The sequence below is a fragment of the Deinococcus terrestris genome (genome assembly GCF_009377345.1).
In the GTDB taxonomy this organism is placed as follows: Bacteria; Deinococcota; Deinococci; order Deinococcales; family Deinococcaceae; genus Deinococcus; species Deinococcus terrestris.
The window spans coordinates 1,158,263-1,213,904 of the sequence record NZ_WBSL01000001.1; the positions used below are offsets into that span (position 1 = coordinate 1,158,263).

The 55,642-nt window shown below is 71.1% G+C and carries 55 protein-coding genes and 1 pseudogene (1 of these 56 only partly in view); 35 read left to right on the forward strand and 21 right to left on the reverse strand.

The window, feature by feature from the left end; translation table 11 throughout:
• Positions 1-124 precede the first annotated feature (124 nt).
• Positions 125-634: a hypothetical protein gene (locus F8S09_RS18125; RefSeq protein WP_152869653.1), complete on the forward strand. Its 510-nt coding sequence runs from the start codon at positions 125-127 to the stop codon at positions 632-634.
• Positions 635-638: 4 nt separating this feature from the next.
• Here the strand turns inward: F8S09_RS18125 and F8S09_RS05755 are convergent, their stop codons facing one another.
• The 5 genes from F8S09_RS05755 to F8S09_RS05775 form a co-directional block, all read right to left on the reverse strand.
• Positions 639-1,166, reverse strand: a complete 528-nt coding sequence (locus tag F8S09_RS05755; protein ID WP_322618569.1) for an isoprenylcysteine carboxyl methyltransferase family protein — start codon at positions 1,164-1,166, stop codon at positions 639-641.
• Positions 1,163-2,095 (reverse strand): methylmalonyl Co-A mutase-associated GTPase MeaB, encoded by a 933-nt coding sequence (gene meaB / locus F8S09_RS05760; RefSeq protein ID WP_152869655.1) that lies wholly within the window; start codon positions 2,093-2,095, stop codon positions 1,163-1,165. Before meaB ends, F8S09_RS05755 begins: the two co-directional genes overlap by 4 nt.
• A 78-nt stretch (positions 2,096-2,173) precedes the next feature.
• A complete protein-coding gene (locus F8S09_RS05765; RefSeq protein ID WP_152869657.1) occupies positions 2,174-2,887 on the reverse strand; it encodes a histidine phosphatase family protein in 714 nt (237 codons plus the stop codon).
• Positions 2,884-3,963, reverse strand: coding sequence for a phosphoribosylformylglycinamidine cyclo-ligase (gene purM / locus F8S09_RS05770; RefSeq protein WP_152869659.1), 1,080 nt, complete (start codon positions 3,961-3,963; stop codon positions 2,884-2,886). Before purM ends, F8S09_RS05765 begins: the two co-directional genes overlap by 4 nt.
• Positions 3,964-4,040: 77 nt before the next feature.
• Positions 4,041-4,748: a TVP38/TMEM64 family protein gene (locus tag F8S09_RS05775; RefSeq protein WP_152869661.1), complete on the reverse strand. Its 708-nt coding sequence runs from the start codon at positions 4,746-4,748 to the stop codon at positions 4,041-4,043.
• 66 nt (positions 4,749-4,814) lie between these two features.
• Between F8S09_RS05775 and F8S09_RS05780 the strand changes: the two genes are divergently transcribed.
• Together F8S09_RS05780 and F8S09_RS05785 are read left to right on the forward strand one after the other, a co-directional pair.
• Positions 4,815-5,816, forward strand: coding sequence for a polyprenyl synthetase family protein (locus F8S09_RS05780; RefSeq protein WP_152869663.1), 1,002 nt, complete (start codon positions 4,815-4,817; stop codon positions 5,814-5,816).
• 36 nt (positions 5,817-5,852) lie between these two features.
• A complete protein-coding gene (locus F8S09_RS05785) occupies positions 5,853-6,347 on the forward strand; it encodes an endonuclease V (RefSeq protein ID WP_322618589.1) in 495 nt (164 codons plus the stop codon).
• A 3-nt stretch (positions 6,348-6,350) separates the two neighbouring features.
• On the opposite strand, the gene F8S09_RS05790 is transcribed toward F8S09_RS05785, so the two are convergent.
• A complete protein-coding gene (locus tag F8S09_RS05790; RefSeq protein WP_152869667.1) occupies positions 6,351-7,142 on the reverse strand; it encodes an N-formylglutamate amidohydrolase in 792 nt (263 codons plus the stop codon).
• A gap of 81 nt (positions 7,143-7,223) precedes the next feature.
• Here F8S09_RS05790 and recF point away from each other — a divergent pair, with 81 nt between their 5' ends.
• The 6 genes from recF (at position 7,224) to F8S09_RS05820 (ending at position 14,207) form a co-directional block, all read left to right on the forward strand.
• Positions 7,224-8,300, forward strand: a complete 1,077-nt coding sequence (gene recF / locus F8S09_RS05795; protein WP_322618570.1) for a DNA replication/repair protein RecF — start codon at positions 7,224-7,226, stop codon at positions 8,298-8,300.
• Positions 8,301-8,353: 53 nt separating this feature from the next.
• Positions 8,354-9,163, forward strand: a complete 810-nt coding sequence (locus F8S09_RS05800) for a DUF721 domain-containing protein (protein ID WP_152870223.1) — start codon at positions 8,354-8,356, stop codon at positions 9,161-9,163.
• Positions 9,164-9,291: 128 nt separating this feature from the next.
• On the forward strand, positions 9,292-11,046 hold the full coding sequence (locus F8S09_RS05805; protein WP_152869669.1) for an ABC transporter substrate-binding protein: 1,755 nt from the start codon (positions 9,292-9,294) through the stop codon (positions 11,044-11,046).
• A gap of 81 nt (positions 11,047-11,127) precedes the next feature.
• Entirely contained in the window at positions 11,128-12,999 is a 1,872-nt protein-coding gene (locus F8S09_RS05810; RefSeq protein WP_194165222.1) for a beta strand repeat-containing protein, read from the forward strand.
• A 151-nt stretch (positions 13,000-13,150) separates the two neighbouring features.
• Positions 13,151-13,513, forward strand: coding sequence for a DUF4397 domain-containing protein (locus F8S09_RS05815; RefSeq protein ID WP_152869673.1), 363 nt, complete (start codon positions 13,151-13,153; stop codon positions 13,511-13,513).
• A gap of 88 nt (positions 13,514-13,601) precedes the next feature.
• The gene (locus F8S09_RS05820) at positions 13,602-14,207 is read left to right on the forward strand and encodes a hypothetical protein (protein WP_152869675.1); all 606 of its coding nucleotides are present in this window, start codon (positions 13,602-13,604) and stop codon (positions 14,205-14,207) included.
• 10 nt (positions 14,208-14,217) lie between these two features.
• Here the strand turns inward: F8S09_RS05820 and F8S09_RS05825 are convergent, their stop codons facing one another.
• The gene (locus F8S09_RS05825; RefSeq protein ID WP_322618571.1) at positions 14,218-15,411 is read right to left on the reverse strand and encodes a class I SAM-dependent methyltransferase; all 1,194 of its coding nucleotides are present in this window, start codon (positions 15,409-15,411) and stop codon (positions 14,218-14,220) included.
• An 84-nt stretch (positions 15,412-15,495) separates the two neighbouring features.
• Between F8S09_RS05825 and F8S09_RS05830 the strand changes: the two genes are divergently transcribed.
• Positions 15,496-16,128: a ribonuclease HII gene (locus tag F8S09_RS05830; protein ID WP_152869678.1), complete on the forward strand. Its 633-nt coding sequence runs from the start codon at positions 15,496-15,498 to the stop codon at positions 16,126-16,128.
• Here F8S09_RS05830 and F8S09_RS05835 read toward each other — a convergent pair.
• Positions 16,118-16,474 (reverse strand): hypothetical protein, encoded by a 357-nt coding sequence (locus F8S09_RS05835; protein ID WP_152869680.1) that lies wholly within the window; start codon positions 16,472-16,474, stop codon positions 16,118-16,120. The genes F8S09_RS05830 and F8S09_RS05835 overlap by 11 nt on opposite strands.
• Positions 16,475-16,668: 194 nt before the next feature.
• On the opposite strand from F8S09_RS05835, the gene F8S09_RS05840 reads away from it, so the two are divergent.
• The gene (locus F8S09_RS05840) at positions 16,669-16,881 is read left to right on the forward strand and encodes a hypothetical protein (RefSeq protein ID WP_152869681.1); all 213 of its coding nucleotides are present in this window, start codon (positions 16,669-16,671) and stop codon (positions 16,879-16,881) included.
• A 6-nt stretch (positions 16,882-16,887) separates the two neighbouring features.
• Here the strand turns inward: F8S09_RS05840 and F8S09_RS05845 are convergent, their stop codons facing one another.
• Both F8S09_RS05845 and F8S09_RS05850 read right to left on the reverse strand, forming a co-directional pair.
• Positions 16,888-17,715, reverse strand: a complete 828-nt coding sequence (locus F8S09_RS05845; RefSeq protein ID WP_152869683.1) for a GNAT family N-acetyltransferase — start codon at positions 17,713-17,715, stop codon at positions 16,888-16,890.
• A 54-nt stretch (positions 17,716-17,769) separates the two neighbouring features.
• Positions 17,770-19,110, reverse strand: a complete 1,341-nt coding sequence (locus F8S09_RS05850) for a M28 family metallopeptidase (RefSeq protein ID WP_152869685.1) — start codon at positions 19,108-19,110, stop codon at positions 17,770-17,772.
• 101 nt (positions 19,111-19,211) lie between these two features.
• On the opposite strand from F8S09_RS05850, the gene lepA reads away from it, so the two are divergent.
• The 12 genes from lepA to ftsZ all read left to right on the forward strand — a co-directional run bounded on the left by lepA (position 19,212) and on the right by ftsZ (position 33,171).
• Entirely contained in the window at positions 19,212-21,017 is a 1,806-nt protein-coding gene (lepA, locus tag F8S09_RS05855; RefSeq protein WP_322618572.1) for a translation elongation factor 4, read from the forward strand.
• A 181-nt stretch (positions 21,018-21,198) separates the two neighbouring features.
• On the forward strand, positions 21,199-22,155 hold the full coding sequence (locus tag F8S09_RS05860) for an MBL fold metallo-hydrolase (protein ID WP_152869687.1): 957 nt from the start codon (positions 21,199-21,201) through the stop codon (positions 22,153-22,155).
• 188 nt (positions 22,156-22,343) lie between these two features.
• On the forward strand, positions 22,344-23,312 hold the full coding sequence (locus F8S09_RS05865; protein WP_227978535.1) for a sensor histidine kinase: 969 nt from the start codon (positions 22,344-22,346) through the stop codon (positions 23,310-23,312).
• Positions 23,309-23,893 (forward strand): response regulator transcription factor, encoded by a 585-nt coding sequence (locus tag F8S09_RS05870; protein WP_152869689.1) that lies wholly within the window; start codon positions 23,309-23,311, stop codon positions 23,891-23,893. The genes F8S09_RS05865 and F8S09_RS05870 overlap by 4 nt, the downstream gene beginning before the upstream one ends.
• Positions 23,894-24,279: 386 nt before the next feature.
• Positions 24,280-25,455 carry a pyridoxal phosphate-dependent aminotransferase gene (locus F8S09_RS05875; protein ID WP_152870229.1) on the forward strand — a complete coding sequence of 392 codons (1,176 nt, stop codon included), beginning with the start codon at positions 24,280-24,282 and terminating at the stop codon, positions 25,453-25,455.
• Between the two features lie 40 nt (positions 25,456-25,495).
• A complete protein-coding gene (locus F8S09_RS05880) occupies positions 25,496-26,245 on the forward strand; it encodes an AIM24 family protein (RefSeq protein WP_152869691.1) in 750 nt (249 codons plus the stop codon).
• 102 nt (positions 26,246-26,347) lie between these two features.
• Positions 26,348-27,436: an undecaprenyldiphospho-muramoylpentapeptide beta-N-acetylglucosaminyltransferase gene (gene murG, locus F8S09_RS05885; RefSeq protein WP_152869694.1), complete on the forward strand. Its 1,089-nt coding sequence runs from the start codon at positions 26,348-26,350 to the stop codon at positions 27,434-27,436.
• Between the two features lie 30 nt (positions 27,437-27,466).
• Positions 27,467-28,867: a UDP-N-acetylmuramate--L-alanine ligase gene (gene murC / locus F8S09_RS05890; protein WP_152869696.1), complete on the forward strand. Its 1,401-nt coding sequence runs from the start codon at positions 27,467-27,469 to the stop codon at positions 28,865-28,867.
• The gene (locus F8S09_RS05895; RefSeq protein ID WP_152869698.1) at positions 28,864-29,754 is read left to right on the forward strand and encodes a UDP-N-acetylmuramate dehydrogenase; all 891 of its coding nucleotides are present in this window, start codon (positions 28,864-28,866) and stop codon (positions 29,752-29,754) included. The genes murC and F8S09_RS05895 overlap by 4 nt, the downstream gene beginning before the upstream one ends.
• A gap of 99 nt (positions 29,755-29,853) precedes the next feature.
• Complete coding sequence (locus F8S09_RS05900) at positions 29,854-30,603, forward strand: cell division protein FtsQ/DivIB (protein WP_152869700.1); 750 nt, start codon at positions 29,854-29,856, stop codon at positions 30,601-30,603.
• Positions 30,603-31,964 (forward strand): cell division protein FtsA, encoded by a 1,362-nt coding sequence (gene ftsA, locus F8S09_RS05905; RefSeq protein ID WP_152869702.1) that lies wholly within the window; start codon positions 30,603-30,605, stop codon positions 31,962-31,964. Before F8S09_RS05900 ends, ftsA begins: the two co-directional genes overlap by 1 nt.
• A gap of 106 nt (positions 31,965-32,070) precedes the next feature.
• Entirely contained in the window at positions 32,071-33,171 is a 1,101-nt protein-coding gene (gene ftsZ / locus F8S09_RS05910) for a cell division protein FtsZ (RefSeq protein ID WP_152870231.1), read from the forward strand.
• A gap of 60 nt (positions 33,172-33,231) precedes the next feature.
• On the opposite strand, the gene pfkA is transcribed toward ftsZ, so the two are convergent.
• From pfkA to F8S09_RS18290, 6 genes and pseudogenes are all read right to left on the reverse strand, one after another.
• Complete coding sequence (pfkA, locus tag F8S09_RS05915; RefSeq protein WP_152869704.1) at positions 33,232-34,275, reverse strand: 6-phosphofructokinase; 1,044 nt, start codon at positions 34,273-34,275, stop codon at positions 33,232-33,234.
• Between the two features lie 26 nt (positions 34,276-34,301).
• Positions 34,302-35,162 (reverse strand): 16S rRNA (cytidine(1402)-2'-O)-methyltransferase, encoded by an 861-nt coding sequence (rsmI, locus tag F8S09_RS05920; RefSeq protein WP_152869706.1) that lies wholly within the window; start codon positions 35,160-35,162, stop codon positions 34,302-34,304.
• On the reverse strand, positions 35,159-35,389 hold the full coding sequence (locus F8S09_RS05925; RefSeq protein WP_152869709.1) for a hypothetical protein: 231 nt from the start codon (positions 35,387-35,389) through the stop codon (positions 35,159-35,161). The genes rsmI and F8S09_RS05925 overlap by 4 nt, the downstream gene beginning before the upstream one ends.
• A gap of 72 nt (positions 35,390-35,461) precedes the next feature.
• Positions 35,462-35,890, reverse strand: a complete 429-nt coding sequence (locus tag F8S09_RS05930) for a hypothetical protein (protein WP_322618573.1) — start codon at positions 35,888-35,890, stop codon at positions 35,462-35,464.
• A gap of 61 nt (positions 35,891-35,951) precedes the next feature.
• Positions 35,952-36,296 (reverse strand): DUF2812 domain-containing protein, encoded by a 345-nt coding sequence (locus F8S09_RS17605; RefSeq protein WP_194165223.1) that lies wholly within the window; start codon positions 36,294-36,296, stop codon positions 35,952-35,954.
• Positions 36,297-36,311: 15 nt separating this feature from the next.
• Positions 36,312-36,470: pseudogene (locus tag F8S09_RS18290) on the reverse strand (helix-turn-helix transcriptional regulator); the annotation flags it as partial.
• A 174-nt stretch (positions 36,471-36,644) separates the two neighbouring features.
• Here F8S09_RS18290 and F8S09_RS05940 point away from each other — a divergent pair.
• On the forward strand, positions 36,645-37,085 hold the full coding sequence (locus F8S09_RS05940; RefSeq protein WP_152869711.1) for a 23S rRNA (pseudouridine(1915)-N(3))-methyltransferase RlmH: 441 nt from the start codon (positions 36,645-36,647) through the stop codon (positions 37,083-37,085).
• Positions 37,086-37,142: 57 nt separating this feature from the next.
• On the opposite strand, the gene F8S09_RS05945 is transcribed toward F8S09_RS05940, so the two are convergent.
• Positions 37,143-40,064, reverse strand: a complete 2,922-nt coding sequence (locus F8S09_RS05945; protein ID WP_152869713.1) for an insulinase family protein — start codon at positions 40,062-40,064, stop codon at positions 37,143-37,145.
• 63 nt (positions 40,065-40,127) lie between these two features.
• Here F8S09_RS05945 and F8S09_RS05950 point away from each other — a divergent pair, with 63 nt between their 5' ends.
• The 6 genes from F8S09_RS05950 (at position 40,128) to F8S09_RS05975 (ending at position 43,448) form a co-directional block, all read left to right on the forward strand.
• On the forward strand, positions 40,128-40,331 hold the full coding sequence (locus F8S09_RS05950; RefSeq protein WP_152869715.1) for a hypothetical protein: 204 nt from the start codon (positions 40,128-40,130) through the stop codon (positions 40,329-40,331).
• Positions 40,332-40,376: 45 nt separating this feature from the next.
• Complete coding sequence (locus F8S09_RS05955; protein WP_194165224.1) at positions 40,377-41,309, forward strand: Ig domain-containing protein; 933 nt, start codon at positions 40,377-40,379, stop codon at positions 41,307-41,309.
• Entirely contained in the window at positions 41,306-42,100 is a 795-nt protein-coding gene (locus tag F8S09_RS05960) for a hypothetical protein (RefSeq protein ID WP_322618574.1), read from the forward strand. Before F8S09_RS05955 ends, F8S09_RS05960 begins: the two co-directional genes overlap by 4 nt.
• A complete protein-coding gene (locus F8S09_RS05965; protein WP_152869717.1) occupies positions 42,100-42,618 on the forward strand; it encodes a hypothetical protein in 519 nt (172 codons plus the stop codon). The genes F8S09_RS05960 and F8S09_RS05965 overlap by 1 nt, the downstream gene beginning before the upstream one ends.
• A gap of 75 nt (positions 42,619-42,693) precedes the next feature.
• Positions 42,694-42,897: an RNA-binding S4 domain-containing protein gene (locus tag F8S09_RS05970; protein WP_152869719.1), complete on the forward strand. Its 204-nt coding sequence runs from the start codon at positions 42,694-42,696 to the stop codon at positions 42,895-42,897.
• Positions 42,894-43,448 carry a DUF1684 domain-containing protein gene (locus F8S09_RS05975; protein ID WP_322618575.1) on the forward strand — a complete coding sequence of 185 codons (555 nt, stop codon included), beginning with the start codon at positions 42,894-42,896 and terminating at the stop codon, positions 43,446-43,448. The genes F8S09_RS05970 and F8S09_RS05975 overlap by 4 nt, the downstream gene beginning before the upstream one ends.
• Position 43,449: 1 nt before the next feature.
• Here the strand turns inward: F8S09_RS05975 and lepB are convergent, their stop codons facing one another.
• Positions 43,450-44,079, reverse strand: coding sequence for a signal peptidase I (gene lepB / locus F8S09_RS05980; protein ID WP_152869722.1), 630 nt, complete (start codon positions 44,077-44,079; stop codon positions 43,450-43,452).
• A gap of 88 nt (positions 44,080-44,167) precedes the next feature.
• Between lepB and F8S09_RS05985 the strand changes: the two genes are divergently transcribed.
• On the forward strand, positions 44,168-44,500 hold the full coding sequence (locus tag F8S09_RS05985; RefSeq protein ID WP_152869724.1) for an FKBP-type peptidyl-prolyl cis-trans isomerase: 333 nt from the start codon (positions 44,168-44,170) through the stop codon (positions 44,498-44,500).
• Positions 44,501-44,598: 98 nt separating this feature from the next.
• Here F8S09_RS05985 and F8S09_RS05990 read toward each other — a convergent pair whose 3' ends face one another.
• Positions 44,599-44,838: a hypothetical protein gene (locus F8S09_RS05990; protein ID WP_152869726.1), complete on the reverse strand. Its 240-nt coding sequence runs from the start codon at positions 44,836-44,838 to the stop codon at positions 44,599-44,601.
• Positions 44,839-44,919: 81 nt separating this feature from the next.
• Here F8S09_RS05990 and pulA point away from each other — a divergent pair, with 81 nt between their 5' ends.
• Both pulA and F8S09_RS06000 read left to right on the forward strand, forming a co-directional pair.
• Positions 44,920-48,276: a pullulanase-type alpha-1,6-glucosidase gene (pulA, locus tag F8S09_RS05995; RefSeq protein ID WP_152869728.1), complete on the forward strand. Its 3,357-nt coding sequence runs from the start codon at positions 44,920-44,922 to the stop codon at positions 48,274-48,276.
• 68 nt (positions 48,277-48,344) lie between these two features.
• A complete protein-coding gene (locus F8S09_RS06000) occupies positions 48,345-49,283 on the forward strand; it encodes a nucleoside hydrolase (protein ID WP_152869730.1) in 939 nt (312 codons plus the stop codon).
• 487 nt (positions 49,284-49,770) lie between these two features.
• Here the strand turns inward: F8S09_RS06000 and F8S09_RS06005 are convergent, their stop codons facing one another.
• Together F8S09_RS06005 and F8S09_RS06010 are read right to left on the reverse strand one after the other, a co-directional pair.
• Positions 49,771-50,250 (reverse strand): AAA family ATPase, encoded by a 480-nt coding sequence (locus F8S09_RS06005; RefSeq protein ID WP_152869732.1) that lies wholly within the window; start codon positions 50,248-50,250, stop codon positions 49,771-49,773.
• Positions 50,243-50,650 (reverse strand): Mov34/MPN/PAD-1 family protein, encoded by a 408-nt coding sequence (locus F8S09_RS06010; protein WP_407643652.1) that lies wholly within the window; start codon positions 50,648-50,650, stop codon positions 50,243-50,245. Before F8S09_RS06010 ends, F8S09_RS06005 begins: the two co-directional genes overlap by 8 nt.
• Before the next feature lie 121 nt (positions 50,651-50,771).
• On the opposite strand from F8S09_RS06010, the gene F8S09_RS06015 reads away from it, so the two are divergent.
• Positions 50,772-53,867 (forward strand): DNA translocase FtsK, encoded by a 3,096-nt coding sequence (locus F8S09_RS06015; RefSeq protein ID WP_152869736.1) that lies wholly within the window; start codon positions 50,772-50,774, stop codon positions 53,865-53,867.
• Positions 53,868-54,028: 161 nt separating this feature from the next.
• On the forward strand, positions 54,029-55,642 hold the 5' portion of the coding sequence (locus F8S09_RS06020) for a fasciclin domain-containing protein (RefSeq protein WP_152869738.1). The gene runs 150 nt beyond the window's last position; 1,614 of the gene's 1,764 nt are visible here — the first part of the coding sequence; it begins with the start codon at positions 54,029-54,031; the stop codon falls past the right edge of the window.

A 55,642-nucleotide genomic window follows, 5' to 3' on the forward strand; every position in this document is an offset into this window, starting at 1 on the left:
AAGGAGCGGCCGTCCCGCAGAAAGGGCCATCCCCCACCAACACCCAAGAAAACATGAAGGGGCGGGCCTGATGAATGTGACGGTGTGAGGCGGATGTGGGCTTCTTCACAGCTTAGGCTGGGACATGACCCTCGCCCTGCGCACTGCCGTGGCCGCGACTCTGCCCTCGGAGAAGCGGCTTGACCTCCAGCTCGCGGCCCTGCCCGAGCGGGACTGGGCCGAAGTCGCGGCGCTCTTTGCCCGGGACTTGCCCGAATTGGAGGTCGTGGTGGCGCTGCCGGGCGGGGAGGCACTGGCACACGCGTTGGGGCGATTGCGGGGCCTGACGGTGCTGGAGGTGCAGGCGGACGGCCGCCTCCCGGAGCGGGTGGAAGGGCCTGTCCTGGGGGACGCGGTGATTGTCACCCGGCACCTCACCGACGGTCTGGCCGAACTGGAACTGCTGCTGCGGACCGAGGCCGCCGCCCTGCGGGTGCGGGCGGTCGCCGTGGGCGTCGAGCGCACGAACTGTCCCGGCCGCACCCGGCTGGAACTTCAGGGGTTGAAGGTGCTGAGCGCCGTGGCCCTCGCGGACACCCCGGCAGGCCTGAAGTTCGAGCAGCGGATTCCGGCCCGGCTGCGCCGCGTGTCATAAGCGGTCAGGCCTCGGGGGTCGCCTCGCGGTAGCCCCGCAATGCCCGCTCCTCGGCGGGGATGCGGATCAGGAGCAGCAGGGCGGCGTTGAGCAGCGTCCCCGCCAGCGCCGTACGCCACGCCCCCACCGCCAGCGGCCCGGAAGCGAGTTCCAGCGCCACGACCGCGTAGTTGGGATGCCGGACGTACTGAAACGGCCCCCCGGTGACCCGCTCGCCCCCCGGCACGATCAGGATGCGGGTGTTCCAGTAGCGCCCCAGCGTGCGAATGACCCAGTAGCGCAGCGGCTGAGCCAGCACGAACAGCAGCAGTGCTCCCCAGTTCACCCCGCCCCGGGCGCGGCGGCCCTCCCACAGCAGGCCCAGCATCCAGGCCGGGTGCAGCAGGAAAAAGAGGGGGTAATGCTCGCGGCCGTACTCCACCGCGCCGTGCTCCCGCGCCCAGCGCTCGTTGGCGCGGGCCACCCGCAGTTCGAGGAGGCGCTGCACCATCAGGAAGCCGAAGAGCCAGGGAGCGAGGGTGCGGGCCTTCACCGGACCGCCTCGCCCGCCAGCAATGCGTCGGCCGCTGCGTCCGCGTCCAGTTCGCCCCGTGCCACCCGCGCATACAGGTCGCCGCTGGCCTCCCGTGCCCGCTTGAGCACCCGCTCCTGCACCAGCGTCCGCACCTCGAACTCGGCCCGCTCCGCTCGGCGGGCGTGCAGCCCTTCCTCACCCAGATGGGCGCGGTGGGCTAGGACCGCCTCCAGCACGGCCTCCACCCCCTCGCCCGCCTGCGCGACTGTGCGGCGCACCGGGGCGAACCAGGTGTGCTCGTCGTGGGCGCCAAGACCCTGCGCGGCGAGCAGTTCGCGCACGGTACGGTCGGCGCCGGGCAGGTCGGCCTTGTTCACGGCGATCACGTCCGCGATCTCCATGATTCCGGCCTTGAACGCCTGCACGCCGTCCCCGCCCGCCGGGGTCAGGACGAGCAGGGTGTGGTCGCACACGGCCGCCACGTCTACTTCGGACTGTCCAACGCCCACTGTCTCCAAGATCACCCAATCGAAGCCCGCCCCCTCCAGCAGCGCGAGCACGGGCAGGGTGCGCGGCGAGAGGCCGCCCAGGGCGCCGCGGCTGGCGAGCGACCGCACGAAGACGCCGGAGTCGCCGTGGTGGCGCAACATGCGGATGCGGTCGCCCAGAATCGCGCCCCCCGAGTAGGGACTGCTGGGGTCCACCGCAAGGACGGCCACCCGCTCGCCCCGCACCCGCAGCGCGGCGATCAGGGCGTCGGTGAGGGTGCTCTTGCCGCTGCCGGGGCTGCCCGTCACGCCCAGCACGACGGCACGGTCCGGGCGCTCGCGGGCGGCCCGCAGAACAGGACGTGCGGTGTCCAGGCCGCTCTCCGCCAGCGTGATCGCGCGGGCCAGGGCGCGGGGGTCCCCGGCGCGGAAGCGGGCCACGAGGTCGGGGGAGGTCAAGGGGTCACCCCCGCCTTCCGGGAGAGGTGGGCAGCAGGCAGTCGCATCGTGCGCTCAGGCTAGCGCTCCGGATGGACCTCAAGGCGCCTGCCCCAGCACGTCGTCCACCTCGGTGGCCTCGATCAGGTCCTCCAAGTGCGCGTCGTCGTTGAACCCCAGCAGGGTGCCGCTGTCCTCGCCCAGCAGGACGCGGGTGATGGAGGTGTTCGTCACGCTCAGGCGGGCCCAGGCGTGGCCCGGCACCCCCCCCAGTGCCAGCCCCACCGCCACCCGCACCACGCCGCCGTGCGTGAAGACGAGGACCCGCCCCCCCGCGTGCCGCCCCCGCAGGCGCTCGAAGGTGTCCCCGCAGCGGGCAAACAGGTCCGCCATGCTCTCACCGCCGGGGCGCCGGGTGCCCCAGGGATCGGCCTGGAGGTCGCGCAGGTACTCGGGGTGCTGCCGCGCGATGTCGGCCACGACCAGCCCGCCGAGCTCACCCACGTCGATCTCGCGCAGCCCCGGCTCGGCCTGCACGGTGGGCTGCCCGGCCAGCCGCTCGGCCACCGCCTCGGCGGTCTGCGAGGCGCGGGTCAGGTCGCTGGTGTACACCGCGTCGAAGTGCTGCCCGGTCAGCCGCTCGGCCAGCGCCGCCGCCTGCAAGACCCCGATGTGGCTGAGGGGCACGTCGGTCTGGCCCTGGTAGCGTCCGTCCGCGTTCCAGGTGCTCTCGCCGTGCCGCACCACCCAGAACTCGGTCGCGGTGCGGCGGTCGGGCAGCCGGAAGCCGGTGGGGGGACGGTACCTCTTCAAGAGGAGGCCCCGCCCAGCCCGGCCTCATTCAGACCCGCCAGCGTCACGCCCTCGCCGGGCACCATCTCCCCGATCACCCAGGGCGACTCGCCTGCCCCGCGCAGGGCCGAGAGCGCTGCTTCCTGCTCCTCCGGCCCCACGATGAAGAGGAAGCCCACGCCCATATTCAGCGCCCGAAACGCCTCGGTCCGGTCCATCCCGGCCCGGCGCACGATCAGCTCGAAGACGGGCGGCACCGTCCACGACCTGGTGTCCACCCGCATCCCCAGCCCCGCCGGGAAGACGCGCGGCGGGTTGTCCACCAGCCCGCCCCCGGTGATGTGGGCCATGCCGCGCACGTCCACCCCGGCTCCGGTCAGGGCGTCAAAGGCTCTCAGGTAGGCCCGGTGCGGCACGGTCAGCAGGTCTTCCAGCCGCTCGCCGCCGAGGTCGGCCCGCGCTTCGGCCCAGTCCAGCTCATCCAGCGCCATCCGCGCGAGGCTGTAGCCGTTGGTGTGCAGGCCGCTGCTGGGCAGGGCAATCACGGTGTCGCCCACCTGAATCCGCGAACCGTCAATCAACCGGGAGCGGTCCACGACACCCACGATGGTGCCCACGAGGTCGAGTTCGCCTTCGGTATACACGCCGGGCATCTCGGCCGTCTCGCCGCCCAGCAGGGCCACGCCGAGGGCCTCGCACGCCTCCGCCGCGCCCGTCACGATGGCGGCGACCTGCTCCGGGATCAGGCGCGAGGTCGCCACGTAGTCCAGGAAAAAGAGGGGCCGCGCCCCCTGCACCAGAATGTCGTTCACGCAGTGGTGGACGATGTCGGCCCCCAGGCCACCGACCCGCCCGGTGCGGACGGCCACCCGCGTCTTGGTGCCCACCCCGTCAGTGGAGGCGACCAAGATGGGGTCTGCCATCTCCCCGAAGCTGGCGCGGAACAGCCCCCCGAAGCCGCCCAGCCCGCCCAGCACGTTGGGGGTGTGGGTGCGGGCGACCGCCTCCTTCATCAGGGCAACCGCCCGGTGCCCCGCGTCGATGTTCACGCCTGCCCGCTCGTAGGCGGGGGCCGCGTCCGTGTTGCCTTGCGTCATGCTCCTCCCAGGTGTCGCCCCAGGCCGGGGCCGCTCGGGAGGCAGCATAGCGGAGAAGGAGGCGGGGCCTTTCGCCGTCAGCCCCTCGCCCCACTCCGGCGCAGTGCCCACCAGCGTCCCAGGACGACCAGTCCCACCACGGCCGACAGAAGCCCCAGCCCCCAGGCCATCCGCGTGGCCGAACCGCTGAGCCACACCACCAGCGCCGTGACCGGCAGTGCCCCGGCCGCCGTCGCCACCATGAAGGGCCGGAAGCCCATGCCCGCCGCGCCCGCGACCAGATTGAGCACGTCGGCCGAGAGGACCGGCATCAGCCGCACCAGCAGCACCCCTTGCAGGCCGTAGCGCTCGGCAAAAGTGTGGGCCGTCTGCCGCGCCCGCTCGCCCGCCAAGGCCCGCACCAGCGTGTCCCCCAGCGCCCGGCCCAGACCGTACCCGGCGGCGGCGCCCAGCAGCGTGCCCAGGTAGACCAGCAAGAAGCCCTCGACCGGGCCGTAGGCGCGGGCCGTCACCGCCGTCATCACCAGGGCGGGCAGCACGGGCACCGCCGCTTGCAGCACGAACCCTGCCAGCAGCGCCAGCGGCCCGGCCCAGCCCAGGTCCTCCACAAAGGCGCGGGTGACCGCCGGGTCGCTGGAGGTCAGGGCCTCCCAGCCCTCGCCCAAGAAGGCCCGCGCGTCCGGCGTCAGTGCGGCGGCAGTCAGCCCCAGCACAACCACGCCGGGCAGAATCCACCGCAACGCCGCGACCGCTGCTCGGCGGGGAGGGAGGGGCGCGGAGGTCATGGCGGCAGTGTAGGGGGGCCGGGTGAGGAGGCGGTCAGGCCTTCTGCCCCGCTATGCTGCCCCCCGATGCACCCCGACCTGCTGACCCGCGTGCTGTCGCTGCTGCCCCCCCCGCAGCCGGAGGAGGCGACCCGGCCCGAACTGGCCCACTTCCACGCCATGCTGCGCGACTACCCGCAGCGCGGGGGTAAGGGCATTCGTTCGGCGCTGCTGCTGGCCTCCGCGCGGGCACACGGGGCGCGGCCCGGCACCCCCGCGTGGGAGGGGGCGCTGTGGCTCGCGGCGGGCCTGGAGCTGTTTCAGAACTGGGTGCTGATCCACGACGACATCGAGGACGACTCGGAGGAGCGCCGGGGCCAGCCTGCCCTGCACCGCCTGCACGGGGTCCCGCTGGCAATCAACGCGGGCGACGCCCTGCATGCCTACATGTGGGCGGCCGTTCACCGCGCCGGGGTGCCGGGCGGCATGGAGGAGTTCCTGGCGATGATTCACCGCACCGCCGAGGGCCAGCACTTGGACCTGAGCTGGGTGGAGAGCGGCGAGTGGGCGCTCACCGGGGCCGACTATCTGGAGATGGTCCGGCTGAAAACCGCCCACTACACCGTGGTCGTCCCGCTGCGGCTGGGCGCCCTCTCCGCCGGGCACCCCCCCGACGAGCGGCTCACCCTGGCGGGGCTGAAGCTCGGCGCGGCCTTCCAGATTCGGGACGACGTGCTCAACCTGCTGGGCGACGCCGCGCAGTACGGCAAGGAGATCGGCGGCGACCTGCTGGAGGGCAAGCGCACCTTGATCGTGCTGCACTGGCTGGAGACGGCCCCGGCGGACCAGAAGGCTCTCTTTCTGGAGCAGATGGCCCGCCCCCGCGCCGACAAGGACGCGGACGCCGTCGCCCAGATTCACCGCTGGCTGCTGGAGAGCGGCAGCGTCACCCACGCCCAGGCCCACGCCGACGCCGAGGCGCGGGAGGGGCTGGCGCTGCTGGAGGAGGCGCTGGCCGAAGCTCCTGACCCACAAGCCGCCCGCGAGTTGCTGGACACGGTGCGCGGATTGGCGACGCGGGAGGCGTAAGGAGATGAGGGCGCCTCTCCGGGGGGATGCTTCCTGATTCTCGCTGCCGATGTGGGCTACTCGCCGGGCTGGGCGAAGGCGGCAGGCATCCTGTTCCGGGAGTGGACCGACGAGCACCCGGAGAGGGTCGTCACCGCCCACCTCGCCTCCCCCGAGGAGTACCTGCCTGGGCAGTTCTACCGGCGCGAGCTGCCCGCCCTGCTGAGCGTGATCGGGCCTGTCTTGCTCGAGACGCACACGGTCGTGATCGACGGGTACGTGTGGCTGGGGAGCGAACGGAGACCTGGCCTCGGGCTGCACCTGTGGGAAGCGCTGGAAAGGAGAATCCCGGTCATCGGCGTTGCCAAGACGAGATTTCAGGGGACACCGGAGGAGACGGAGGTGTTGCGTGGGACAAGCGGGAGCCCCCTGTTCGTCACCGCCGTCGGCCTTTCGCTGGAGGAGGCGAAAGGACACCTCAAAGGGATGGCGGGCAAGCACCGCCTCCCCACGCTGCTCAAAGAGGTCGACAGGCTCAGCCGCTCCGGCTGACGCTTATCCCAGCAGCCCCAGCGCCGCGTCCGCGAAGCGCCCGAAGCCCGCGTTCAACTCGCGCAGCGCCGCCCCGTCCGGCACCCCCCACTCGGGGAAATACAGCCCCACGTTGACCTCCAGTCCGAAGGCGGGCACCCCGGTCCGCGCGGTCCAGCGGGCGCTCAGCGTGTCGGTGGTCCAGGGGTCGCCCACCGCCACCCGCTTGAGGTTGCCGGTCAGCAGTGGGGAGAAGGCCGTCTCGCACGCCCCACGCAACCTCTCCCACAGCTCAGGGGGAAAGGTCGGACTGCCCGCCGTCCCCGGCATGATCGTCAGCGCCGGGCGGGGTACCCCGGTGTCCGGCCCCAGCGCCGGGCCGTGCGAGGCCATCGCGTGCCCCACGATCATCAGCCGCGCTCCCGCGATCTCGGTCTCCACCTGCCGGTCAAAGGCGTCCCAGACACGCCGCAGCCGGGCCTCCCGCGCCCCCGGCGACAGCGTGAAGCCCGCCGGGTAGAGGGGCTGGCGGGCGAAGTCGGTCAGCTTGACCACGCCGTTGTCGGCCTCGTCGTTACGGTGACGGTTCAGGTCGGCGGCGAAGCGGCTCCACGGCGCTTGCAGGAAGCGGGCGCCGGGCAGCGCGAAAATCAGGTCGGTGTAGGGGTCCCCCTCCAGAAAGACGCGGCGCAGCAGGGCCTCGCGCTTCCCGGTGTCGAACACCTCATCGCCCAGCATCTCGCGCAGCACGTCGGCGGGCAGCGCCCCGGACGGGTGGGGGGCCAGGATCAGCAGGTCGCCTCGGGCAGGGGTCATGGGGCCGATGGTACGCCCGCCCCCGCCCAACTGCGGCCTGCCGCACCGCCCCTTCCTTCCCCTCCCCGCTAAACTGGGAGAGTGCAGCTTTCGGCCCTGTCCACCCTGAACTACCGCAACCTCGCGCCGGACACGCTGACGTTTCCGGCCGGGGTCACGGGCGTGTTCGGGGAGAACGGGGCGGGCAAGACAAACCTGCTGGAAGCCGCCTACCTCGCCCTGACCGGGCTGACGGACGTGACGCGACTGGAGCAGCTCGTGCAGTCGGGCGAGCGCGAGGCCTACGTGCGGGCCGACGTGCAGCAGGGCGGCAGCCTCAGCATTCAGGAGGTCGGGCTGGGGCGCGGGCGGCGGCAGCTCAAGGTGGACGGGGTGCGGGTCAGGACCGGCGACCTGCCGCGCGGGAGTGCCGTGTGGATTCGCCCGGAGGACAGTGAGCTGGTCTTCGGTCCCCCGGCGGGGCGGCGGGCGTACCTTGACGCGCTGCTCTCGCGCCTGAGCGCCCATTACGCGCAGAAGCTCGCCCGCTACGAGCGCACGGTGTCGCAGCGCAACGCGGCCCTGCGGGCGGGCGAGGACTGGGCGATGCACGTCTGGGACGAGGCGCTCGTCAAGCTGGGGACCGACATCATGCTCTTTCGCCGCCGGGCGCTGACCCGGCTGGCCGAACTCGCCTCGGAGGCGAACGCCGCGCTGGGCAGCCGCAAGGCGCTGTCCCTGACTCTTCAGGAGTCCACCGCGCCCGAAACCTACGGGGCCGACCTCACCGGGCGCCGGGCCGAGGAACTCGCGCGGGGAGCCACCGTGACCGGGCCGCACCGTGACGACCTCGTGCTGCGGCTGGGCGACTTTCCGGCGAGCGAGTACGCCAGCCGGGGCGAGGGGCGCACGGTCGCGCTCGCCCTGCGCCGCGCCGAGTTGGAGTTGCTGGCCGAGCGCTTCGGGGAAAAACCGGTGCTGCTGATTGACGATTTCTCGGCCGAACTCGACCCCGGCCGCCGCTCCTTTTTGCTGGACCTCGCTGCCAGCGTGCCGCAGGCCATCGTGACCGGGACCGAGCGGGTGCCGGGGTCGGCGCTGACCCTGCGGGCTCACTCGGGGCGCTTCACGGCCGAAGGGCAAGCGGTGGGAGCGGGGACGCTGGAGGTGACGGCGTGAGTTCTTCCCGTGGTCCCCGCCGCCTGGGTGGTCCACGCGGCCTCTCCGACCTGATGGGCGCCACGCTGGGCACCGCCCGCATCGCCAAGGGGGTGCAAAAGGCGCGGGCGATCCTGGCCTGGCCGCAGGCGGTGGGGCCGGAGATTGCCCGGCTCACGCGGCCCCGGTCGCAGCAGGGGGGCACCCTCTTCGTGGAGGTGCGCGACTCGACGACCGCGCACCACCTCACGTTGCAGCGCCACCACTTCCTGCGGCGGCTGAACGAGGTGCTGGGCGAGGAGCGGGTCACGGAAATCCGCTTCAGCGTCGGGAGTGTGCCCCGGCCACCGGACGTGCCCAGGCAAGCGCCCCTCCCCGCCCCCGACCGCGAGCGGGCGCGGGCGCTCGTGCAGGACGTGCAGGGGGACCTGAAAGGCGTGGCGCTGAAGGCGGCCGAGGCGATCACGCGGGCGCGGAAGTGGCGTGAGGAACAGGGCTGGCGTCCCTGCCCGGTGTGTGGGGAGGCCAGCCGCGAGCAACCCTGCCGGGCGTGCGAGCTGACCCTGGAGGACCCCAACGTGCGCCGGGCGGCCCGCACCCTGACCCGTCACCCCGAGCGGCTGGCCGCGCTCCCGTCCCTGCTGGGCAACAGCGGCGCGGACGCGGCCCGGTTCCTGGCCCTGGCCTCGCTGCGGGAGGCACTGGAGCTGCTGGCGCTGGAATGCGTGCGCGGCGGCGGGGAAGCCGGATACCGCGACTTCCTGGCCGAGCAGGCTGAACTGTTCGTGGCCCTGACGCACCGTGCCCCGCGCCGACCGCTGACCCGCGCCGACCGCGCCACGTTGCCCGAACGGGTGCGAACGGTGCTGGAAGCAGGGCGGTAAAGCGGGGCCAGCCCTGCCCCGCTGACGCCGCATTGACGCTCCGTTGACGCCTCTGGGTTCACGATCTCTCCACCTCCGGCGCGGGTGGCATCCCTCCGCCCGCCTCCCGGGGGGAGGAGGGATCACCCATGAGGAAGGATTCGCGCACCGCTCCCCTGTTCCTTGCCCTCTCGCTCGGTCTGCTCAGCGCCTGCGGGGGCGGCCAGAGGCCCCAGCCGAATACGACGGACTTCGTGTTTCCGGCGGCCTGGACGGTCTCCTCTCCCGCCGAGGTCAAGCGGGGCGGCACCCTGCGGAACAGCGCGCCGGGGCCTTCGCTGACGCTCAATCCGTTCCGGAATGCTCAGGCGAACAGCGCGGTGTCCCAACTGTCGGACGCCGGGCTGCTCAAGCAGGACCCCGTGACCGAAGAGTTCGTCCCCTACATGGCGCAGGCCTATACCGTCTCGGCCGACGGCCTGACCTGGGAGTTCACGCTGCGGCCCGACCTGAAGTGGAGCGACGGCCAGCCCATCACGCCCAAGGATTTCGTGACGACGGCCCGGATTCACCAGGATCAGGCGGTCGGCTCGAACTCCTACGACACCCTGCGGGGGGTCACGGTCAGCCAGACGGGGGACCGCACCGTGCGCATCGTCTTTCAGGAGCGGCAGGCCACCACCGCCTTGACCACGGCGTTCACCCCCTGGCCCGACCATATCTTCGGCGCGGCCTACACGTCGGGAGGCGCGGCGGCCATCCGTGCCCTGTGGCCCGTGGCGGCGAATCCAGCCAGCATCGTGGTGTCCGGTCCCTTCAAGCTGGCCTCGCTGGCCACGGATGGGGCCGCCGTGCTGGAGCGCAACCCCTTCTACGGCGAGTGGGCCGTGGACAGTGCCGGGCAGCCGCTGCCGTACCTGGACCGGGTGGAACTCGTACCCGTCTCCAGCACGGACGCGCAACTCAGCGCGTTCCTGGCGGGCCGAATCGACCTCTTCTCCCCTGCCCCCACGCAGCTCGCGGCCCTGCGCGGCGCGGCGAACGTCGTGCTGCGCGAGAATTACAGCGGGCAGGCTTCCAGCAGTTGGATCGTCTGGAACTGGAACCGGGCGTCCGACCCCGAAAAGCAGCGCCTGTTCCGCTCCAGTGCCTTCCGGCAGGCGATGAGCCACCTCACCGACCGCGAGCGGATGGTCCGCGAGGTGCTGGGGGGCGCGGGCGAGGCGGTGTACACCAACGTCTACCCGGTCTTCGCCGAGTGGATCTCGCCCACGGCGCCCCGGTTTAACTTCAATGTCGCCGAGGCCCGCCGCCTGCTCGCGGGACTGGGGTACGACCGCGCCAATGCCGACGGCTACCTGATCAACAGCGCCGGGCGGGTGCTGGAGTTCGATCTGATCACCAATGCGGGGAATACAGCCCGCGAGAACTACGCCCGGATCTTTGCGGAGGGAGCGCGGCAGGCGGGCGTGAAGGTCAATGCCCAGGCGATTGACTTCAACGTGATTGCCAGCCGCCTGGCCTCAACCGGCGACGACCGGCCCTTCGACGCCATCCTGCTGGGGCTGAGCGGGGGGAGCAACATCTGGCCCTTCGGGGTCAACGTCGTTCCGTGCAATGGCAACCTGCACGCCTACAACCGCTCGGGCGGCTGCCTGACCGACTGGGAACGCGAGGCGGATCGCCTGTTCCAGGAGGGCAACGCCGAACCCGACCGCACGCGGCGCCTCGCCCTCGGGCGGCAGCTTCAGGACCTCGAGGCGCAGCATCAGCCGTTCGTATACCTGGTGGCCCCCAAAGCCAGCGTCGCCTGGCGCAGCCGCGTGCGTGGCGAGTACCCGGCAGCCATTGCCGACGCCGACGTGGGCACCCGCGAGCTGGTGCTGACCTGGGTGCAGGACTGAGACCAGGCCTGAGATCGAAGCCGCCCGCGCTCCTGGATGGACGCTCAATTCACCTCTACTCCGCAGTCCGGAGGGATCACGATGAAGACGCACACCCGTCCCACTCCCCTGTCCGCCGCCCTCCTGCTGACGCTGCTGCTCGCGGCGTGCGGAGGGCCGACCCGCCCGGCCGGAACCCCGGTCACCAGCCTCGCTGACAGCGGCCCCGGCAGCCTGCGCGAGGTGCTGGCCGCCGCCGGGGACGGCGATACCCTGCGCTTCACGGCGGGCGGAACGGTGACCCTTTCCAGCCCCGTGACCATCGACAAGGACGTGACGATTCTGGCCGGGGAGGTGACCCTGGACGCGGCCGGAAGGGGCCGGGTGCTGGAGGTGGCTCCCGGCACCGAGGTGACGATGCGGGGCGGAACGCTGCGGGGTGGGGTTGGGCAACCCGTCGAGATTCCGGTCACGACCAGTCAGGCCCTCTCCCGGGCCACCTGGGGCGGCAACCTGCTGAACGGAGGCACGCTGACGCTGGACGGGACCACGGTCACCGGCGGCCGGGCCATGAATGGCGGCGGGATCTACAACGCGCCGGGCGCCACCCTGACCCTCCGGAACGTCACCATGACCGCGAACGAGGCGTTTATTCCCAATCCGGACATCGCCAGCGAGAGCACTGGTTCGGGCGGGGCCATCGCCAACCGGGGCACGCTGACCATCGAGAGCGGAACCTTTCAGGGCAACGTGGCCTTCTACACGGGCGGGGTCCTGCGGCATACGGACGGCACCCTGACGGTGCAGGGGGGCCTCTTTGAGAACAACTCCTGCACCTTCGCGGAAGTGGCAGACGGCAGCCGGGGTTGTGCGGGCGGAGCGATGCTGCTGTCGGCGGGGACAGTCATCGGGGGCGGGACGTTCCGGGGCAACAGTGCCACCAACGCGGGCGGCGCCCTGTTCGTTTCCAGGTCTGCTGTCACGATCAGTGGAGGCACCTTTGAGGGCAACCGCGCGACCGGGGCCGTCAACAGCAGCGGTGGGGCCATCTACAGCACCGGGAATCTGACGCTCAGCGCCGGGACATTCAGGGGAAACGCCGCGCTCTATGGCGGAGCACTGCGCAGTTCCGGCAGCAGCACGCTGACGATGACTGGCGGCAGCTTCACCGGAAACGCGGCCGGAGCCACTGGCGGCGCTGTCAACTTCTACGGGACCGGCCGCATTTCCGGTGGCGTGATCGAGAACAACGCGGCACAGAGCGGCGGCGGTGGCCTCCAACTCTACTCGGGAGCGGGCCAGAAGACCTCGCTGACCATCGAGGGCGGGGCTGTGGTTCGTGGCAACACCGCGCAGTACGGCGGCGGAATCGGAGTCGGCAGCGCCGAGGCAGGCGGCACCACCCTGGAGGTCAGGGGCGGAACCCTCAGCGGGAACTCTGCTCAGCGCGGAGGGGGGCTGGACATTGGCCACTCCGCCATCCTGAATCTCTCGGGCGGCACCATCAGCGGCAATCAGGCCACCGTGACGGGCGGCGGCATCGTCATTGGCGGCGCGGTGACCATGACGGGCGGGACCATCAGCGGCAACTCCACGGTCAGTCAGGAGGGGCACGAGGGCGGCGGAGGGGTGCGTCTGTACGCCGGGGCGAAGATGACCGCCAGCGGCGGCACCATCAGCGGCAACAAGGCCCGCTGGGGCGCCGGAGTCGTGATTGACGGCCCTTACCAGACCTCCCCCACCGCCGAGTTCCTCCTGACTGGCGCGGACGTCAGCGGCAACCAGCTGACCGATCCCAGCAACGTGGGCGGGGGCTTTTTCAACGGCGGCAGGCTGACTGTGACCTCCGGCCGCGTGACCGGGAATGCGGCCACCCGCAACGGCGGCGGCGTGTTCAACCGCAAAGACGCTGCCTATATCCAGACGGGCGGCACCGTCAGCGGCAATACACCCGACAACGTCTTCAACGAATAACGCCTCCCCACGTTTGGCCCACGTCCTTTCACCCTCTCGTTCCCCCAGGAGGTGCACTCCCCCAGTTTCTCAATCTCTCCTGGCCGCGCTGCCCCCGTCCGTCCCCTCCTGCCCGGCGCCCCATGTCCGCCGATCAGAAAGGACCCCCGCCATGCGCACCCCCCTCTCCAAGGCCCTGCTGCTCGCTGCCCTCCTCGCCCCGGCCGTTGCCCCGGCCCAGGCCGCCCGCGTCTATTTCCTGAACGACCACGCGCAGAGCGGCCTGGTCGACGTGTATGTCAACGGCAGGCTGCTGTTCGACAACATGTTCCCGGCCTTCCCCACGATGTTCGGGCATGACCTCGCGCCTGGCAAGCACACCTTCGTGGTGACGGCCTCCAACGTGCCGCCCGGCCCGGCCAACCTGCTGGAGACGGAGCTGGATATCGCGCAGTGGGGAGAGTACACCCTGAAGTTGTCGGGAGGCACGGACCTGAACTTCCCGGCCCTGGCCCTCGCGCTGAGCCGGCGGTAGACCCGCACCGCCGGAGGCCCGCGCCCACGTCCCACAGCGGCGCGGCCTCCGGTTGCCCTCTGGTCTTCCCCCCGCCAAGGAGCCTGCCATGACCCACCGCCAATGGCTTTTCCCCTGGGCCTGCCTGCTGCTCGCCGCCTGCGCCCCCGCCGCCGTCCCCGTGGGGGACCCCATCGTCCTGAGTGCCGAACAGGTGCGGGGGCTGTGCGCGGGGAATCCCCGGGTGGGCGACCAGGGGCTGCTGCTGTGGGGGCCGAGCGAGGAGGAAACCTCTCTGCCCGGTCCCTACGACGTGACCTGCCCGGACGTGACGCTGACGCACTCGGGGACCGAGGTCACCGTGCGGGCCGCGACGCTGGGCGACGCACTGGCCCGCTTTACCGAGGACGCCTTCCTGCTGGCCTACTACGCCGACCTGCGGGTGAGATTGCCTGAACCCGGCGTGGTGAGCGCCGACTCCCCGGCCGAGTTGCCGGAAAACCTGCAAGGAGAGATCGCGGGGATTGACGTGACGGTCACCCCGCAGGGCGGGGCCCCCCAGCTCCTACTCCGGGCCGGGAAGGTCACGCCCCTGCGCGTTGACTCGGCCCTGCCGCTGACGGTGCAGACCAAGACCAGCCGCACGGTCAACCCCTGGCCAACGGTGGTGCTTGACCCCCAGGCCGGAACGGTGCGGGCCACGCTGGGGCGTTAGCCCCTCACCCTCAGCCCGCCTGCGTTACCGCCAGCACCTTGAAGCCCCCCTCGCGCCGCAGCTCGCGCACCGGGCCGAGGGTGCCCATCGCCGCCTCGTAGGGCAGGGGCTCATTGGCAACGAGGAAGAGGGTCCCGCCGGGAGTGAGGCGCCGCCCCGCCGCCGCGATGAACTCGCGGGCCACGTCCAGCACCACCCCGCGCCCGACGTGAAAGGGCGGGTTGGTGAGAACCAGATCGAAGGTGCGCTCGCCCAGCCCTGCGTCCACGTCGCTGTGCAGCACCTCGCCCGGCAGTCCGTTGGCGGCCAGGGTCGCTTCGGCACTCCGCACGCTCTGGAGGTCGCCGTCGGCCAGGGTCACGGCCGCGCCGCGCCGCGCCGCCCACGCCCCAATCAGGCCAGTCCCGCAGCCCAGGTCCAGCACACGCCGCCCTGTCAAGCCCATGTCGTCCAGCGCGTTCAGCAGCAGGGCCGTGGCCTTGTCGGGCTTCGCGGCGCTGAAGACGCCTGGCAGGCCGACGACGCGCAGGCCGTCCAGCTCGTAGCCCTCAAGGTCGGGATAGGCGGGCGTGGGGCCGGGGCGGCGCACCATCCGGGCCACCCGCATGCCGCCGTCGCGGGCGATGGTTTCACCCGTGCCAAACGCATTTCCGGCCGCCCGCACGTAGCGGTCGTAACCCTTGTCGCGGTCCCCGGCGAGGTAGAGGGTGCCGCCGAGGGGCGTGCAGGCGTGCGCCCAGGCCACCTGCGCGAGCGCGTAGGCGTTGCCCCGGTCCCCGGCCAGCACCAGGGCCACGGTGCGGGGGCGCTCGGGCCAGCGCTCCCGCAGGTCGTCACCGGGGACGGCGGGGTGGGAATCCACCCCGGCTTCCCGCAGCGCCGCGAGCGCCGGGGCCGACCCCTCCACCGCCCGCAGGGTCACGCCGGGCAGCGACCCCAGCAGCCCGCCCATCGCCGTGAGGTCCAGCACGTCGCCGCGCACCCGGTCCTTGCGCATCGTCTGCGCGAGCAGCGCCTGCGCGTCGTCCACCCCCGGAAAGCCGCGCACGCCAGGTTTGGTCAGGGCGCGGAGGCCATCGAGCCGGGGCGGCAGGGTAGCCGGGCGCACGTCGAAATAGCTCCCGGCCTCGGCCTGCGGGGGGAGTTCGGCAGGGGGGCGGGCCGGGCGGGAGAGGCGGACTTTGGACTTGGGCTTGCGGGTCACGGCTAGAAGCTATCAGCCGTCCGCTCCCGGAAACCGGGGCGTCCTGCCGAAAGCCGAGAGCTGACCCCTGATAGCTTTTTCCCCATGCCCTCCGTCACCCCCGACTGGTCTTTCGAGCGCGAGCACTGGCGGCGCGGCTACTTCCGGGTGGCCGGGGTGGACGAGGCGGGCCGGGGCGCGTGGGCCGGGCCGGTCACGGTGGCGGCGGTGATCCTGCCCGGCTCGGCGCAGGAGTATCCCTTCCGGGACTCCAAGCAGCTCTCGGCAACCCAGCGGGAGGCGTTCGCGGCAGAGGTCCGGCGGGTGGCCGTGGCCTGGGCGGTCGAGCACGCCTGGCCCGACGAGATCGAGCGGCTGAACATCCTGGGGGCCACCCACGCGGCGGCGGCGCGGGCACTCGCGCGGCTGAACCCCGCGCCGCAGGCCCTGGTGACCGACTACCTGCGCCTGCGCACGCCCCTCCCGCTGCTGGCCCCCCCGAAGGCCGACGCCCTGAGCTACTCGGTCGCCGCCGCCAGCCTGCTTGCCAAGACCGAGCGCGACCGGGTGATGACCGAACTCGACCGCGAGCATCCCGGCTACGGCTTCGCGGCCCACAAGGGCTACGGCGCCCCCGCCCACCGCGCGGCGCTGGAACGGCTGGGGGTCAGCCCGGTGCATCGGCGGGGATACGCGCCCATTGCCCGGCTGCTTCAGGCGGGCCTCTTCAACGACTGACGAGCCAGGCCAGCCCGAAACACAACCCGGCGGCGAGCAGGCTGACGGTCAGGGCGGCGAGCGGCCAGTGGATGCGCTCGGTGGCCTGACCCAGGCGGCCCCGGTGGAAGGAGGTCGCCTCCTGGGAGTCGGAGGCCCCCATCGCAAACGACCCCGCCAGCACGCACAGCAGCGTGCCCGCCCCGTTCAGACCCAGCCGCACCCCCTCCCAGCCGGGCTGGATCAGGAAGTGGCCGACCAGGGCGGCGGCGAGGGCGACTCCCAGCCCGATCAGGAGGCCGTGGCCCAGCAACCCGCGCAGGGCGTCCCAGCGGGACTCGGTGAGGCCATCGGGAGCAGGGCTCATGGCTTCATCTCAGCATGGGCGGGGGGCCGGGGCAAGCCGAGTTGTCGCCCAGCATGCAGAGTCAGGCGGCCGGGCAGGTCACAGTGACGGGCAGACACGGGCGGGGCACGGTCACCCGGCAGCGGGCCGGGGGCGGGAGTCACGCCGGAACCGCAGCGGGGGCGCGGGCCGAAGTCCCCCGAGGGAGGGCCACCATGTCGAGCCGCAACCTTGCCCAACTCCTGACGCTGGCGGGCGCCGCCTCTATCCTGGGGTCCATCGCGATCTGGGCCACGCGCGGCGGCGCGGGTACCACGCCCGAGGAACGTGCCCACGGCGAGCGCTTCGGCATCTTCGTGGGGCTGTGGGCGCCCACCTTCTTCATCCTGGCGAACCGCTACAACGCAAACGCCCTGCGCGAGGAGTAGGCCCGCCTAACCCCCCGCTGGGGGCCGTTCCAGTCCGGTCTGAAGCTCGCTGGGGCGAAAGCCCACGCGTTCGTAGAGCCGCTGGGCGTGGTACTCAGGGTCAGCGACGATCACCAGGGTCTGCGCCCGGAGATGGTGCCGCGCCCACTCGCCCGCGAAGTGCACGAGGTGACCTGCCAGGCCGCGCGACCGCTGCGCCGGGTGGGTTTCCACATTCTGGTACCGGATGACCCCTCCACCCGCGTCGTACACGCCCAGGCCTGCTGCCATCCGGCCGTCCGCGAATGCGCCCAGGCAGGCGCCGTGCCCGGCCTCCTGCGCCCGGCGCAGGCCCGCGAGGCGCCCGGCGGAAAAGAGGCGGTAGCCCTCCGCCTCCAGCGGGTCCGGGTCGGCGGCGTTCACGGCAACGCGCAGCTCCAGCGCGGCGTCCCAGTCGGCGTCCGTCTCCAGGGGGCGCAGGGCCACGCCCGCGAGCAGGGGGCGGTCCGGCGCGGTCGTGGCCGGGGTGGTGAGCACCGTGTCGCGGGTCAGGCGAAACCCGGCGGCCTCGAACTCCCCGGCGGCCCCGGCCTCCCCATCGGTGATGTCCAGCCCGAAAGTCACGTGACTGGCGCCAGGGTGCGCCTCCCGGAAGCGGGCCAGCCACAGCTCCAGGCTGCCGGGCGCGGGCGGCGCGTGCAGCAGCAGGAAGTTGCCCCACCAGAAGGTCAGGTTGTCCGGCGTACGAATGACCGTGTACTCGTCCCGGTCCTCGACCTGTGCCCCGGCCTGCACCCGCAGGGCGAGGTCGGTGCGGAAGCCCAGAGCGCGGGGCGTGCGGAAGGAGGGGGTCATGCCAGGCAGCCTAAGCGCAGGCGCCCCCGCCCGGCATCCGCCGAAGAGCGGAGGCTAGCAGCCGTCGCTGCTGAACCCCTCGCACGGCTCCCGTGGGGTCCAGGGCATGTCCAGCGTCTTGCGGGCCAGGGCCAGCGCGAAGGCCGCCGCGTCCGTCACCCGCGCGGGTGAGAGGGTCCGGTCACTCGCCGCGTGGTAATTCTCGTCCACGCCCCGGTGGATAAAGGCCGTTCGCACGCCCCAGCCAATAAACGGCACGTGGTCGCTACTTCCCGTCACGCCGGAGGAGCGCCCGAAAGACTCGCGCTCGGGCGGGCTGTCCTCGAACAGGCGGATGCCGGGGCGCACCCTCTGCGCGATGGGCCGCAGCTCGGCGTGCGCGGCCACGCCCAGCGGTTCGGCGCCCACGCCCACCATGTCGAGGTTGATCATCGTGCGGGTCTGCCGCAGCAGGAAGCGGTGCGCGTTCACGAAGGTACGGCTGCCGTACAGCCCGTCTTCCTCCCCGTCGAACAGGACGAACCACGTCTGCCCGGCCAGCGGGGTGCCCGCTACCCGCCGCGCCGCCTCCAGCACCGCCAGCACGCCGCTCGCGTTGTCGTTGGCGCCCGGCGAGGCGTTCACGCTGTCGAGGTGCGCCCCGAGCACGATCTCGGGTTTTGCCTCCACCCGCGCCGCGATCAGGTTGGCGCCCGTGACCTCGCGCCGCTCCACGTTCGACACGAGGTCAGCGTTCTCGCCTGCCTGTGCCCAGACCCGCTCGCCGTCCTCCGCGCCCACCCACACCAGCGGCAGCGGGGTGGCGGCGACGCGCTCCAGCCGCGCCAGGTCGCAGTCCTGCACCCAGACCAGCCCCAGCGCCCCCGCCTGGATCGCCCGGCCCACGATCTCGCCGCGCGAGAGGTCCCCGTCCTCCCAGTCCTGGCAGCGCAGCAGCGCGATCTGGCCGCGCAGGCCCCGCGCCTCCATTTCTTCGCGCGAGAGGCCGCCGGAAAGGGGCACCAGCCGCCCCGACTGCTCGCCGCCCCCGGCGCCGTAGAGGGCGCGAACGGGCACCCGCAGGTCCCCCACCGTCAGCGTGCCGCCGAGGTCGAAGGGCCGCTCCAGCGTGACGGGCTGGCGGGTGACGCGGTACCCCAGACCTTCCAGTTGCTCCTGCGTCCAGTCCAGCGCCTGCGCGTGGCCTGGCTCGCCCACCGGACGGGGGCCGAACGCCTGCAACTCGGTCCAGTCCCCAGCCACTGTGCGGGCCTGCGCCGCCGCCTGCACCGGGGGGTTCTGGGGGCGGGTGCCCAGGTAGGCGCCACCGCCCGCCACGCCCAGCACGGCGAGCAGCGGCAGCGCCCATTGCCACAGCGGGCGGGCCGGGCGGGTGGGGAGGGCGCGGCGGGGCATGGGGTCAGGGTAGCGGCTGGGAGGTGAGGACAGGCGCGAAAGTGCGGTCCTCATGTCTCAGCAGACAGAAGCGGGCGGGGGCGGTGCCGTACACTGCCTGCGTGACCGAAGGGCCGACTGCCAATATCCGCAACTTTTCCATCATCGCCCACGTGGACCACGGCAAGTCCACGCTGGCCGACCGCATCCTGGAGCGGCTCGGCGCGATGGGCGAGCGCGACAAGCGCGACCAGACCCTCGATACGCTGGAGCTGGAGCGCGAGCGCGGCATCACCATCAAGTCGACGCCCATCCGCCTCAACTACCGCCGTGAGAACGGCGAAGAGTACGTCTTCAACCTGATCGACACGCCGGGACACGTGGACTTCAATTACGAGGTGTCGCGCTCGCTGGCCGCCTGCGAGGGCGTGCTGCTGCTGGTGGACGCTTCTCAGGGGGTGGAGGCGCAGACCATCGTCAACGCCTACCTCGCCATCGACAACAACCTCGAAATCATCCCGGTCGTGAACAAGATCGACCTCCCCGCCGCCGACCCGGAAGGCGCCGCGCAGGAGTTGGAAGAGGTCATCGGCATTCCCGCCGAGGACGCCGTCTTCGCGTCGGGCAAGGCGGGGCTGGGGATTCCCGAGATTCTGGAAGCCATCGTCGAGCGCATCCCGCCGCCCCCCGGCGACCCGCAGGCCCCCCTCAAGGCGCTGATCTTCGACTCGTTCTATGACGCCTACCAGGGCGTGATCCTGTTCGTGCGGGTGCTGGAGGGCACGCTGACGCCCAAGCAGCCCATCATGCTGTTCGGCACCGGCAAGACCTTCGAGGTGGACAAGGTGGGGACCTTCACGCCGGGCTTGGTCGTGGGTGACTCGCTTCCGGCGGGCACGGTGGGCTGGGTCGCGGCGGGCATCAAGGACATCCACGACGCGCAGGTGGGCGACACCATCACGCAGAAGGACCGCCCCACGCCCGAACCCTTCCCCGGCTTCAAACCCGCGCAACCCGTCGTGTTCTCGGGGCTGTATCCCACCTCCACCGAGGAGTACCGCAAGCTGCGCGACGCGCTGGAAAAGCTCAAGCTCAACGACGCGGCCTTCACCTTCGAGCCGGAAACGTCGGAGGCGCTGGGCTTCGGGTTCCGCTGCGGCTTCCTGGGCCTGCTGCACGCCGAGATCGTGCAGGAGCGGCTGGAGCGCGAGTTCGACCTCGACCTGATCGCCACCGCGCCCGCCGTGGTGTACCGGGTCACCCTGACCAACGGCGACGTGTTCGAGACGCAGAACCCCGCTGAGTTCCCCACCCGCGACCGCATCGACATGGTGGAGGAGCCTTACATCAAGCTCAGCATCATGCAGCCCGAGGAGTATGTCGGCCCGGTGATGCAGCTTCTTCAGGAACGGCGGGGCTCGATGGTCACCATGAATTACGTCGGCAAGCGGGTCGAACTGATCTACGAGGTGCCCTTCGCAGAGATCCTCTACGACTTCCACGACCGCCTCAAATCCATCTCGCGCGGGTACGCCTCAATGGACTACGAGCAGATCGGCTACCGCGAGGGCGACTTGCGCAAGGTGGACATCCAGGTCAACAACGAGGTCGTGGACGCGCTGGCCGTGATCGTCCACGAGGACAAGGCTTACTCGCTGGGCCGCAAGATCGTGGACAAGATGGCCGAGGTCATCCCCCGGCAGATGTTCCCGGTGCCCGTGCAGGCGACCATCGGCGGCAAGATCATCGCCCGCGCGACCGTGAAGGCCTACCGCAAGGACGTCCTTGCCAAGTGCTACGGCGGCGACATCACCCGCAAGAAGAAGCTGCTGGAAAAGCAGAAGAAGGGCCGCGCCCGCATGAAGCAGATCGGGACCGTGGAGGTGCCGCAGGAAGCCTTCCTCGCGGTGCTGAGCACGGACGAATAAAGCAGTAAAGACCGGCCCTGGGTGGCCCGCTGCTCCTTCCGGTGCGGTGGGCCGCCCTGCTGCCTCGTCCGTCTTCCCTGAAGGCCTCACCGCCTCCACTCAAGGGGTGCGCTCATGCAGGCTGCCTACCGTGTGAGAAGAACCGCAGCATTCTCATCTCACCCCGAAAGGACGCCTGACCATGACCCAAGCGCACGAGCCTTCGCCTGACCTGAACCGCATTCGCCCGCCCGCGCCGCCCGTCTCGACTTTCGGGGGGACGCAGGTCCTGCGCCCAGACGTGGTGCGGGTGCGGCTGCCGATGGTGAACGTCTTCCTGATGGGCCTGCCGGGTGAGGACTGGGTGTTGCTGGACGCCGGGATGCCGGGCACCGCCGGACTGATTCGCAAGGCCGCCGACGAGTACCACGCGGGCCGTCCGCCGGTCGCCACCGTGCTCACGCACGGGCACCTCGACCACATCGGGGCGCTGCACGACCTCTTGAAGGTGTGGGACGTGCCCATCTACGCGCACCCGCTGGAGCTGCCGCACGTTACCGGCGTGGCGCCCTACCCCTTTCCCGACCCCACGGTGGGCGGCACGACCAGCCTGCTCTCGCCCGCGTTCGTGCCCGGTCCTTTCGACTTCCGGCCCCATGTGCGCCCGCTTCCGGAAGACGGCAGCGTGCCGCACCTGCCCGGCTGGCGCTGTCTGCACACGCCGGGACACACCTCCGGGCACGTCTCGCTGTGGCGGGAAGAAGACCGCACGCTGATCGCCGGGGACGCTTTCGTGACCACCAAGCAGGAGTCGGCGGCAGGCGCCTTCGCGCTGCGCCCCACCCTGATTCACCGCCCACCCGCCTACTACACCCCCAACTGGGACGAGGCGCGGGACTCGGTGCGGCGGCTCTCGGCGCTGCATCCCTGGCTGGTGGTCACCGGGCACGGACACCCCATGTCGGGACCGGAGATGCAAGCCGACCTCGCGCGGCTGGCCCGCAACTTCGACGAGCTGGGGCGCCCCCGCCGGGGCTGGTACGTGACCCGCCCGGTGCCTGTGGGCGTGCCCCCGGTCGGCCCCGATCCCCTGAGGCAGCGGGTGCTGGCGGGCCTCGCGCTGGGGGCACTGGCGCTGGTGCTGACGCGCCGCCGCTAAAGCCTTGCCTCTGTCCCCACATCGGGCGGGCCATCACGGGCACGTCACAGGTGTGGGGATTCTGTCAGAGCGGGGTTTTTACACTCCCCTCCGTGAGCACAGGAGACGCGCAGGTCGCTCGGCCGGGGGCCTTTCAGGCTTCTGGAAGGGCCAATCTCCGCCGGGCAGTCCGGGGGCAGGCGGGCACGCTGCGGGCACAGTTCACCCTGGTGATTTTCCTGCTCGCGTTCCTGCCCAACCTCGTGCTCAGCGTGGGCGCGGCCGGAGCGAACCCCACCTCGGCGCTGGCGCTGTGGCTGACCCTGGTCGCGGCGCTGTGCGGCGGGGTGGGCTACCTGCTCAGCGGCGTGCTGCTGCGCCCGCTGCGGCGGCTGGAGGGTGAGGTCGGCGCGGGCAGCTTCGCGCAGCCGCACGCGGACGACCCGGCGGAGATCCGGGCGCTGCGCGGGGCCTTTACCGGGCTGCTGGAACGGCTCTCGACCGAGCAGGAGCGGCGGGGGGCCTTTATGGCGACGCTGGTCCACGACCTGAGGACCCCGCTGATCGCCACCGGGCACCTCTCGCGGCTGCTGGGCCAGGGCGCCCTGAGTGCCGAGCAGCGCCGTGAGGTCGCGGGCGAGGTCGAGCGGGAAAATGCCCGGCTGCTCGCCCTGGTCGCCCAGATGGCCGACGCCCACCGCTTCGAGCGCGAGGAGGTGCAGCTCTCGCCCTCCCCCACCGACCTCGGCGCCCTGCTCGAGGAGGTGGCCCGGCGGCTCTCGCCCCAGGCCGACGTGCGGGGCTTGAACCTCACCGCAACCGGAACCGGCCACGCCCCCGCCGACGCCGCCGTACTGGAACGGGCCGTGACCAACCTCGCCGCCAACGCGCTGCGCTACGCCCGCACCCGTGTGGAGCTGCGCGTGACCCCGCAGGGGCTGGAGGTCCGCGACGACGGCCCCGGCCTGTGTGCCCCGCTGTCCGAACTCGCCCAACCCTTCAACGCGCAACCCGCCACCATCGCCGGGCAGCAGTACGCCGCCGGGATGACGGGCCTGGGCCTTTTCATCGCCCGCCGGGTCGCGGAAGCGCACGGCGGCGCCCTGGAGTACCGCCGCGACGCCGCCTCGCCCCTGCCCACCACGTTCTGCCTGCTGTTACCGGAGGTGACCCCTTGAGAATCGTGATTGCCGACGACCACCCCCTCTTCCGCATGGGCCTGAAGTACGCGCTGCTGCACCAGGGCTTCGACGTGGTTGCGGAAGCCGCCGACGGCCTCCAGGCCCTGAGCGCCTGCCGGACCCTGGAACCCGACGCCGCCCTCCTCGACGTGAAGATGCCCGGCCTGACCGGCATCGAGGTCTGCGAGCGGCTGCGCCAGACCCACCCCGGCGTCGTCAGCGTCCTGATCACCACCTTTGCCGAGCCCGCCATCGTGCAGGCGGCGCGGGCGGCCGGGGCACGCGGCTACGTGAGCAAGGAAACCGACCCCGAATCCCTCGCCCGGCAACTGCGCGACATCGTGGCCCACCCTGACGTGGACCGCCTGCCGCAGGTCGAGGTCCCGCGCCTGACCCCCCGCGAGTCGGAGGTGCTGCCCCTGCTCGCCCAGGGCTTTTCCAACAAGGAGATCGCCAAGAACCTCGGCGTCAGCCCCGACACGGTCAAGGACCACCTCGCCCGGCTGTACGTGAAACTCGAAGCCGGGGACCGCACCGAGGCGGTCAGCCGGGCGCGGAGCATCGGGCTGCTTCAGTAGACCGAGCCGGAGCGGTCAGAGGGGCGGCGGGGGCCGTCCCTTTTTCCTCAAACGCACGACGCAGCCCGCGGCGAGGGGAGTCGCCGACTCCGGGAGGAGGTCCGGTGAGCGGAATGGATGTGATGGTGCGGATCATCCTTGAAGCGGATAACCCACGTCAGCAGACCGTCTTCGGGGAGTGGGCACCGCGCTGGGGCATCTCTCTGGACACCCTGCACGACGAGGGATGCGGATGTTGCGTGAACATCTACAGCTTCTCCATCCCCCTGTCCGCGGCGGCTGAACTCGGCGGCGGCTGGGAGAGGGAGGGGCCGGGGTCGAGTTTCTTTCCACCACGCCCTAGTTCACCCCCGCGCCGCCGCGATTCACGTCCCGTAGCCTGCGGCATGGAGGCCGCCCCGTCTGCCCGGATCGCCCTTTCTGCGCGTGCCCTGAGCCTCAAGCCCTCGGCCACGGTTGCGGTCACCTCGCGGGCGCTGGAGTTGCGCCGGGCGGGGGCCGACGTGCTGAGCCTCAGCGTGGGCGAGCCAGATTTCGAGACGCCGCCGCACATCAAGGCCGCTGGCATAGCTGCGATTGAGGCCGGATACACCCGCTACACGCCCGTGAATGGCCTGCCCGAGTTGCGCGAGGCCGTGAGCGCCAAGTTCGCCCGCGAGAACGGGCTGGAGTACGCGCCGGGCGACGTGACGGTCACGAGTGGAGGCAAACAGGCGATCTTCAACGCCCTGCTCGCGCTGCTCAACCCCGGCGACGAGGTGCTCATCCCCGCGCCGTACTGGGTAAGCTATCCGGAGATGGTGGCGCTGACGGGCGCGGTGCCTGTCCCCGTCCCCACGCGGGCGGAGGCAGGCTTCGTCCTCGACCCGGAGGAGGTGGCGGCGCGGGTCACGCCGAGAACGCGCCTGATCGTGCTGAACAGCCCCGGCAACCCGACCGGGGCCGTCTTCCCGGCGGGGGTGCTGGAGGCGGTGGCCGACCTTGCCCGGCGGCACGACCTCTGCCTGCTCTCGGACGAGATCTACGAGCACCTGACCTACGACGCCGAACATGTCAGCCCCGCCCGCTTCGCCCCCGAGCGCACGCTGACGGTGAACGGGGCGAGCAAGGCCTACGCGATGACCGGCTGGCGCATCGGCTACGCGGGCGGGCCGCGCGAGTGGATCGCCGCCATGAACGCCCTGCAATCCCAGAGCACGACGGGGGCCTGCACCGTGTCGCAGCACGCCGCCCTCGCCGCACTGACCGATCACGGGGCAACGGCCCATTTCGTGGCGGGGGCGCGGACCGCCTACCGCGAGCGGCGGGACTTCCTCGTGGCGGGGCTGAACGCGCTGGGTCTGCCCACCCCCACCCCGCAGGGCGCCTTCTACGTCCTGCCCGATACGACCCGGCTGCACCCCGACGACCTGGAGGCCAGCCACCTGCTGCTGGAGCGCGGCGGGCTGGCGGTCGTGCCGGGCACCGACTTCGGGGCACCGGGGCGGGTGCGCCTGAGCTACGCGGCGGGCCTGGACACGCTGGCCGAAGCCTTGCGGCGCATCCGCCGGGTGCTGGATTGACCCCGGAACTCTTGCGACTCCTGCCCCGTACCCTAGACGTATGACGAATGCTGATGGCAGTTACAGTCTCCGCGACTTCCTGGCCCAGACCGCCGAGCGCGACAATCCCGGCGAGGTCTTTGAGCTGGAGTCCAGCAAGATGCTGGAGGTCAAGGTCAACGGCCGCATCTGGAGCAAACTCGGCGCGATGATCGCCTACAAGGGCAACCTCTCCTTCAAGCGCGAGGGCACCCTGGAAGGCGGGCTGATGAAGGCCCTCAAGCGGGCAGTGAGCCAGGAGATGAGTCCGCTCGCCAAGATCGAGGGCCGGGGCGTGGCCTACCTCGCGGATCAGGGCAAGGAGATTCAGATTCTGCGGCTCTCCGGCGAGAGCCTGAACGTGAACGGCAACGACCTGCTCGCCTTCGAGGACTCCGTGCAGTACGACATCACCATGCAGCGCCGGGTGGCGGGCATGGCGGCGGGCGGCCTGTTCAGCGTTCGGGTACAAGGGCATGGGCTGGTCGCCATCCTCAGCCACGGCAAGCCGCTCACACTGCGCGTTACGCCGAACGAGCCGATCTTCACCGACCCCAACGCGACGATTGCCTGGAGCGGCAACCTCCAGCCCCAGCTCCGCATGGACTCCAGCCTGCGCTCCATGATCGGGCGCGGCGGCGGCGAGACCTACCAGATGGTCTTTCAGGGCGACGGCTTCGTGGTGGTGCAGCCCTACGAGGAGTTCGAGGCCGGGATGTTCGGGGAAGGCGGCGGGAGCGTGGGCAAGACGCTGGGCGACCTGTTCGACTGAAGGCTGCGGCGGTGCAAAAGGGGGTGGGGGCGCTCGCAGGGGCCTCCCCCCCTTCTCCCCTGTTGCTCCACACCCTCCGGGCCACCCGCTACACTCCCCCGGATGAGTCTGATCGTGATGGCGACGGGCGGCACCGGGGGGCACATCTACCCGGCGGTCGCCACCGCGCGGGAACTGATGGGCCGGGGACATCAGGCGCTGCTGCTGGGGCAACGCGGTGGCATGGAGGAACGCTTTGCGGCGGACTCCGGCCTGGATTTTCACGGGGTGGACGCGGGGAAACTCGCCCGCAGCGGGCAGGGCCGCCCCGACCCCCGCGAGTTGCTGCGGGCGGCGCGGGGCGTGGCCGAGGCGCGGGCCTTCCTGCGGGAGACGCGGCCGGAGGCGGTTGTCGGCTACGGCGGTTTTGCCAGTCTGCCCGGAGTGCTCGCCGCCCAGAGCCTGGGCCTGCCTACCGTCCTGCACGAGCAGAACGCCCGACTGGGCCTGACCCAGCGCCTCGCCGTGGGCCGGGCGCGGGCGGTGGGTACCGCTTACCCGAAGGTCGTGGGCCTGAATCCCGACAAGGCCACCCAGGTCGGCATGCCCGTCCGCGAGGAACGGTTGCCCCGCACCGAGGCGCTGGCGCGGCTGGGGCTGCGCGAAGGAGCGCTCACCGTGCTGGTCATGGGCGGGTCGCAGGGGTCGCTGGCGCTGAACAACGGGGTGCCCGACGTACTGCGGAGCGTGTTCGGGGCGGAGGGCCGCACCTCGGACGGCCAACCCGTGCAGGTGCTGCACTCCACCGGCCCGCGCTGGATCGACGAGGTGGCCCCCCGCGTGGCCGACCTGGGGTGGTACCACCCCGTTCCGTATGTGAACGCGGTCGCGGCATGGTCGGCGGCCGACTTCGGCATCACGCGGGCGGGCACGGGCACGCTGGCCGAGGCCGCCTTTCACGGGGTGCCGCTGATCATGGTGCCGCTGCCCGAGTCGGCGGAGAACCACCAGTTCCACAACGCGCAGAGCGTGCAAGAGGCGGGGGCGGGGCGGCTGGTGGAACAATCGGACCTCGCCGGGGCGCTGGGCGGGGCGGTGCTAGAGTGTGCCCAGCCCGGCACGCGGGCGGCGATGCGGGAGGCAGCCCTGGGGCGCTCACCCGCCGGGGCCGCCGCGCGGCTCGCGGACCTCGTGCTGCGGCACGTCCGCTGACGCTGGCCGCGTGCCTCCCCCCCTTTCATCATGACTGACCTCCCTCCCACCCCGACCCCCCCGGCTCCCGACTCCTCTCCCCACTATCACCTGATGGGCATCGGCGGCATCGGCGTGAGCGCCTTTGCGCGGCTGCTCGCGGCGCGGGGGGTGCGGGTCAGCGGCTGCGACGAGCAGGCGTCCGAGCTCACCGAGGGGCTGGTGCGCGACGGCATCGCGGTGGCACACGCCCACGACGCCGCGCATGTGGCGGGGGTAGATGTGCTCGTCGCTTCGGAGGCGGTGCCTAAGGACCACCCCGAACTCGTCGCCGCCCGCGCCGCCGGGGTGGAGGTGCGGCCCCGCATGGCGCTGCTGGGGGAGTTGCTGACTGCCTCGCCCTCGGTCGGTGTGATCGGCACCCACGGCAAGACCACCACCACCTCCATGATCGCGGTGGCGATGGCGGGCGCGAGGCTCGATCCCTCTGCCTTCGTCGGCGGCATCGTGCCCGAGTTCGGCTCCAACGCGCGGCTGGGGGCGGGTCCCTTCGTCGCGGAGGTGGACGAGTCCGACCGGGGCTTCGCGGCCCTGAGCTGCGAGACGGCGGTGTTCACCAACGCCGAGGACGACCACGTGGGCGGCAACCAGGCGACCTACTGGGAAACGGTGGAGGAACAGCACGCTGCCTTTGCCCGCTTCGTGGGGCAATCGGGTCGGGTCCTGTACTGCGCCGACTGGCCGGGGCTGGAAGACCTGTGCGGTGGGGCGGCCGAGCGTCTGAGCTACGGCCAGGCGGAAGGGGCCGACTACCGCGCCCTGGACCTGCGCCCCGACGCCGAGGGCACCTCCTTCACCGTGACGCGCCGGGGGGAAGTGCTGGGCGAGGCCCGCGTGGGGCTGCCGGGCACCCACAACGTGCTGAACGCGCTCGCGGCGCTGGCCGTGACCGACCTGTACGGCGGAGACTTCCGTCCCGCTGCCGACGCGCTCGCCGCCTTCCGGGGACCGGGGCGGCGCTGGCAGCGGGTGGGGGAACTGAACGGGGCACTCGTGGTGGACGACTACGCGCACAACCCCACCAAGGTGGCGGCGGCGGTGCAGGCCGCGCGGCAGACCGGGCGGCGGGTGCGGGTGGTGTTTCAGCCCCACCGCTACCTGCGGACCCAGCAGTCCTGGCCCCGGCTGGCCGACGCGCTGATGCCCGCCGACGAGGTGCTGATTCTGGACATCGCAGCGGCCTCCGAGCCGCCTATTCCCGGCATCCACGCCACCCTGGTCAGCGACCGGATGCGCGAGGGCGGGCACGCGGGCGTGCGCTACCTCCCCGACCGCGCCGAGGTCGTGCGCTACCTGCGCGAGACAGCGGGCGTGGGCGACCTGATCGTGACGATGGGAGCGGGCGACGTGTGGAAGCTCTCGCGTGAGCTGGCGGCGGGGGAACGAGCATGACCGTCCTGAGCCCAAGCCGCACCGGGGCGCGGGTGGAGCGCCAGCCCCTCGCCCGTTACACCACCCTGGGGGTGGGCGGCGAGTCCGAGGTCTGGTTCGTCGCCGACCACGCCCAGCTCGCGGAGGCGATGGAGCAGCCGTACCGCATCCTGGGGGGCGGCAGCAACCTCGTGGTCGCGGACGAGGGGGTGCCCGAGCGGGTCATCCGTCTGACCGGGCCGCTCGCGCAGGCGGACCTCACGCCCGACCCGGTGCTCAGCACGCCCGAGCAGATCGTCACGGGCTGGGTGGGCGGCGGGGTGCCCCTCCCCGGCCTGATTCGCAAGCTCCAGAAACTCGGCCTGAGCAACCTCGAGGGCACGGTGGGCATTCCCGCGCAGGTGGGCGGCGCAGTGTGGATGAACGCGGGCACCCGCTACGGGGAGATGTTCGACGGCCTGCACACCCTGGAGATCGTGACGCCACAGGGGACGCGGCAGGTCACGCCGGACGACCTCGCCTGGGGCTACCGCGACAGCGGCATTCCCCGGAACCACATCGTGACCCGCGTGCGGCTGCGGCTGCGCCCCTCTACCCCGGAGGAGGTGCTGGCGAAGATGGACTTCGCGGACCACGCCCGCAAGGGGCAGCCCAAGATGAAGACGCCCGGCTGCGCCTTCAAGAACCCCGGCGGGGGGAAGGGTGCGGGCCAACTGATTGACGAGGCGGGGTTGAAGGGCACCCGCGTCGGCGCGGCCATGATCGCCCCCGAGCATGCCAACTTCATCGTGAATCTGGGAGGAGCGACCGCCGCCGATGTCCACGCCCTGCTGGCGCTCATCTGCGACCGCGTGGGCGTGCCGCTGGACCTGGAATACGAGCTGTGGCCGGAGACGTTGCCAGGGTAAGCGGCCAGTTTCCAGTCGCCAGAACACACGAGGCTCCAGCTCAGGTTGGGGCTTTTTGCTGACGGCTGATCGCTGACGGCTGACAGCTAGAATCCCCCCATGACCGATCCCGACCCCCGGCCAACAAACCGCCGGGTGCCCGCGCCCAAGCCTGCGCCTGACCCTGTCACCACCGAGCCACCTGCCTCTGAGCCCGCCGTGGAGGACGTTCCCCCGCCGCCTCCGCCCCGCCGTCCGCTCAACCTGCGCCCCCTGTGGTGGACGCTGGGGAGTGCAGCGGTCCTGGGCGTGCTCGCGGCAAGCTGGTTCCTCCTGCCCATCCGCACCGTGACGGTGCAGGGCCACGAGCGGCTCTCGGAGGCGCAGGTGCGGCGGCTGGCGGGCCTGACACCGGAGTTCGGGTGGCTGTACTACGGGCGCTGGCGGGCCGGGGGGCTGGCCCGCAGTCCCTGGATTGAGGCGGCGACCGTGACCCGGCGTTTTCCAGACACGGTGGTCGTGCGGGTGCGTGAGCGGGAGCCCTTCGCCCGCTGGAAGAGGCCGGGCGGTGAGATCGTGACGCTGGCCGAGGACGGCACCGTGTTGCCCGGTGCCCGCAACGTGGCCGGACTGCCCCTGATCAGCGGGTGGGGACCCGACCGCCGGGCCGAAGCTTTGGCCCTGACGCGTGCCCTGCGGCGTTACAATGTGCAGTCGGTCGCCTATACCCCCAGCGGGTTCACGGCGGCGACGCCAACCACGACGGCCTGGAGCGGGGACCTTGCCACGCTGCTGAAGTATGCTGGGGCCATCGTGCAATTTCCCGATCAAGAGATCCACATCTACCCCTGGGGGGTGAGCGTCCAGTAATGAAGGACAACCCGATCATCGTGGGGCTGGACATCGGCACCACCAAAATCACGACCGTCATCGGCGAAGTGGGCGATGACGGTTCGGTCGACATTATCGGCGAAGGCACCGTGCCCAGCGAGGGCATGAAGCGCGGCGCCGTCGTGAATCTGGAGCGGGCCACCGGGGCGATTCGTCAGTCGGTGCAGGCCGCCGAGCGCGTTAGCGGGGTGCGGGTGGCCTCGGTCTTCGTATCGGTGGCCGGCAACCACGTCAAGGCGATTACCAGCCACGGCCTCGCAGCGATCCGCCGTCACCAGGAAATCTCACAGGCCGACGTGGACCGCGCCATCGAAAACGCCCGCGCCGTGCCCCTCGATCCCAACCTGGAGATCATCCACACGCTGCCGCAGGAGTACGTGGTGGACGGCCAGGAGGGCATCAAGAGCGCCGTGGGCATGCACGGGGTGCGGCTGGAAGTCGACGTGCACATCGTCGCCGGGACCGCCGGGCCGCTGCTGAACCTGCGCCGCTGCGTGCAGGAAGCCGGGCTGAAGGTTGAGGGCTTCGTGCTACAGGCGCTGGCCTCGGGCCTCGCCACGCTGGAGGCCGCCGAGCAGTCGCAGACGGTCGTCGTGATCGATATGGGCGGCGGCACCACCGATGTGGGCGTCTTCAAGCGCGGCAACCTCGCGCACTCGGCGTGCATTCCCATCGGTGGGGACCACGTGACGGCCGACCTCGCGCAGATTCTTAAACTGCCCCATGAGGAAGCCGAGAACGTCAAGCGCCGCTACGGGGCCGCCGTGCCCGAACTCGCCGACCCCGACCTCACGCTGGAGATCACCACCGCGAACGGCTCGACGCACGCCATCAGCGCCTTTGAGCTGTCGCGCATCATCAAGCCGCGCCTCACCGAAATTTTCGGGATGGTCCGCGACGAGATCGACCAGGCGCTCGGCCCGGTGGAACTCGTCGCGCAGGGCGTCGTGCTGACGGGTGGGGCCAGCTCGCTGCGCGGGATTCCCGAACTCGCCCGCGACCGCTTCCGCCTGCCCGTGCGGGTGGGTAGACCGCGCGGCATCGGCGGCCTGACCGACATCGTGAGTGGCCCCGCGCACGCCGGGGGCGTCGGGCTGGTGCTGTACGGCATCGGCCAAGACGGTAAGGTGCCGGTGTCGGTCTTCCGCCCGGAGGAGCCCGCCACCCCGCCCCCCGCACCCCAGCCGCAGCCTGCCGCCAAGGCCAGCTCCGAGGCCAAGAAGGAAGCGGGCGCCGTGACGGTGGCGACTCCCGCGCCCAGCCAGCCTGCTCCTAAGAAGGACAAGGAAAGCGGCAACCTGCTGACCAAGGTGCGCGGCTTTTTCAAAGACTGGATGTGAGTGGCCTAACGGCGCAGAGCTCACCTTTGCCGTGCCGACCATGAAGGTACGGTAAGCTACCGGAAGCACAGCGAGGGAGGCAGCGCCTCCTTCCGAAGGAGACATGATGCAAGCGGCCAGAATTCGCGTGATTGGCTTGGGCGGGGCGGGGAACAACGCCGTCAACCGCATGATCGAATCGGGACTAGAGGGTGTGGAGTTCGTAGCGGGCAACACCGACGCGCAGGTGCTCGCCAAGAGCCACGCCGAGGTCCGTATTCAGCTCGGCGACCGCCTGACGCGCGGCTTGGGTGCCGGAGCCGACCCCGAGGTCGGGGAAAAGGCGGCCCTTGAGGACCGCGAGCGCATCAAGGAGTACCTCGACGGCACCGACATGCTGTTTATCACCGCCGGAATGGGCGGCGGCACCGGCACCGGCTCGGCTCCTGTGGTGGCCGAGATCGCCCGCGAGATGGGCATCCTGACGGTCGCCATCGTGACCCGACCCTTCAAGTTCGAGGGGCCGAAGCGCCAGCGCGTCGCGGAGGAAGGCATCGCCAAACTCACCGAGCGCGTGGACGGCATGATCGTCGTGAACAACGAGAAGCTGCTCACGGCGGTGGACAAGAAGGTGAGCTTCCGCGAGGCGTTCCTGATCGCCGACCGGGTGCTGTACTACGGGGTCAAGGGGATCAGCGACGTGATCAACGTCGAGGGCATGATCAACCTCGACTTCGCGGACGTGCGCAACATGCTCTCCAACTCGGGCACGGTCCTGATGGGCATCGGGGCGGGGCGCGGCGAGAAGGTCGCCGAGGAAGCCGCCATGAGCGCGATCCACTCGCCGCTGCTCGAGCGCGGCATCGAGGGCGCCCGCCGCATCCTGATTAACGTGACGGGCGGCTACGACCTCTCGATGACCGACGCCAACGAGATCGTCGAGAAGATCCGCGAGGCGACCGGCTTCGAGGACCCCGACATCCTCTTCGGTATCACCCCCGACGAGGCGGCGGGCGACGAGGTGCGCGTCACCGTGATCGCCACCGGCTTTGGCGAGGGCACCTTCCCCGGCACGCTCTCGGCCGGGATGGGCATGGGCAAGCCGGGGGGCAGCCGCAGCTCCAGCCTGGAAACCTTCGTGCGCCCGGTGCGCGGGCAGGGCGGGGGCTCCTATGACCCCAAGGACTACGACATCCCCGCCTTCCTGCGGAACGTCGGACGGGACTGAGCTCCACCTGAAAAGGGGGCCACGCGCAGATGCCGTGGCCCCCTTCGTCTCTACGCCGGGTCAGATGCTCAGCGTCTTGGCGCAGCGGTACAGGTCGCGGCTCACGTCCTTGCGCCGTTCCCAGGTCTCGTGCAGGGGCGTGTGGATGACCTCGCCGTTGACCCGGCCCACCATCACGCCCGCCGTTCCGTCCATCAGGGCGTAGACGGCGGCTTCCCCCAGGCGGCTGGCGAGCACCCGGTCGCTGCTCACGGGCGAGCCGCCGCGCTGGATATGGCCCAGGATGCTCACGCGCGTCTCCAGGCCGGTCCCAGCCTCGATCGCGCTCGCTACCCCCTGCGCCCCGCCCGGATACCCCTCCGCGACGATGATGATGGAGCTGGCCTTGCCCTTGGCCACGCTGTCCTTGACGATCTGGACCACGCCGTCGACGGGCTTGGGGTCCTCCGGGATGAAGACCTCCTCGGCGCCGCCCGCGACCGCCACTTCCAGCGCAATGTGCCCGGCGTGGCGGCCCATCACCTCGATCACGAAAATGCGCTCGTGCGAGGCCCCGGTGTCGCGCAGCCGGTCCACCGCGCCCAGCGCCGTCTCCACGGCCGTGAAGTAGCCGATGGTGTGGTCGGTGCCGTACAGGTCGTTGTCGATGGTGCCGGGGATGCCGATGATAGGCACGCCGTGCTCCTGCTGCAAATAGTACCCGCCGTGAAAGGAGCCGTCCCCGCCGATCACGACCAGGCCGTCCACCCCCCACTCGCGCAGGTGGGCCGCCCCGCTCGCGCGGCCCTCGGGGGTGCGCCAGGTCTTGCTGCGGGCGGTGAGCAGCACGGTGCCGCCGCGCTGGATGGTATTCGCCACGTCCCTCGGACCGATCATCCGCAGGTCACCCCGGTGCAGGCCGGAAAAGCCCCGGCGCACGCCCACGACCTCGACGCCGTGGTGGGTCGCGGTACGGACCACGGCGCGGATGGCCGCGTTCATGCCGGGAGCGTCGCCGCCACTCGTCAGGACGGCCAGCCGCTTGATTCCGGCCGGGTTGGGATGCGGCTCGGCGTGCGGGAGGTCGGGAGGCTGGGGCAGATCGGCAGGCGGCAATTCAGACATGACAGACCTCAGAGGTGGGGAGGGATTCAAGACGACGTGACCCGCAGGGCCAGCGCATAAGCGTCATTCTTACGCAAACCCGCCTCGATCAGCAATTCCCGGATCTCGCGGGCGGGTCGGCCCTCGGCAGCCCAGGTGCGGGCCTGGGCCTCGGGGTCGGGAGGCGTCTCGCCGGGGAGGAGAGTGCCCTGGGGCCGTCCGGCGACCACCACCACGATCTCGCCCCGCACCCCTTCCCCGAAGTGGGCGCTGAGGTGGGCGAGGGTGCCCCGCGCCGTTTCCTCGAAGCGCTTGGAGAGTTCGCGGGTCACGCTGGCCTCCCGCTCCGGGCCGCAGGCGGCGGCGAGGTCGGCGAGGGTATCGCCCAGACGGTGCGGACTCTCGTACAGCACGGTCGTCTCGGGGCGGGCGGCGATGGCGGCCAGCCTCTCCCTCCGCTCGCGGCCCGACCGGGGCAGGAACCCCTCGTAGGTGAAGCGGGCGGTGGGCAGGCCCGAGAGGACGAGCGCGGGCACGAAGGCGGTCGGGCCGGGCAGGACCTCGACCGGAATCCCGGCCTCCACTGCCGCCCGGACGAGTTCGGAGCCGGGGTCACTGATGCCCGGCGTGCCCGCGTCGCTGACGTAGGCGAGGCGGGGGTGCGCCTCCAACACGGCGGGAGCGCGGTGCATGGTGTGAGCGTCGAGGCGCACGAGGGGGCGGCTGATCCCCAGGTGGGTCAGCAGCGCTCCGGTGCGGCGGGTGTCCTCGCAGGCCACGGCGCCCGCGCCGCGCAGCACCTCCACCGCCCGGAAGGTGAGGTCCCCGAGGTTGCCCACCGGGGTGGGCACCAGCCAGACGTGGGGGGAGCCGGAGGCCGCGGTCCCCGTCTCCTCTGGCGGAGTCAATCCTCGCCCCCGCCCTGGGGCACGCTGCCCGGCAGGGCGGACTCGGCGGCGAGGCCCGGCAGCGGCTTGATCCGCACGCGCACCCGGCGGCGGGTCAGGGCGCTGGTGATGCGGGCACGCAGCAACTCGGCCTCTCCGACCGTGACCGTCACGACCGTGCCCTCGGGCAGCCGCGCCCCGACCAGCACGACGACGCCGCCCTCCACGATGCCCTTGTACGCCCTCATGACCTCCACTCTAGAGCACCCACCCCACACTGTCGCCCTGTCCGGGGTGGCGTGGGGGTGCAGGGCCAGCCCTCAGGCTTCGCGGCCCTGGGCGCGGCGCTGGCGGCGCTCGGCATTGGAGAGGGCCTCGCGCAGCGCCACGATCTCCCCCTCGCGGGCGCCCCCCAGCCGGGCGTAGCGGTCGATGACCTCGGCGGCCTCGCGGCGGCGGCCCAGGCGCAGCAGGATCACGCCCAGGTGCTCGCCCCCCACGAAGTAGGCGCGGGGATTTTCCGGGTCGGCCAGCACCTGTGCCCGCGCCGACGCCAGACGCTCCAGCGTGACCCGGTGCCGCCCCACCTGCCAGCGCACGAGGTACGTCGCCAGCGCCAGCGTGACGAGCGCCCCCAGGGTGGCCGCGCTGTACGCTTCCGGCACCCCCACCTGGGTCCCCAGCCGCACCATCAGCGGAAAGGAAAAGGAGAGGATGACGAGCACCGCCAGGGTGGCCGCGTAGTTCACGGGGGGAGTGTAGCCGTTTGTCCCGGGACAGGTGGCGTGGAGCCGGACCTGCGAATGGGATTCAGGCTGGGGCCGGGAGCGTGCAAGGCGAGCCAACCGGCCGCTTGAAGTAGTGATAAACGCCCATCCAGGTGCCGACATACACCCAGCCCTCGCGCTCGGCGTCCTGCCTGGACTTCTGGGTGAACAGGACCTGCTGCCGCAGATGCTGCCAGCGGACACGCAGGGCAGGCTCCTCCGGGCGGCGGAAATGCAGCACCAGTGGTCCGAATCCGACGAGTTCCCAGCCCTCCTCCCCCATCTGGTCCAGGACGGACCGCTCGTCGAAAGCCGTGGCGAGGCGGTCCTGGTATTCCCAGGTGCCGCCGACAAGACCGACACGTTCCTCGGGTGTGACCATAAACATGTCCTCCAGGGGAAGCTCAAAGAGCCACGACAGTCGGAACGCGAGCAGGAGGCCCGGATCATTGCGACCAGTCTCGAAGTTGTTGACCGTCTGGCGTGAAACGGAGAGACGTTGGGCCAGATCAGCCTGGGACCAGCCCCGGGCCGTACGAAGTTCCCGGATACGGTTCTGGATAGGGCCTCCTCCCCTGGCGCGAGCGACGTCGCGTCTGGGACGCCTTCAACCTAACCCCCGCATGCCCCCTGTGTCAAACAATATTGACAAGTCTAAAACTTTTGTCTCCTTGGTGGAACAGACTCATCTGCCGCCTTTCCTGAGAGAAGTCTTTTAAGCCCTATCCTCTCCCCCATGCGCTTGCACCTCATCACCGTCGGGGAACCGAGGCTCGCCTACGCGAAGGCGGGCTGGGACGAGTACGCGGGGCGGCTGGGGCGCTACCACAAGCTGCGGGTGACGCGGGTGACGGGCAAGACCCAGGCCGCCGAGAGCGAGGCGGTCGCGCGGGCGGCGGGCAAGGCGCCGCTGGTGCTGCTGGACCCGCGTGGGCGGCAGTTCAGCAGCGAGGGGCTGGCCGCCTTTCTGGAAGCCGAGGCCGTGGGCGGTACGGGTGAACTCGCCTTCGCGGTGGGCGGGCCGGACGGCCACACCGACGCGCTGCGGGCCGGGGCACGGCGGCTGTGGAGCCTGGGCGAGCTGACGCTGCCCCACGACCTCGCCATGGTCGTGCTGGTGGAAGCGCTCTACCGGGCCTCCACGATCACGGCGGGGGAGCCGTACCACCGAGGGTAATCCCCAAACGAGAGAGGGAGACGTTCCGCACGTCTCCCTCTTCCCGGCAAGTACAGCTCAGACGCTCTCCACCTCAAACCGCAGTCCCAGCGCTTCCGTCTCCGCGTTGGGGTCCTTGCCCGCGACGAGGGCGTACCCGGCCCGCTCGGGGGTCAGCCACTCGGCGGTCACGCGGCGCAGGTCGTCCAGGGTGACGGCCAGCAGGCGGGCCTTGTACGCCTCCTGCACCTCGGGGGTGTAGCCCGCCTGATCGCCGAAGAAGCGCAGGCGCCCGGCGGTGTCGGGGCTGGTGAGGGGATCGAGGGTCTTGCTGGCCCCCAGGATGGCTTCGGTGAGTTCGCGCTCCCCGAGGTCGCCCGCGAGGAAGGTGGGCACGTCGCGGAACACCTCATAGGTGCGGGCGACGTGGGGGTCGCGGTAGCTGCTCATGGTGAAGACCCCGGCGCGGGCGTCGAAGGCCGCGCTGCCGCCGTAGGCGCCGCCCTTCTCGCGCAGTTCGGGCAGCAGGTACTCGCTCCGCAGCAGGCGCGAGAGCACCAGCAGCGCGGGGCTGTCGGGGTGGGTGTAGGGGACCGTCTGCCACGCCACCGCGTTGAAGGCGACGGGCGAGTCGGTCAGCCGCGCCTGCGGGCCGCCCGCGAGGGTGCCGGGCCGGGGCCGACCGACGGCCTCCCCCTCCCCGAACAGGTCCGTGACGGGGACGAGGTCGAGCGCGGCGTCCTCCGGGGTGGCGGTCAGGCACAGCAGCCCCTCGCTCTGGAGAATCAGGTCGCGGATGCGGCCGAAGCGTGAGAGCAGCGCGTCCACCTCGGCCTCACCGCCCTCCACGATGCGGGTGAGGGCAGCGAGCGCGGTCAGGCCGCTGAACTCCTCCTCAATGCGGGCGGCGGGGCTGACCTGCGCCCCGGCGAGGCGCTCGGCGTAGGCGCTCCCCGCGTTGACCACGCTGGCCTTCAGGCCCGCCAGCCGCTGCTTGAGCAGTTGGTCCAGCCGCTCGCGGGTGAACTCCGGCGCGGCGATCAGGTCCCGCAGCACCTCCACTAGTGCTCCCCCGTTGCGCGAGAGGGCCTTGCCGCCGAAGGTCAGCGAGAGCCGCAGCGCCTCCAAGTCGCCCGGCTGCCCGCCCACGCCCACGCTGGCGCTCACGCCGCCCGTCACGGCCTCGATGCGGCGGGCCAGCGCGAGGTAATCCTGTCCGGCGGCTCCGCTGCGGGTGACCGCATAGGCGTAGAGGGGCAGGGAGCCCAGGAGGTCTTCCGGCACCTCGGGCAGCCGCACCTGCACGTCCAGATATACCAGCCCGCCCGTGGGCTGCGGCACCCGGCCCACCAGCGCCCGGCGCACCGTCTCGGTGTCGTAGGGCACCCGCAGCACGGTCGCGGGCACATCGTTCAGGGTGAGGGTGGGGAGCACGCTGGGGTCGCTGGGCTGTTCCTGCAACTCCTTGAGGCGCAGGCTCTCCGCGACGATACGGGCGTGGTCTTCCCCGGTGAAGTCGGCACTCAGGCGCTCCACGAGTTCGCGCTCGCTCTGCTCGGTGCGGGCCATCAGCTCGGGGTCGGGGCGCAGGACCAGGGTGACGCGGTGGGGGTTGTCCAGCAGTTCGCGCTCAATCATCGGCTCGAAGACCCGCCCAGCGGCGAGGTCGGCCCGCAGGCGCTCCAGTTCGGCCTCCAGCCGCAGGCCGGTCACCGGGTCGCCGCCGTAGAGCCACGGCCCCAGCAGACGGAACATGACTTGCAGGGCGTACGGGAAGCCGCTGTTGGACACCTCGCGCTGGCTGATCTCGAACTGGTGCAGGCTGCTCTCGATCAGGGCGGGGTCGATGCCTTCTCCGGCGAGCTGGCGCAGGGTGCCGAGCACCAGCGCCTCAACCTCGTCGGCCTTGCCCGCGCTCAGGCCCTTGAGGCCCGCCGCAAAGGCTCTCTCGCGGAAGGCGTCAAGGTGGCCCGTCATGTCGGCCAGCGCACTCCCCAGTCCCGACTCGATCAGAGGGCGGGTTAGTGGCGCGGCGGGGTTGCCCAGCAGCACGTCCCCCAGCACGTTCCAGCGCAGGTTGGCGTCGGGGTCGGTCAAAAGGCCCAGCTTCCAGGCGACGAGGACCTGCCCGCCGCGCTCCACGTCGGTGCCGGGGTAGGTGACCTCCATGCGGCGCGGGGCGTCGAAGTTCGGCTGGTCGGGGATGCTCACGTCCAGCGTCTGGGGGCTGAACTTGGACATGACGTGCGCCTCGATCTCCTCCAGCACGCGGGCCAGGTCCAGGGTGCCGTAGGTGTAGAAAAAGGCGTTGCTGGGGTGGTAGTGCGCCGCATGAAAGGCCCGCAGGTCCTCGTAGGTGAGGTTGGGGATGTTTTCGGGGGCGCCGCCGGAGTTGTTCGCGTAGGTGAGGTCGGGGTAGAGCGCCGCGCCCAGCGAGCGGTACATCACCGAGCCCGCCGAGGCCATCGCGCCCTTCATCTCGTTGTAGACGACGCCCTGAAGCTTCAGCGTGCTTGTGGGGTCGTCCGGCGTCTCGAACTCGAAGCGGTGCCCGTCCTGCCGGAAGCTCTCGTAGCGCATCAGCGGGAAGAAGGTCGCGTCGAGGTACACGCCCAGCAGGTTGAAGTAGTCCTGCTCGTTGCGGGTGGAGAAGGGATAGGTCGTCCAGTCGCTCGCGGTCATCGCGTTCATGAAGGTGTTCAGCGACCGGGGCAGCATGGCGAAGAAGGGGTCGGCCACCGGGTAGTTCTGGCTGCCCATCAGGACGACGTGTTCGAGGATGTGCGCCACCCCCGTCGAGTCCTTGGGCACCGTCGGGAAGGTCACCCCGAAGGCGAGGTTGTCGTCCTCGCGGGCGACGTGGGCGTGCCGGGCGCCCAGCTCATGGCGCAGCAGCACCAGCGTGCCCTGCATCTCCGGCAGGGCCTCCACGCGCTCGACGGTGTAGCGGCCCAGGCGGTCGCCGGGGGCGGGCAGGGGCGGACGGGTTGTGACGGTCATGGGGAGAAGTCTAGCGCCGGGGCCGGGAGGAGCACGCCGCATCCGCGCGGGGTACGCTGAGCCATGACCGACCTCCTGATCCTGCTGGGGCTGATTGGCGTTCCGGCCGCGCTGACGCTGGGGTTCTGGCGCCTGCGCTCCAGCCTGGAGCACGGCACCGGACGGGTGGACCCGCTCACCGGAGCGCTGTTTTTTGGGGCCGTGGAGCGGGGGACCGAGGGGCTGAAGACGGGAGAGGCGCAGGCCAGCCGGGGCCGCGAAAACTGACCCTCCACCCCGACCCTCCTCATGCGGGGCCGCTACACTTCCGCCATGCGACAACTCTCCTCCGCGTGCGTGCTGCTGCTCGGCACCCTGGTGCTGGGGGCGTGCGGCGACACGCTGCCGACCGGGTCGGGCGCGACGGGCCTGCGCGACGCCCTGAACTTCACGACGAACAGCCTGCCGGTGGCCTACGCGGGCGAGCGCTATGAGGCCCCCCTGACCGTCGCGGGCGGCGCGGGGCCGTACACGGTGCGCCTCGCCTCGGGCACGCTGCCTCCCGGCGTGACCCTCAGCGGCCAGCGGCTCACGGGCACCCCCACCAAGACGGGGGCCTACACCTTCACGCTGGAAACCGCCGACGCCAACCTCAGCTCCAAGGTGCGCGAGTACACCCTCAACGTGAACGAGCTGCCCGCGCTGGCGGTCAGGCCCCAGCTTCCCACGGGCGAGTTACGCGGCGAGACGCGCATCCCGCTGAACATCACCGCCCCGCGCACCGTCCGCGCCGCCCGCGTGACCTGGGAACTGCCCGAGGGCGTGACGGTCACCCGCGTGCAGCCTGCCGACGCCGCCGGGGTGCTGTTCTGGAAGGTCACAGGCCGCACCCTGACGGTAGACCTGGGCTTCAAGAGCGTGCCCGCCAACGGCACCCGCGTCGCTCTGGTGGCACTGAAGCCGGAAAAGGTCGTCAAGCTGGACACCACCCGCTTCGCGTTCGAGGCGCGGGACGGGACCGGGAAGCTGCTGGCCGAGCAGAAGCTGCCTGCGCCGCCTGCCCCCGCGCCGACGGCGGCTCCGGCCCCAGCCACTGCCCCAGCGACGAGCGGCACGAGCACGACGGCTCCAGCGTCGTCCACGACCCCACCCCCCGCGCCCGCAGCGAAGCCGGCAACAACCACGCCGAACCCCACAACGCCTGCCGCACCCTCCACCCCTAACCCCACTCCCCCGGCCACACCCGGCAGCGGGGGCGGGCAGTGAAGCGGGCGTTGACGCTGCTGGCCGCGCTGACACTGGGGACGGTACCGCTCGCGGCGCAAGCGACGACGGCACCGACCCTCACCCTGACCCAGCAGGCACGGAAAGCGGCGATTATCGTGCGGGCCACGCTGGGCACCTCCACCCGCGTCACTGAGGGCGACGTGACCTGGGTGGTCTATCCCCTCACCGTGGGCGAAGCCGTGGTGGGCGACCCCGCGACCCTGCCGCAGCGGGAGGGCAAGCCCGCGCTGTACCTGCTCGCGGGCTTGGAAGGCGTGCCGGAACTCCGCGCCGGACAGGAGGGCTTCTTCCTGCTCTACGGTGGGCGGCTCGACAGTCCGCTGGTGGGCTTCTCGCAGGGCTTCTACCCCATCGTCAATGGGCAGGTCACGCGGCCGGGGGCCACAGCGGCCGACACCGCTTCCACGGGGACCGGCACAGTGACGGCCACAACGCCCGCTGCGGCGACGGGAACGGCGACCACACCCGCAACCCCGGCAACCACCGGGACAGCAGGAACTCCTCCGACCGCGACGACGCCGACCACATCTGGGACAACGACGCCCACGGCTCCGTCGGCTACCGGAACGACCGGGACCACGACCACGGGAGCGGCGGGGACAACTTCCACTGCCGCGACGCCTCCAACAACTCCTCCAGCCACCCCCAGTACCCCCGCGACAACAACCCCAGCCGCAACGACCCCAACCACACCCGCTGACTCGAACGCCTTTCCCACCGACCCGGCCGCCTTCCGGGACGCGCTGCGGGCGGCGCGGGGGGGCCAGTGATGCGGCGCGTTTCCCTGCTGGCCCTCGCGCTGCTGGCGGGCACAGCGAGCGCGGCGAGCGTGAAGCTGCGGCCCCAGGGCGCGGACCTGACCCGCGCGGTGGAGGCAGCGCTGGCGGCGATCAGCACGCCGGAAAACCCCGTCACGCTGGACACCAGCGGTGGCCCGGTGCTGGTGCTGGGGGGCACGGTGCCCTTCAACCCCGACGTAGCCGCCCGCACCCTGACCGTGGGGGGCGAGCGCCGCATCGAGTTCAACCCGCAGGGACCCCTCCCGCTGGCGGAGGTGCTGCGAACGGAGCTGGCGCGCGAACTGGGACTGCGCGAGTGGACGTCCGCTGCCGCCCGTGTGCGCCTCAGCGGAGCGGACCTCAACGGCGACGGCACCATCGACCTGACCGACCTCGCCCTGCTGATGAACAACTACGGCAAGACGGGGAGTCTCTCCGGCGACCTCAACGGCGACCGCAAGGTGGACGACGCGGACGTGCGGCTGTTCTCGGCGCAGTACAAGTTCTAGCCCTCAGTTCTCCGCCGTCAGCCTTCAGTTTTTCCTGCTGATGGCTGACGCTCTCTCCCCTGCTACCCTGCCCCCATGACAGGCGAAGAGCGCGACACCATCGACCTTCAGGACTTCCTGAAGCTGCGCGGCATGGTCGAGACCGGCGGCGAGGCCAAGTTCCGGGTGCAGGGCGGCGAGGTGCGGGTCAACGGGGAGATCGAGACGCGGCGGCGCAAGAAGCTGCGGCGGGGCGACGTGGTGGAGTACGCGGGCGAGCGCGTGCGGGTGGACTGGTGACGGGAGACGCGGCCTGGGCAGAGGCCCTGCTCGACTTCCGCCGCCGCAAGGACGCCCACTTCGCGTCGGGCAAGGGGCCGATCCCGGCGGAGGCGCTGGCCGACTTTCATGGCCTGAGCTACTTCGCCCCCGACCCGGAATGGGCTTTCGTGCTGCCTGTCGAGCCGGGCGACGGGAGCGAGGTCACCCTGGCGACGAACACGGGCGAAGCCCGCCCGATGGCCCGCTTCGGGGAAGTAACACTGCCACTCCCGGACGGCTCCCACCGCCTCACCCTCTTCGCGCCCCCCGGCGACGAGGCCCCCGCGCGGGTCTTTGTGCCTTTCCGTGACGGCACCAGTGGGCAGGACACCTACGGCGCCGGGCGCTACCTCGACGCGCCGCTGGCCCGCACGCCGGAGGGGTTGCGGGTGAGCCTCGATTTCAACCTCGCTTACCACCCCTACTGCGCCTACGGGGACGGGTGGACGTGCCCCCTGCCGCCGCGTGAGCACTGGCTGTCCGTACCGGTGCGGGCAGGCGAGCGACTGCCGGACCCCGAGCAGCCTTAACTCAGGACCCGTCGCCCCCAGCCTCTGGCCCACCCACCAGCCCCGGCGCAGGCCACAGCCGCAGGTTGGCGGGTCCGGCCACGTCACGCAGGTCCACCGGGCCATATGCGCGGGAGTCCAGACTTTCCCCGATCAGGCGGTTGTCTCCCAGTACCCAGACCTTGCCGGGGGGCACCCGCACGGGCGGCTGGTCGCTCAACACGCCGTCGTTGACATAGCTCTCGGCGAGCACGCGGCCATTCACGACGACCTGTCCGTCGCGGATTTCGACCGTCTCGCCGGGGAGCGCGATCAAACGTTTGACGTTGTAGGGGCGGTAGCGCAGCCCCAGACGGGTGTCGTAGCTGTAGGGGCTGTCGGCGGGGGCCTTGAAAATCAGCAGGTCGCCGCGCTGCGGGTAGGCGGTGGGCAGGCCCCACGCTCTCAGCCAGCGCGGGTATTTGAGTAGCAGCAGCAGGTCGCGGTTATGCAGAGTCGGCTCCATCGAGTTGCCGTCCACCCGCGCCAGGGTCGCCCCGAAGGTGGTCGCCAGCCACACCGGGAGCAGCGCCCCCAGAATCCAGACCCGCCAGACCTCGCGCCAGCCGCCGGAGACTCGCGGGGAAGGTGAAGGCGGCGTCACGCGGGGCATGCTAGAGCATTTGCACCGGAGCGCCGCCGCCTTCACCCGCGCTTCAGAATCTGGCAGGGGGACTGGGGCGGGGGCTAGGCTGGGACGCATGACCGCTCAGGAACTCATCGTCGAGAAATACCACGAGGGCCAGGGCACCCCCGCCCAGGCGGGCAAGATGGTCCGGGTCCACTACACCGGCACGCTGGAAAACGGCCAGAAGTTCGACTCCAGCCGCGACCGTGGCGAGCCCATTGAGTTCCCGCTGGGCGTGGGCTACGTCATTCCCGGCTGGGACCAAGGCATCGCGGGACTGCGCGTGGGGGACAAGGCCCGGCTGACCATCCCCGGCCACCTTGCCTACGGAGCGGCAGGCGTTCCCGGCGTGATTCCGCCGAACGCCACCCTGATCTTCGACGTGGAACTGGTGGACGTGCGCTAAAAGGGAGCGGCCAGCTTCCAGTCGCCAGCGAGAAGGGCGCCCCGCATGTGAGCTGCGGGGCGCCTCTCAGTTGGAGGGGTAAGCGACCCCTCGAACCCTTACTCCTCGTCCAGCGTGTCGCCCATCGAACCGATAGGATCGCCGTCCTCGATCTTCATGTTCCCCTGCTCGTCGAGGCCGCCCGTGCCCTCGTAACCGAGGTCGGTGGTGCCGGGGCTGTCCTGCACCACGCTGGCCTGCTGCGGCGTAGGAAAGGTGGACTCGGTGGGGCTCTCCGAGTCGGTGCTGCGCTGCTCCTGGGGGGCGTCGTTCTGCTCGTCGCTGCGGCGTCCGGTCATGGGGGCACGCTAGGCCGGGGCGCGGGCGGGTGCGTGTGCCGGGCGTGAAGCGGGGTTCACGGGGCTACAATCGCTCCACCCATGTCCAGATTGCTTGCCCTGCTAACCGCCGCGCTGGCCGCCGCTCCAGCGTTGGCGCAGACCCCGGCTTCCGCGCCCGCGCCCCTCCCTCTGCTGGCCCAGGCGACCACCTCCACCGCCCAGCCTATCCCCGCGAATGTCCTGCGCGTGCGCTACGTGCGGCCCGACGGCCAGTACGCGGGCTGGGGCCTCCACGCCTGGGAGGACACCACGGCGGCGGTGGAGTGGAGCAAGCCCCTCCCCCCGACCGGGCAGGACGCGGGCGGCGTGTACTGGGACCTGCCCCTCAAGCCGGGCGCCCAGAAGGTCGGCCTGATCGTCCACAAGGGCGACACCAAGGACCCCGGCGCCGACCAGTTCGCCGACCTTACGAAGGGCCGTGAGGTGCTGATCCAGAGCGGCAAGGCGGACCTGGCCTACGTCTCGCAGGAGGCGCCCGTGCCCGCTGGAACCGCCCGCATCAACTACTTCCGCCCCGACGGCAACTACGCGGGCTGGGGCCTCCACGTCTGGGAGGGTGCGAAGACGCCGACCGAGTGGACCACACCGCTCCCGCAGACCGGCACCAACTCCTTCGGCGTGTACTGGGACGTGCCCGTGAAAGACGGCTGGCAGAAACTAAATTTCATCGTACATAAGGGCGACGAGAAGGACCCCGGCCCCGACCAGAGCCTCGCGCAGACGGCGGGGAATCAGGCCTGGGTCGTCAGCGGCAAGGCAGAGGTGTTCACCACCCGCCCCGACACCAGCGTGCGGCAGGTGGGCGACCTGCAAAAGCAGCAGGCGATCATGGTGGGAGCCGATCTGGTGGCCGTGAAGCCCGAGCTAGTGCAGCCCGGCGCCTTCCTGACCCTGCACACGTCGCCCACCGCCGCCCTGAAGCTCACCCCGGCGGGCGTGGAGGGCGGCGACACGCTGACCCTGCTGCCCGTTGAAGGCGGGCTGACCCCGGCGCTGCAGGCACAGGTGCCTCACCTCGCGGGGTATGCCCTGCTGCGCGTGCGCGAGGAGGACCGCGCCCGAATCGGCACCGCCCTGCGCGGCCAGCTTGCCGTGAGCAGCGCCCTACCCGACGGCACGCTGCTGGGCGCGACCGGCGTGCAACCCGCCCGTGCGCTGGACGCCCTGTACGCCTATGACGGTCCCCTGGGCGTGACCTGGGCCGCTGGCCGCCCCACCCTGCGCCTGTGGGCTCCGACGGCGCAGGACGTGAAGCTGCGCCTCTGGGGCGCGGACGGCAGCGGCGAGCGCACCGTCGCCCTGACCCGCGACGCGCGGGGCGTCTGGAGTGTGGCGGGCGAGCCGGGCTGGAAGGGCCTGGGCTACCGCTACGAGGTCCGCGTCTTCGCGCCCAGCACGGGGAAGGTGGAAACCAACCTCGTGACCGACCCCTACGCGGTGGCGCTGAGCCTGAACTCCACGCGGGGCATTATCGCGGACCTGAACGACGCGGCCATGAAGCCGAAAGGCTGGGACACCCTCAAGAAGCCCGAGCTGGCGAGTGTGTCCGACCTCAGCCTGTATGAACTGCACGTGCGCGACTTCAGCGTGCTGGACCAGACGGTGCCTGCCGCGCAGCGCGGAACGTACCTCGCCTTCACCCAGAACGGCAGCGCGGGCATGAAGCACCTCAAGTCGCTGGCGGACGCAGGGCTGGGGGCCGTCCACCTCCTGCCCACCTTCGACATCGCCACAATCAACGAGAACAAGGCGGAGTGGAAGGCTCCGAATCCCGCCGACCTCGCCAAGTTGCCCGCCAACAGCGACGAGCAACAGAAGCGCGTGAGCGCCACCCGTGACGCCGACGGCTTCAACTGGGGTTACGACCCCTACCACTACACGGTGCCGGAGGGGAGCTACGCGGTGAACCCGGCGCAGCGCACGCTAGAATACCGCCAGATGGTCGCGGCGCTGAACGGGGCTGGGCTGCGCGTCGTGCAGGACGTGGTGTACAACCACACCAACGCGGCGGGGCAGGCCGAGCGCAGCGTGCTGGACAGGATCGTGCCGGGGTACTACCACCGCCTCAACCTCGACGGCGCGGTGGAGACGAGTACCTGCTGCGCGAACACCGCCTCCGAGCACCGGATGATGGAAAAGCTGACCATCGACTCGCTGCTGACCTGGGCGCGGCAGTACAAGGTGGACGGCTTCCGCTTCGACCTGATGGGCCACCACATGCTGGTCAACATGCAGAACGTGCGCCGGGCGCTCGACGGGCTGACCGTACAGAAAGACGGCGTGGACGGCAAGAAGATTTACGTCTACGGCGAGGGCTGGGACTTCGGGGAGGTCGAGAAGAACCGGCGGGGCGTGAACGCCACCCAGCTCAACCTCTACGGGCAGGGCATCGGCACCTTCAACGACCGCATCCGGGACGCGGTGCGGGGCGGGAACCCCTTCGGCGGGTTGCAGGACCAGGGCTTCGCCACCGGGCTGGCGACCCTGCCCAACGGCCTGCCGCAGAACACCGACCGGGCGCGGGCGCTCGCGCTTTCCGACCTCGTGCGCATCGGGCTGACCGGGAATCTGCGCGACTACCGCCTGACGAATGCGGTGGGCGTGGCGGTCACGGGCAGGGAGCTCTCCTATAACGGGGCGCCCGCCGGGTACGCCGCCAGCCCCCGCGAGACGATCAACTACGCCTCGGCGCACGACAACCAGACCCTCTGGGACGCCGTGCTGCTCAAGGCGCCGCGCACGGCGACCACCGCCCAGCGCGTCCGGATGAACAACCTCGCCATGAGCGTGGTCGGGCTGGGGCAGGGCATCCCCTTCTTTCACGCGGGTGAGGAACGGCTGCGCTCCAAGAGCTTCGACGGCGACTCGTACAACAGCGGCGACTGGTTCAACGCCATCGACTGGACGGGCCGCGACAACGGCTTTGGCCGGGGCCTCCCGCCCGCCGAGAAGAACGAGGGCAACTGGCCTCTGTACCGCCCCCTTCTGGCCGACGCGACCATACGGGTGACCCCGGCCGACGCCACCCGTGCCACCGACCACTTCCGCGAGACGCTCCAGATTCGCGCCAGCTCCAAACTGTTCCGGCTGGAGACGGGGGCGCAGGTGTCTCAGGCGCTGACCTTCCTGAATACCGGGCCGAACCAGACGCCCGGCGTGATCGTCATGAAGCTCAGCGGGCAGCCCGGCCAGGGCCAGCCGTACCGGGACATCGTGGTGGTATTCAACGGGAGCGGACAGGCCGTGAACTTCACCCACGCCAGCCTGCGGAACCTGCGGCTTGACCTGCATCCGGTCCTCGCCAAGTCCACCGACCCCATCGTGCGCGGCGCGAAAGCGGCGAATGGCACGCTGAACGTGCCCGCGCTGACGACGGCGGTGTTTGTCGGGAAGTAACCCCAGCCCCGTAGCGGCCTGTCCCCGGTTGGGAGCGGGCCGCTTCTCTTTAAGCCTAGACTCGCCCCATGCCCACTCCCCTGCCCGTGATTCTGGATGGCGACCCCGGCCTCGACGACGCCATTGCTTGGCTGCTCGCGTTCGCCAGCCCGGAGGAACTGGACATCCTCGCCCTCACGACCGTTCACGGCAACGTGGGGCTGGACCGGACCACCCGCAACGCCGGGGTGACGCTGGCGCTGGCGGGGGCCGACGTGCCGGTGTACGCCGGGGCCGACCGACCGTTGCTGCGCGACCCGGTGACGGCGGCCAATGTCCACGGCGAGATGGGCCTGCCCGCCGCCGACCTGCCGGAGCCGTCACGGGGGCCAGAGGCGGAGCACGCGGTCCACTTCATCGTGCGGACGGTGCGCGAACGGCCCAGCGAGATCACGCTGGTCGCCACGGGACCGCTGACGAACGTGGCGCTCGCCTTCCGGCTGGCCCCCGACCTGCCGGGCCTGCTGCGCGAGGTCGTCTGGATGGGCGGCAGCACCGGCGAGGGCAACCGCACGCCCTCCGCCGAGTTCAACGCGCTGGCTGACCCCCACGCGGCGCAGATCGTGCTGACCTCCGGGGCGCAGGTGCGGATGTTTGGCCTGAACGTGACCATGCAGGCGGTCGCCACGCCCGAGCGGGTAGAGCGGCTGCGCGGGCTGGGGAACCGGGCGGGCCGGGTCAGCGCCGAACTGCTTACCTTCTATGCAGGCATCTACCGCGAACGCTACGGCCTGAGCGGTGGGGCGCTCCACGACCCTCTGGCGGTGGCCGCCGTGATTCGCCCGGAACTGTGCCGGATGAAGGCCATGAATGTGCAGGTGGAAACGCACGAGGGGCTGAACTTCGGCCGGACCGTCTGCGACCTTTACGGGGTGACGGAGAAGCCCGCGAATGTGGAGGTGGCGGTAGAGGTGGACGACAGGGCCTTTTTTGAGCTGCTGCTGGAGCGGGTGGGACGGTTGGGGTAGAGGAGTTGGGATCAGGGCTGCCAGTGTCAGGAACGGCGAGCGTGACTTTCCACCCCCTCCCCCAGCCCTCTCCTTTGGAGCTGTGCCAGTCCCCCACAAGAAGGGAGGGAGAAAAGCAGCACACCCAGCGGCAGCAACCTCCCGCACATCGGGCACCGCAAGGGAAGGGGAAGCAGAGGCTGGAGCCTTCTGAACAACGGGCACAGCGGACGCCGCACAGGAGCGGGCGAGCGGCTCCCGCACCGCCTTCACCACGGCGGCTCGCGCAGCGAGACGGTGGCCGCGACGAGGCCGCACCGAAATCCAACATTCCGGCAGAAGACAGCGCCCACCCGCGCCGCCCGTGTGTCCCTGCCTAGCGCAGCGTGGCTCCCCTCCACCCAGGACCAGACGCGCTGAATGAGTGAGCGGCAACGCGCGGGCCGCCCCGCGCGGCAGAGACGTTGCCCCCTGTGGGGGGAGGGGCTGGGGGTGGGGGCAAGCCGAATCAAGACAGCCTGCCCACCACTCCCCCCACCTCATCCTCCCCCATCGCCTCGAACCGCCCCCGAAACAACCAGTACGTCTCATCCGCAATGTGCAGCGCCCCCACCCCCTCATTCCGCGACCGCACCCGCCGCAACGCCTCCTCGTCGGGCACGGTCAGGACGTGGAAGGTCAGCGGCACGCCCAACCCGGCCGCCCTCGCCCGCAGCGCGTCCCGACTCGCCCGCGTCCAGAAGCCGTGATCCAGAATGACGGGCACGCCCAGTTCCAGCGCCCGCACCCACTGCGTTTCCATCAGCTCCATGACCCGCGAGTGGTAGACTGGGAAGAGCCCCTCGGGCGGGTCCTGGCCGTACAGGGCGACCATCCATTCGTCGCTCGTGAAGCGCATCCCCGGCAACTCGCGCTCCAGCCGCCGCGCGAACGTCGTCTTGCCGCTGCCGATAAAGCCGTGAAGGGCGTGAATGTGCGGCTCAGGCATTGCCGCCTACCCGCAGCGGCACCCGCTCGCCCCCCGGCAAGCGGTAGGCGGTGAGGAGCTGGGCGGGCAGGTCCGCGATCACGTAGGGCACCGGGTAGGCGGCCAGCCGGGTATCGGTGTCGCTGGGCCACGCCGGGCCGCGCGGGTGGCTGTGGTACAGGGCGACGAGCGTCTGCCCGCCGAGCTGCATCGCACGCAGCGCCTTGAGCAGGTGGCCGGGATCGGCGAGGTAGGTCCGCTCGGGGTCGGGGGCGATGTTGGGGAGGGGGTAGAGGGCGGCGGCATGCGTGGCCTCGCCCTGCGCGTGCCCGCCGAGCGCCCCCACACACTCGCGCGGGGCCTCGCGGCGGGCGTGCGCCCACAGCGCGTCCGCGAGAGCGGGAGGCAGGATCAGGGTCACCCCGGCATTATCCATGCCGCGCCTGACCCATGCCCCATCACGCCCCCGTCACAGGTGAGCGGAGCAAAAAGCGGCGCTGGGCGCGGGCGGCGGGCGCCGGGGGTGGGCTACACTGCGGGCTATGGCGAAGGCTCGTGCAAAAACGGCTCCTCCCCCCAGTCGGTTTGACGGGGAGGCGCTGGGTCTGGTGCTGTTCGCACTGGGCATCTTCCTGGCAGTGACCCTGCTGCTGCCGCAGTTTTTCACGGGCGGCGGCATCATGGCGCAGGCGAATGAGGCCCTCACCGGCTGGCTGGGCTGGGGCGCCACGCTGCTGCCGCTGGTGCCGGTGTGTTACGGGGTGCTGGTGTTCCTGGGCCGCGACCTTTCCGGCCTGACCCGGCGGGTGCTGGGCGGCGCGGTGGTGGTGGCCGCCCTCCTCGCCCTGCACGAGGTCTTCGTGCCGGGCGCCGCTGGGGAGGGGGCCGCCGTGGTGATGGCCCCGCTCACGGGGGCACTGAGCTACGCTGCCGCCCTGCTGCCGCTGGTGGTGCTGACCCTGGGGGTGGAGATCATGCTGCGGCTGGCGCCCTTCACGCTCCTCAAGGGCTTTTTCCGGGGCGTCAGCGTGCTGCTGGGCGGCGGGGCGACCGCGGTGCAGGGGGCCATCGAGGCGCGGCAGGACGGGCGCGAGGCGGCGCGGGCACGGGGCGGCGTGCGGCAGGCGCTGGCGGCGCAGACCCGTGAGTTGGAAGCGCTACGCCGCCTCTATCCGGGTGCCCAGGCCCTGCGCGACCAGCAGGACGAGATTCGCGCGGCCACCCGCGACCTGCGCCGCCAGGACGAGGCAGGGCTCAAGGGGCTGGAGGGTGACCTGAAGGCCTGGCGCGAGGTCACTACGACCTTCGTGGGAAACGCCGCCCGCGACCTGCGGACCGAGGTGGCGGCCGAGGCCCCCGACGCGGGTGCCCAGGCCGAGGCCGCCGCGAACGAGGTCCGGGCCGGACGCCACGAACTGTGCGTGGAACTGCCGGGCACCCTGGCAAGTGGGGCGCTGGAGCGGCTGCGCCGGGGCCTCGTGACCGATCTGCAACGCCTCGCCGCCCGCGCCGGAAAGCTGGAGCGCGAACGGCAGGCGGCCGAGAAGGCCCTCGCCAAGCCCGACGCGGGGGTGCTGGCCCGTGAGCAGGCCGCGCACCGCGAGCGGGCCAAAGCCTGGCGCGACCTCGCCGAGGACTTCACCACCTGGCGGGCCCGCGAGCGGCACTACCCCGGCTGGCCCGACCTCGCGGCGGCTTTCGACCGGGCGCCCACCGAACTCGCCGCCGCCCTCGCAGAAGCGCTTGCCAGCGATCCCGGCGGCACCCTGGCCGACCAGGCGGGGTGGCGCGTGCGGCTGGAGCGGGCGCAGCAGGACGCCCTGGAACGCGCGGCGGCGATGGCGGTGGGGGCGGTGCCGCTCAGCCAGACCGCCCCCACCCGCCCGGACGCCGAGGAGACGGCGGCGGTCGCCCCCACCCTGGACTTCGACTTCACCCAGCCCAAGGCCGAGGAGGACACGGTGGACGAGCCTGCCTCTCCCCTCCCCTCCCCCCCGGCGGCTGACCCCACGACCACGGTCCTCGCCGCCGTGCCGCCCGAACCCGACGTGCTGCTGGGCACCGGGACCGACGGGGTGCGGGCCGCGCCTCCCCGCCCGGCTCTGCACCCCCAGCCCGAGGCCAAAGCCGCTGCCCCCTGGGAGAGCGCCGAACCCGAGCGCCGCCGCCCGACCCAGGGGGCGACCGACATCGCGCTGCCGGGCTATGACCTGCTCGACCCGATCCCGGCGGGCACGGTGAACCCGGCCGCCCTGCAGGTCGCCGCCCAGCAGCGGGCCGCCGTGATCGACCAGACGCTGCGGCACTTCGGCCTCCAGGCCCGCGTGGTGGATTTCGCGCGGGGGCCGACCGTCACCCGCTACGAGATTGAACCCGCGCCCGGCGAGAAGATCAGCCGCATCGCCTCGCTCTCCAATGACCTCGCCCGGGCGCTGGCGGTCGGCGGCGTGCGCGTCGAGGCCCCGGTGCCCGGCAAGAGCGTGATCGGCCTGGAAGTACCCAACCTCGAGCGCGAGCCGGTCACCTTCCATCAGGCGGCGGCCGCACCCACCTTCCGGGGCACCCGCGCGAAGTTGCCCATTATCCTGGGCAAGAGCATCGACGGCGAGCTGATGGTCGGGGACCTCGCCAAGATGCCGCACCTCCTGATCGCGGGCTCGACGGGCTCGGGCAAGTCGGTGTGCGTGAACACGCTGATCACCAGCCTGCTCTATCGCTACCTGCCCACCGAACTGCGCTTCCTGATGGTGGACCCCAAGATGGTCGAACTCACGCCCTACGACGGAATTCCGCACCTTGTCCGGCCAGTGGTCACCAACCCGATGGACGCGGCAGGCGTGCTGCTCGGCGCGGTCGCCCACATGGAGCGGCGTTACAAGATGATGAGTCAGGTCGGGGCGAAGAACCTCGAGCAGTACAACGCCAAGATGCGGCAGGTGGGCGAGACGGAGCTGCCGCACCTCGTCATCATCATCGACGAGCTGGCCGACCTGATGATCACCTCGCCCAAGGAGGTCGAGTCGGCGATCATGCGCCTCGCGCAGATGGCCCGCGCGACCGGGATGCACCTCGTCCTCGCCACCCAGCGGCCCAGCGTGGACATCCTGACCAGCCTGATCAAGGTGAACGTGCCCGCCCGCATCGCCTTTGCCGTGAGCAGCAGCCACGACTCGCGCACCATTCTCGACTCGGTGGGCGCCGAGCGCCTGACCGGGATGGGCGACATGCTGTTCTACCAGCCGGGCCTGATCAAGCCCGTGCGGTTGCAGGGGCCGTACATCTCGGAGGTCGAGTCGGCCCGCGTCGCCGACGAGCTGCGGCGGCAGGTCTTCGAGGACGCCTTCGTGGAGGCTTACGGCTCCGACTTCGAGGGCGCTCCGGAAGCCAGCGGCCCCGGCCCGGATAAGGCCAACATGGACTTTTCCGACCCGCTGCTGCGCCAGGCGGCCCTGATCTGCATCGAGGAGGGGCAGGGCAGCGTGTCCCGCCTCCAACGCCGCCTCTCGGTGGGCCACGCCCGCGCAGGCAAGCTGATGGACATGCTCGAAGCGATGGGGATCGTCTCCAAGCACCAGGGCAGCAAGCCGCGCGACGTGCTCATCACGGAGGCCGACCTGCCGGAGTACTTCGGTCGCTGATTCTGTAACTAAGTGAGCTTCCGATGAGAAAGCGGCCAATCCCGGCCGTTTTTTCTTTTAGGAGATGTGGGGGAAAGGTTACCGAAGTTGCGTTTCGAGGCAGCGTGTAGAACATTGGGGAGCGGACCAGCCTTTCCAAATTCTCTTTTCGAGGTGATGTCATGAAGAAGCAGACCAGCCTGCTCACGCTCAGCCTGATGCTCGCGACCCCCGCGCTTGCCGGTGGGGCCGGTGCGCCCGCTGCCCAGAACCCCGCGACCTGCCGCAACATCGCGCAGATCGTCTCCAGCGACCCGCAGTTCAGCACCCTGCTGACGGCCGTCGAGGCCGCCGGGCTGACCGAGACCCTCTCGAGCGGGCAGTTCACGGTCTTCGCGCCCACCAACGCGGCCTTTGCCAAGCTGCCCAGCGACCAGCTCGCCATGATCCTCAACGACGAGGAGATGCTGCGCAGCGTGCTGCTGTACCACGTCGTGCCCGGCAAGGTCGCCTCGGCCCAGGTCCGCAGCCTGACGAGCGCCCGCACCGCGCAGGGCGCCACTGTGAACGTGCGCGTGATGAACGGCCGCGTCATGATCAACAACGCCGCCGTGACCCGTGCCGACGTGGCCGCCTGCAACGGCGTGATTCACGTGATCGACACCGTGCTGGTGCCGCCCGTCGCCCCCGCCGCGGCGACCCCCGCTCCCGCTGCCCCGGTCGTGAGCACGCCCGCTCCCGCCGCGCCCGTGACGACCGCCCCGGCGGTCACGGCGCCCGCGGCCTTCGACATCCGCAGCATCCCCGCCGTGCCGCTGACCGGGGCGACCACGACCACCACGACGACCACCACGGAAACCACCACCACCGCGACGACGACCACGGAAACGGCGACCACCGAGACCGCAGCCGAGTCGACCGAGACGGCGGCGGAAACCACCACCGAGACGGCCACCGAGGTCACGGTCGCCACGAACACCCTGTATGACGTGATCGTGGCCGACGACCGCTTCACGACGCTGCTCGACCTGCTCAGCGACGCGGGGCTGACCGAGACGCTGACCACCGGCGAGTTCACCGTCTTCGCGCCCACCAACGAGGCCTTCGCGGCCCTCGACGAGGCGACCCTGGCCAATCTCGCCGCCAACCCCGACGTGCTGCGGCAGGTGCTGCTGTACCACGTGGTGCAGGGCCGCCTGACGGCCGAGCAGCTTGCCAGCAGCACCAGCCTGACCTCGGTGCAGGGCGGTGCGCTGTCCCTGGGCCAGAGCGGGACCTCGCGGACGGTCAATGCCTCCCCGATCGCCGAGACCTTCGCCACCGCCAGCAACGGCACCATCTTCGTGATCAATCAGGTGCTGCTGCCCCCCGGCCTGACCATCCCCGCAGCCGAGGCCGTCGAGGAAGCGCCTGCCACGGCCGAGACGACCGCCACCACCACCGAGACGGCCCCAGCTACTGCGGCTCTGGCGACCACGGCGACGGCCCCGGCCACCACGACCACCACCGCCACGGCGACCGTCACCCCCGCGGCGGGGAGCCTCGCGGCCTTCGTCACGACCGATCCCCGCTTCAGCATCCTCGCGGAGCTGGTGCAGGCGGCGGGGCTGGCCGAGACGCTGGGCGGCGGCGAGTTCACCCTCTTCGCGCCCACGAACGACGCCTTTAACGCCGTGCCTGCCGCCACCCTGACGGCGCTGCGTGCGGACCCCGCCCGCCTGCGGCAGATCCTGCTGTACCACGTGGTCCCCGGCCGCGTGACGGCGACGGCACTGGCCGAGAGCCCCAACCTCACC

Coding starts and splice junctions, on each gene's coding strand:
- F8S09_RS05805 (WP_152869669.1), top strand. CDS start 9,292: ATGAGGAAGGATTCGCGCACCGCTCCCCTGTTCCTTGCCCTCTCGCTC.
- F8S09_RS05940 (WP_152869711.1), top strand. CDS start 36,645: ATGCGCTTGCACCTCATCACCGTCGGGGAACCGAGGCTCGCCTACGCG.
- F8S09_RS05895 (WP_152869698.1), top strand. CDS start 28,864: ATGACCGTCCTGAGCCCAAGCCGCACCGGGGCGCGGGTGGAGCGCCAG.
- F8S09_RS05990 (WP_152869726.1), bottom strand. CDS start 44,838: ATGACCGGACGCCGCAGCGACGAGCAGAACGACGCCCCCCAGGAGCAG.
- F8S09_RS05925 (WP_152869709.1), bottom strand. CDS start 35,389: ATGAGGGCGTACAAGGGCATCGTGGAGGGCGGCGTCGTCGTGCTGGTC.
- F8S09_RS05780 (WP_152869663.1), top strand. CDS start 4,815: ATGCACCCCGACCTGCTGACCCGCGTGCTGTCGCTGCTGCCCCCCCCG.
- F8S09_RS06015 (WP_152869736.1), top strand. CDS start 50,772: ATGGCGAAGGCTCGTGCAAAAACGGCTCCTCCCCCCAGTCGGTTTGAC.
- F8S09_RS05900 (WP_152869700.1), top strand. CDS start 29,854: ATGACCGATCCCGACCCCCGGCCAACAAACCGCCGGGTGCCCGCGCCC.
- F8S09_RS05880 (WP_152869691.1), top strand. CDS start 25,496: ATGACGAATGCTGATGGCAGTTACAGTCTCCGCGACTTCCTGGCCCAG.
- F8S09_RS05950 (WP_152869715.1), top strand. CDS start 40,128: ATGACCGACCTCCTGATCCTGCTGGGGCTGATTGGCGTTCCGGCCGCG.
- F8S09_RS05835 (WP_152869680.1), bottom strand. CDS start 16,474: ATGAGCCCTGCTCCCGATGGCCTCACCGAGTCCCGCTGGGACGCCCTG.
- F8S09_RS05840 (WP_152869681.1), top strand. CDS start 16,669: ATGTCGAGCCGCAACCTTGCCCAACTCCTGACGCTGGCGGGCGCCGCC.
- F8S09_RS05800 (WP_152870223.1), top strand. CDS start 8,354: ATGGGCGCCACGCTGGGCACCGCCCGCATCGCCAAGGGGGTGCAAAAG.
- F8S09_RS05970 (WP_152869719.1), top strand. CDS start 42,694: ATGACAGGCGAAGAGCGCGACACCATCGACCTTCAGGACTTCCTGAAG.
- F8S09_RS05850 (WP_152869685.1), bottom strand. CDS start 19,110: ATGCCCCGCCGCGCCCTCCCCACCCGCCCGGCCCGCCCGCTGTGGCAA.
- F8S09_RS05815 (WP_152869673.1), top strand. CDS start 13,151: ATGCGCACCCCCCTCTCCAAGGCCCTGCTGCTCGCTGCCCTCCTCGCC.
- F8S09_RS05985 (WP_152869724.1), top strand. CDS start 44,168: ATGACCGCTCAGGAACTCATCGTCGAGAAATACCACGAGGGCCAGGGC.
- F8S09_RS05820 (WP_152869675.1), top strand. CDS start 13,602: ATGACCCACCGCCAATGGCTTTTCCCCTGGGCCTGCCTGCTGCTCGCC.
- ftsZ (WP_152870231.1), top strand. CDS start 32,071: ATGCAAGCGGCCAGAATTCGCGTGATTGGCTTGGGCGGGGCGGGGAAC.
- murC (WP_152869696.1), top strand. CDS start 27,467: ATGACTGACCTCCCTCCCACCCCGACCCCCCCGGCTCCCGACTCCTCT.
- purM (WP_152869659.1), bottom strand. CDS start 3,963: ATGACGCAAGGCAACACGGACGCGGCCCCCGCCTACGAGCGGGCAGGC.
- F8S09_RS05775 (WP_152869661.1), bottom strand. CDS start 4,748: ATGACCTCCGCGCCCCTCCCTCCCCGCCGAGCAGCGGTCGCGGCGTTG.
- lepB (WP_152869722.1), bottom strand. CDS start 44,079: ATGCCCCGCGTGACGCCGCCTTCACCTTCCCCGCGAGTCTCCGGCGGC.
- F8S09_RS05875 (WP_152870229.1), top strand. CDS start 24,280: ATGGAGGCCGCCCCGTCTGCCCGGATCGCCCTTTCTGCGCGTGCCCTG.
- F8S09_RS17605 (WP_194165223.1), bottom strand. CDS start 36,296: ATGTTTATGGTCACACCCGAGGAACGTGTCGGTCTTGTCGGCGGCACC.
- pulA (WP_152869728.1), top strand. CDS start 44,920: ATGTCCAGATTGCTTGCCCTGCTAACCGCCGCGCTGGCCGCCGCTCCA.
- F8S09_RS05965 (WP_152869717.1), top strand. CDS start 42,100: ATGCGGCGCGTTTCCCTGCTGGCCCTCGCGCTGCTGGCGGGCACAGCG.
- ftsA (WP_152869702.1), top strand. CDS start 30,603: ATGAAGGACAACCCGATCATCGTGGGGCTGGACATCGGCACCACCAAA.
- F8S09_RS05955 (WP_194165224.1), top strand. CDS start 40,377: ATGCGACAACTCTCCTCCGCGTGCGTGCTGCTGCTCGGCACCCTGGTG.
- F8S09_RS05830 (WP_152869678.1), top strand. CDS start 15,496: ATGCCCTCCGTCACCCCCGACTGGTCTTTCGAGCGCGAGCACTGGCGG.
- F8S09_RS05945 (WP_152869713.1), bottom strand. CDS start 40,064: ATGACCGTCACAACCCGTCCGCCCCTGCCCGCCCCCGGCGACCGCCTG.
- F8S09_RS05860 (WP_152869687.1), top strand. CDS start 21,199: ATGACCCAAGCGCACGAGCCTTCGCCTGACCTGAACCGCATTCGCCCG.
- F8S09_RS05810 (WP_194165222.1), top strand. CDS start 11,128: ATGAAGACGCACACCCGTCCCACTCCCCTGTCCGCCGCCCTCCTGCTG.
- F8S09_RS18125 (WP_152869653.1), top strand. CDS start 125: ATGACCCTCGCCCTGCGCACTGCCGTGGCCGCGACTCTGCCCTCGGAG.
- F8S09_RS05790 (WP_152869667.1), bottom strand. CDS start 7,142: ATGACCCCTGCCCGAGGCGACCTGCTGATCCTGGCCCCCCACCCGTCC.
- pfkA (WP_152869704.1), bottom strand. CDS start 34,275: ATGTCTGAATTGCCGCCTGCCGATCTGCCCCAGCCTCCCGACCTCCCG.
- murG (WP_152869694.1), top strand. CDS start 26,348: ATGAGTCTGATCGTGATGGCGACGGGCGGCACCGGGGGGCACATCTAC.
- F8S09_RS06000 (WP_152869730.1), top strand. CDS start 48,345: ATGCCCACTCCCCTGCCCGTGATTCTGGATGGCGACCCCGGCCTCGAC.
- F8S09_RS06005 (WP_152869732.1), bottom strand. CDS start 50,250: ATGCCTGAGCCGCACATTCACGCCCTTCACGGCTTTATCGGCAGCGGC.
- F8S09_RS05845 (WP_152869683.1), bottom strand. CDS start 17,715: ATGACCCCCTCCTTCCGCACGCCCCGCGCTCTGGGCTTCCGCACCGAC.